49 protein-coding genes (1 of these 49 running past the window's edge) are annotated in these 57,671 nt (G+C 37.9%); 12 read left to right on the forward strand and 37 right to left on the reverse strand.

Translation table 11 applies throughout. The features are described 5' to 3' along the window. The first annotated feature begins 354 nt into the window (after positions 1-354). The 4 genes from CD001_RS00005 to CD001_RS00020 all read left to right on the forward strand — a co-directional run bounded on the left by CD001_RS00005 (position 355) and on the right by CD001_RS00020 (position 3,299). Positions 355-633, forward strand: coding sequence for a (2Fe-2S)-binding protein (locus CD001_RS00005; protein WP_096185551.1), 279 nt, complete (start codon positions 355-357; stop codon positions 631-633). Then, on the forward strand, positions 626-964 hold the full coding sequence (locus CD001_RS00010) for a (2Fe-2S)-binding protein (protein ID WP_096185552.1): 339 nt from the start codon (positions 626-628) through the stop codon (positions 962-964). Before CD001_RS00005 ends, CD001_RS00010 begins: the two co-directional genes overlap by 8 nt. Beyond that, positions 957-2,195: an NAD(P)/FAD-dependent oxidoreductase gene (locus CD001_RS00015; RefSeq protein WP_096185553.1), complete on the forward strand. Its 1,239-nt coding sequence runs from the start codon at positions 957-959 to the stop codon at positions 2,193-2,195. The genes CD001_RS00010 and CD001_RS00015 overlap by 8 nt, the downstream gene beginning before the upstream one ends. A 150-nt stretch (positions 2,196-2,345) precedes the next feature. Continuing rightward, a complete protein-coding gene (locus tag CD001_RS00020) occupies positions 2,346-3,299 on the forward strand; it encodes an ornithine cyclodeaminase family protein (protein WP_179298535.1) in 954 nt (317 codons plus the stop codon). A 100-nt stretch (positions 3,300-3,399) separates the two neighbouring features. On the opposite strand, the gene CD001_RS00025 is transcribed toward CD001_RS00020, so the two are convergent. Together CD001_RS00025 and CD001_RS00030 are read right to left on the reverse strand one after the other, a co-directional pair. Beyond that, positions 3,400-10,044: a pullulanase gene (locus CD001_RS00025; RefSeq protein WP_096185557.1), complete on the reverse strand. Its 6,645-nt coding sequence runs from the start codon at positions 10,042-10,044 to the stop codon at positions 3,400-3,402. Between the two features lie 298 nt (positions 10,045-10,342). Beyond that, positions 10,343-11,686, reverse strand: a complete 1,344-nt coding sequence (locus CD001_RS00030; protein ID WP_257009667.1) for an RNA-guided endonuclease TnpB family protein — start codon at positions 11,684-11,686, stop codon at positions 10,343-10,345. Between the two features lie 86 nt (positions 11,687-11,772). On the opposite strand from CD001_RS00030, the gene tnpA reads away from it, so the two are divergent. Then, positions 11,773-12,174: an IS200/IS605 family transposase gene (tnpA, locus tag CD001_RS00035; protein WP_096185561.1), complete on the forward strand. Its 402-nt coding sequence runs from the start codon at positions 11,773-11,775 to the stop codon at positions 12,172-12,174. Positions 12,175-12,383: 209 nt separating this feature from the next. Then, positions 12,384-12,917: an NADPH-dependent FMN reductase gene (locus CD001_RS00040; protein WP_096185563.1), complete on the forward strand. Its 534-nt coding sequence runs from the start codon at positions 12,384-12,386 to the stop codon at positions 12,915-12,917. Between the two features lie 149 nt (positions 12,918-13,066). Here the strand turns inward: CD001_RS00040 and CD001_RS00045 are convergent, their stop codons facing one another. The 33 genes from CD001_RS00045 to CD001_RS00205 all read right to left on the reverse strand — a co-directional run bounded on the left by CD001_RS00045 (position 13,067) and on the right by CD001_RS00205 (position 51,085). Further along, positions 13,067-15,166, reverse strand: a complete 2,100-nt coding sequence (locus CD001_RS00045; protein ID WP_096185564.1) for a DUF5054 domain-containing protein — start codon at positions 15,164-15,166, stop codon at positions 13,067-13,069. 562 nt (positions 15,167-15,728) lie between these two features. Next, positions 15,729-16,784, reverse strand: a complete 1,056-nt coding sequence (locus CD001_RS00050; RefSeq protein WP_096185566.1) for a LacI family DNA-binding transcriptional regulator — start codon at positions 16,782-16,784, stop codon at positions 15,729-15,731. Between the two features lie 5 nt (positions 16,785-16,789). After that, on the reverse strand, positions 16,790-18,088 hold the full coding sequence (locus CD001_RS00055; protein ID WP_096185567.1) for a CehA/McbA family metallohydrolase: 1,299 nt from the start codon (positions 18,086-18,088) through the stop codon (positions 16,790-16,792). After that, on the reverse strand, positions 18,085-18,936 hold the full coding sequence (locus CD001_RS00060; RefSeq protein WP_096185568.1) for a carbohydrate ABC transporter permease: 852 nt from the start codon (positions 18,934-18,936) through the stop codon (positions 18,085-18,087). The genes CD001_RS00055 and CD001_RS00060 overlap by 4 nt, the downstream gene beginning before the upstream one ends. A 2-nt stretch (positions 18,937-18,938) precedes the next feature. Then, positions 18,939-19,874 carry a carbohydrate ABC transporter permease gene (locus CD001_RS00065; protein ID WP_096185569.1) on the reverse strand — a complete coding sequence of 312 codons (936 nt, stop codon included), beginning with the start codon at positions 19,872-19,874 and terminating at the stop codon, positions 18,939-18,941. Between the two features lie 74 nt (positions 19,875-19,948). Continuing rightward, a complete protein-coding gene (locus tag CD001_RS00070; protein WP_096185571.1) occupies positions 19,949-21,301 on the reverse strand; it encodes an ABC transporter substrate-binding protein in 1,353 nt (450 codons plus the stop codon). A 240-nt stretch (positions 21,302-21,541) separates the two neighbouring features. Further along, positions 21,542-22,309, reverse strand: a complete 768-nt coding sequence (locus CD001_RS00075) for a sugar phosphate isomerase/epimerase family protein (RefSeq protein ID WP_096185572.1) — start codon at positions 22,307-22,309, stop codon at positions 21,542-21,544. 30 nt (positions 22,310-22,339) lie between these two features. Continuing rightward, entirely contained in the window at positions 22,340-23,296 is a 957-nt protein-coding gene (locus CD001_RS00080; protein WP_306454048.1) for an aldo/keto reductase, read from the reverse strand. A gap of 301 nt (positions 23,297-23,597) precedes the next feature. Further along, entirely contained in the window at positions 23,598-24,932 is a 1,335-nt protein-coding gene (locus tag CD001_RS00085; protein WP_096185574.1) for a hypothetical protein, read from the reverse strand. Between the two features lie 361 nt (positions 24,933-25,293). Further along, positions 25,294-26,136, reverse strand: coding sequence for a carbohydrate ABC transporter permease (locus tag CD001_RS00090; protein WP_096185575.1), 843 nt, complete (start codon positions 26,134-26,136; stop codon positions 25,294-25,296). Then, positions 26,136-27,077 carry a carbohydrate ABC transporter permease gene (locus CD001_RS00095; protein ID WP_407081087.1) on the reverse strand — a complete coding sequence of 314 codons (942 nt, stop codon included), beginning with the start codon at positions 27,075-27,077 and terminating at the stop codon, positions 26,136-26,138. The genes CD001_RS00090 and CD001_RS00095 overlap by 1 nt, the downstream gene beginning before the upstream one ends. A gap of 54 nt (positions 27,078-27,131) precedes the next feature. Continuing rightward, positions 27,132-28,388 carry an ABC transporter substrate-binding protein gene (locus tag CD001_RS00100; protein ID WP_096185579.1) on the reverse strand — a complete coding sequence of 419 codons (1,257 nt, stop codon included), beginning with the start codon at positions 28,386-28,388 and terminating at the stop codon, positions 27,132-27,134. 37 nt (positions 28,389-28,425) lie between these two features. Next, a complete protein-coding gene (locus CD001_RS00105) occupies positions 28,426-29,118 on the reverse strand; it encodes a PIG-L deacetylase family protein (RefSeq protein ID WP_096185581.1) in 693 nt (230 codons plus the stop codon). Then, positions 29,118-30,047, reverse strand: coding sequence for an AraC family transcriptional regulator (locus tag CD001_RS00110; protein WP_179298537.1), 930 nt, complete (start codon positions 30,045-30,047; stop codon positions 29,118-29,120). Before CD001_RS00110 ends, CD001_RS00105 begins: the two co-directional genes overlap by 1 nt. A gap of 131 nt (positions 30,048-30,178) precedes the next feature. After that, positions 30,179-31,108 carry a carbohydrate kinase family protein gene (locus tag CD001_RS00115; RefSeq protein WP_096185584.1) on the reverse strand — a complete coding sequence of 310 codons (930 nt, stop codon included), beginning with the start codon at positions 31,106-31,108 and terminating at the stop codon, positions 30,179-30,181. After that, positions 31,101-32,474 (reverse strand): 6-phospho-beta-glucosidase, encoded by a 1,374-nt coding sequence (locus CD001_RS00120; protein WP_096185586.1) that lies wholly within the window; start codon positions 32,472-32,474, stop codon positions 31,101-31,103. Before CD001_RS00120 ends, CD001_RS00115 begins: the two co-directional genes overlap by 8 nt. A 390-nt stretch (positions 32,475-32,864) precedes the next feature. Further along, the gene (locus CD001_RS00125; RefSeq protein WP_096185587.1) at positions 32,865-33,851 is read right to left on the reverse strand and encodes a LacI family DNA-binding transcriptional regulator; all 987 of its coding nucleotides are present in this window, start codon (positions 33,849-33,851) and stop codon (positions 32,865-32,867) included. 158 nt (positions 33,852-34,009) lie between these two features. Further along, positions 34,010-34,906, reverse strand: a complete 897-nt coding sequence (iolE, locus tag CD001_RS00130; RefSeq protein ID WP_096185589.1) for a myo-inosose-2 dehydratase — start codon at positions 34,904-34,906, stop codon at positions 34,010-34,012. Between the two features lie 24 nt (positions 34,907-34,930). Continuing rightward, complete coding sequence (gene iolD / locus CD001_RS00135) at positions 34,931-36,856, reverse strand: 3D-(3,5/4)-trihydroxycyclohexane-1,2-dione acylhydrolase (decyclizing) (RefSeq protein WP_096185590.1); 1,926 nt, start codon at positions 36,854-36,856, stop codon at positions 34,931-34,933. Positions 36,857-36,931: 75 nt separating this feature from the next. Next, on the reverse strand, positions 36,932-38,389 hold the full coding sequence (locus CD001_RS00140; protein WP_096185592.1) for a CoA-acylating methylmalonate-semialdehyde dehydrogenase: 1,458 nt from the start codon (positions 38,387-38,389) through the stop codon (positions 36,932-36,934). Between the two features lie 52 nt (positions 38,390-38,441). Beyond that, positions 38,442-39,443, reverse strand: coding sequence for a 5-dehydro-2-deoxygluconokinase (gene iolC / locus CD001_RS00145; RefSeq protein WP_096190430.1), 1,002 nt, complete (start codon positions 39,441-39,443; stop codon positions 38,442-38,444). An 80-nt stretch (positions 39,444-39,523) separates the two neighbouring features. Beyond that, entirely contained in the window at positions 39,524-40,342 is an 819-nt protein-coding gene (gene iolB / locus CD001_RS00150; RefSeq protein WP_096185594.1) for a 5-deoxy-glucuronate isomerase, read from the reverse strand. 81 nt (positions 40,343-40,423) lie between these two features. After that, positions 40,424-41,455, reverse strand: coding sequence for an inositol 2-dehydrogenase (iolG, locus tag CD001_RS00155; RefSeq protein WP_179298538.1), 1,032 nt, complete (start codon positions 41,453-41,455; stop codon positions 40,424-40,426). Positions 41,456-41,766: 311 nt separating this feature from the next. Next, positions 41,767-42,579, reverse strand: a complete 813-nt coding sequence (locus CD001_RS00160; RefSeq protein ID WP_096185598.1) for an HAD family hydrolase — start codon at positions 42,577-42,579, stop codon at positions 41,767-41,769. Positions 42,580-42,591: 12 nt separating this feature from the next. Further along, complete coding sequence (locus CD001_RS00165) at positions 42,592-43,389, reverse strand: inositol monophosphatase family protein (protein WP_096185599.1); 798 nt, start codon at positions 43,387-43,389, stop codon at positions 42,592-42,594. A 17-nt stretch (positions 43,390-43,406) separates the two neighbouring features. Beyond that, entirely contained in the window at positions 43,407-44,513 is a 1,107-nt protein-coding gene (locus CD001_RS00170) for an ABC transporter ATP-binding protein (protein ID WP_096185601.1), read from the reverse strand. Between the two features lie 2 nt (positions 44,514-44,515). Continuing rightward, on the reverse strand, positions 44,516-46,204 hold the full coding sequence (locus tag CD001_RS00175; RefSeq protein ID WP_257009668.1) for an ABC transporter permease: 1,689 nt from the start codon (positions 46,202-46,204) through the stop codon (positions 44,516-44,518). 72 nt (positions 46,205-46,276) lie between these two features. Next, on the reverse strand, positions 46,277-47,332 hold the full coding sequence (locus CD001_RS00180) for an ABC transporter substrate-binding protein (protein ID WP_096185602.1): 1,056 nt from the start codon (positions 47,330-47,332) through the stop codon (positions 46,277-46,279). A gap of 617 nt (positions 47,333-47,949) precedes the next feature. After that, positions 47,950-48,327, reverse strand: a complete 378-nt coding sequence (locus CD001_RS00185; protein ID WP_096185604.1) for a DUF6220 domain-containing protein — start codon at positions 48,325-48,327, stop codon at positions 47,950-47,952. Then, complete coding sequence (locus CD001_RS00190) at positions 48,324-48,818, reverse strand: DUF6022 family protein (RefSeq protein ID WP_096185605.1); 495 nt, start codon at positions 48,816-48,818, stop codon at positions 48,324-48,326. The genes CD001_RS00185 and CD001_RS00190 overlap by 4 nt, the downstream gene beginning before the upstream one ends. A gap of 20 nt (positions 48,819-48,838) precedes the next feature. Continuing rightward, positions 48,839-49,273 carry a DUF6526 family protein gene (locus CD001_RS00195; RefSeq protein ID WP_096185607.1) on the reverse strand — a complete coding sequence of 145 codons (435 nt, stop codon included), beginning with the start codon at positions 49,271-49,273 and terminating at the stop codon, positions 48,839-48,841. A gap of 167 nt (positions 49,274-49,440) precedes the next feature. Next, positions 49,441-50,037 carry a TetR/AcrR family transcriptional regulator gene (locus CD001_RS00200; RefSeq protein ID WP_096190432.1) on the reverse strand — a complete coding sequence of 199 codons (597 nt, stop codon included), beginning with the start codon at positions 50,035-50,037 and terminating at the stop codon, positions 49,441-49,443. A gap of 166 nt (positions 50,038-50,203) precedes the next feature. Beyond that, positions 50,204-51,085 carry a hypothetical protein gene (locus CD001_RS00205; RefSeq protein ID WP_096185609.1) on the reverse strand — a complete coding sequence of 294 codons (882 nt, stop codon included), beginning with the start codon at positions 51,083-51,085 and terminating at the stop codon, positions 50,204-50,206. Between the two features lie 278 nt (positions 51,086-51,363). Between CD001_RS00205 and CD001_RS00210 the strand changes: the two genes are divergently transcribed. Next, on the forward strand, positions 51,364-52,899 hold the full coding sequence (locus CD001_RS00210) for an esterase/lipase family protein (RefSeq protein ID WP_096185611.1): 1,536 nt from the start codon (positions 51,364-51,366) through the stop codon (positions 52,897-52,899). Between the two features lie 40 nt (positions 52,900-52,939). Here the strand turns inward: CD001_RS00210 and CD001_RS00215 are convergent, their stop codons facing one another. Further along, complete coding sequence (locus CD001_RS00215) at positions 52,940-53,230, reverse strand: hypothetical protein (protein ID WP_096185613.1); 291 nt, start codon at positions 53,228-53,230, stop codon at positions 52,940-52,942. A 6-nt stretch (positions 53,231-53,236) separates the two neighbouring features. Then, positions 53,237-53,461, reverse strand: a complete 225-nt coding sequence (locus CD001_RS00220; protein ID WP_096185614.1) for a helix-turn-helix transcriptional regulator — start codon at positions 53,459-53,461, stop codon at positions 53,237-53,239. Between the two features lie 199 nt (positions 53,462-53,660). Between CD001_RS00220 and CD001_RS00225 the strand changes: the two genes are divergently transcribed. The 5 genes from CD001_RS00225 to CD001_RS00245 form a co-directional block, all read left to right on the forward strand. Continuing rightward, on the forward strand, positions 53,661-54,086 hold the full coding sequence (locus CD001_RS00225) for an Rrf2 family transcriptional regulator (protein ID WP_096185615.1): 426 nt from the start codon (positions 53,661-53,663) through the stop codon (positions 54,084-54,086). An 82-nt stretch (positions 54,087-54,168) separates the two neighbouring features. Then, positions 54,169-55,068, forward strand: a complete 900-nt coding sequence (locus tag CD001_RS00230) for an NAD(P)/FAD-dependent oxidoreductase (RefSeq protein WP_096185617.1) — start codon at positions 54,169-54,171, stop codon at positions 55,066-55,068. A gap of 103 nt (positions 55,069-55,171) precedes the next feature. Then, entirely contained in the window at positions 55,172-55,732 is a 561-nt protein-coding gene (locus tag CD001_RS00235; protein WP_257009669.1) for a class I SAM-dependent methyltransferase, read from the forward strand. A 98-nt stretch (positions 55,733-55,830) separates the two neighbouring features. Then, positions 55,831-56,595 carry an IclR family transcriptional regulator gene (locus CD001_RS00240; protein WP_096185621.1) on the forward strand — a complete coding sequence of 255 codons (765 nt, stop codon included), beginning with the start codon at positions 55,831-55,833 and terminating at the stop codon, positions 56,593-56,595. 155 nt (positions 56,596-56,750) lie between these two features. Continuing rightward, positions 56,751-57,671, forward strand: partial view of an APC family permease gene (locus CD001_RS00245; protein ID WP_096185623.1) — the 5' portion only. 462 nt of this gene lie beyond the right edge of the window; 921 of the gene's 1,383 nt are visible here — the first part of the coding sequence; the start codon lies at positions 56,751-56,753; the stop codon falls past the right edge of the window.

The raw sequence follows: 57,671 nt of genomic DNA on the forward strand, positions 1-57,671 counted from the left end.
AAAAGAGCCAAGTAGATCAAGGCGACGAAGTTTTGAGGAGCGGAGCGTATCTTGGTCATACGTGAGTAACGGAAAAAGGAGTCAACGCAGAGGTACGAATGCTATTTTTCCCGGACCTTTTGAACATCCTCTTTATGCGGGTTCAAAAAGGAGGACAAAAAGAGCCAAGTAGATCAAGGCGACGAAGTTTTGAGGAGCGGAGCGTATCTTGGTCATACGTGAGTAACGGAAAAACGAGTCAACGCAGAGATACGAAAGCTATTTTTCCCGGACCTTTTTGAACATCCTCTAAAAGTTGGCTTAATACTTGCATGCAATTAAGAAAGTAAGAATAAAACAAGAGGTGAAAATGTCATGACAACAAATGAAAAGACCATTATATGCCGATGTGAAGAAGTTTCACTCCAAGAAATTGAACAAACGATTGAAACGTACAGATGTTCTTCACGTGAAATTAAGTTGAGAACGAGAGCTGGAATGGGCTATTGCGGCGGAAGAACATGCCGTCATTTAATCGAATCGATCATCCAGCATTATAATCATGAATCTATTAATTATCATTCTCCACTAAAACATCAGCCCCCTGTACGCCCAATTTCTTTTCATACAAAAAAGGTGAATTTCCATGACTGATCGAATCAACCACCACCCAATTTTAGGGGTTACAGACAAGAGAGAAGAAGTAACTTTTTCCTTTGATTCGAAAAAAATAACTGGGTTAAAAGGAGATACAATAGCTGCTGCTCTACTTGCAAACGGCATCAGAACGCTCCGTGTTCAAGAAGAATATGGGACTCCAAGGGGGTTCTATTGCAATATCGGGCATTGTTATGAGTGCCGTATAACTGTAAATAGCCAAAGTGGAGTGAGAGCTTGCATGACTCCTATTGAAGAGAACATGGAGGTTCATTCAGGTAAAGTTTTGCCAAATCCCTTAAAGAAAGGAGGCGTAATCTATGAATGATGTGATCATAATCGGAGCTGGCCCTGCAGGAATCTCTGCTGCTATTTCATGTGCTGAACACGGGTTAGATGTCTTAATTTTAGATGAATTTATGAAACCCGGCGGCCGTCTTCTCGGTCAACTGCATGAGGAGCCAGACGGATCTTGGTGGAATGGGATAAAAGAAGCTGAGAAATTAGTAGAAAAGGCGTTAAAAATCGGTGTAAAAATGGAGTTTAGCCAATCTGTATACGACATTAAACAAACTGAACATGGCTGGAACGTATTCACCACTAATAAAGTCTTGTTTACACCTACCCTTCTCATCGCGACAGGCGCATCAGAAACACCTATCCCTCTTCCTGGATGGACGCTTCCTGGAGTAATGTCTATCGGTGCAGCACAAGTGATGACCAATGTACACAGAGTTAAGCCAGGATGCCGCGGAGTTGTCATCGGGATTAATATATTGTCTATGGCGATCACAAGAGAATTGCGTTTAGCTGATATCGATATTCAAGGGGTTCTTCTTCCAGCACGAAATAGCGCTACCTATGATCACAGCGACCCTAAAAATATAATGGAGTCAATGCTTCAAGTATCACATTTAGCTCCATCATCGTTGATTCGCCTAGGCAGCAAACTAATGAGAAATGATACGTTTAAAAAGCTTGGAATGATGTTTTATCCAAAAAACGGTATAAACGTATGGAATACCCCAATCCAATTAAAAAAAGCGGTCATCGAAATTGGTGGTGAATATGAAGTAGAATATGTGCGTGTTGCTGACATCGATTCAACTGGCAAGATTATCAAAGGTACCGAGCAAAAGGTTGAAGTCGATTTTGTCTGTATCGCAGGAGGGTTATCGCCTCTTGTAGAACTGATAGCTGTTGCTGGGTGCCCTTTGCATTACATGCCTGAACTAGGCGGACACATTCCATTACATAGCAATAAAATGGAGACGCCACTTCCCGGTCTTTTTGTAGCTGGAAATATTACCGGTATCGAAAGTGCTAATGTGGCGATGGCACAAGGAACTGTAGCTGGCCTTTCGATCGCAAGGTACCTTTTAAGCGAAAAAATTCAATTGGAAGAACTCCTTTATCAAGCGATTGACGATGTTGCTAAAATACGAAAGGATTCTTCGATTCAGTTCTACCCGAATATTTTTGGAGCGAGAGAGCAATTAGAGCAGCTTTGGAGCGAAAACATGTCGATAAAGCCTTTCAAAAAAAACGAACTTGTCTAATTATTTCTTGAATTTCTGAACGAACGACTATAAGTGCGTGTTAAAAAGAATGTCATAAAGAGCCAAGAACGTCACATCATGAGTTCCCCTACACGGATTTGGTGACTATCCTGGATTTTTTGAGCACCTTCTATTAAGGAGTTGATGCATATGTTGTTTTTACCATTAAAAGAACAAAGAAAACTATTTAATGAAAAGGATGCAATGGCTAGCCTTGAATCTTTTTTTAAGAACGATGCTGAAGGGTTTGCTCCACCAAGAACTCACATTGAAGATTCTGATAACACATTGCTGCTCATGCCAAGTTTTATCGAAAAAAATATAGGTACAAAAATAGTAACAGTTGCCCCAAAAAATAAAGAAAAACATCTCCCTCTTATTAATGGATTAATGACTTTGTATGATCGTATTACAGGGCAGCCATATTTTTTAATTGAGGCAAGTTATCTTACTGCTGTTCGTACTGGAGCAATTGGCGGTCTTGCAATCAAACACTTCTCACACAAAGATTCAACAAAATTAGGTGTTTTTGGTACTGGGGTGCAAGGTGAAAGTCAATGTTCAGCAGCACTAGCATCACGAAATATACAAGAAGTCTATTTCCATAGTAGAAATTTAATAAATGTAAAAAATTTCAAAGAAAAAATGTCAGCTAAGTTTCCAGATGTAAGCTTTTATCCATCTAGTCCAGAAGAAATCGTTACAAGTTGTGAAATTATCATTACTGCTACCAATTCGTCCTCTCCCGTCCTCCCTTATTTAAATGATGATATGTGGAGCGGGAAAATGATAGTCGCAGTAGGATCTTTCAGGCCTAATATGACTGAACTTCCTAGACAGCTGTGGGATAAAGCAACGCTCATTGGAACTGATACAGCAGCGGCCTGGAATGAATCCGGTGATATGCTTAATGCGAAATCATCCGGATGGGGAGAAAAAAATGCACCGTTATTATCACAAATTATCCGAGGAAACGAAACAATCTCTGCTGATGATACGATAATATTTAAATCTGTTGGAGACCCATTATTCGATGTCATTGTTGCGTCATCTTTACACAAAAAAGCGAGAGATCATGGGATCGGAGAATATATGGACTTATAGCATTTCCATTTCACTTCCAGGTGCCAGGCACCTGGAAGTGAAATGGAAAACTGATAATTCAGAAACGAGGATGACTGATATCAGTCATCCTCGCAACTCCCTACCCTTTATCGATTTGTTTTCTTTGCCGGTTATACCAGAATGTTAAGACGCCAGCGATCAGCAGGAGGCTGCCGATCAATAAGAGATTGTATAGGTTTGTTGCTGTTTCAGGAAGTTTTTCACCTTCCCCTTCTCTTTTAGCTCCACCATCATCTTTCGATCGAGATTCGCCAGACTGACCTTGTCCTGATTCTGAATCCCCTCCATCACCATCACCAGTCGAACCTTCTCCTCCAGGTTCGCTACCAGTTGAAGAATCATCCTTACCATTCAGTTCCTCTTCAGTACCTCCATCTTCCTCGTCTGCCAATTCAAACACAGCATACGTACTGAAGTGACTTACATTTGCTGTAACAATGCTGTCCGCGAACGAGCTTTCAACCACGTCCCATTCCGCAGATTCCTCATCATAATAGTGAAGTTTTACATCTTCATCATGACCTACATTCGACGTGTCTACTGTAAACGATAACGTTACCACGTCTGTGAATTCACTCACTTTTTCACCGTTTTGTTCAATCGTGAATGCGTAAATGACACTTAATGCTTCATTACTTCGAGCTATATCATCCCTCCGTACCATCGTGAAAGCAGCATCACCATTGTCGGATAAATTACTTAATGGAACAACCATTGAAGCATCTCCACGATCCATGACTAGTGAAGCTTTTTTCGCACGTAAAACTTGGATCTGAGCTTCTGTAAGCGTAACGGTAACCGATTTTTTCCCCACATAATCACTTAAATCGATCACTAGCTTTCCATTGACAGCAAGAAGGTCAAGGATGCGATCGTCAATCGTCGCATAACCTTCCTCAACAGTAGGCTTCGTAATCACCTCACTCTCTTCTTGTCGATCATCATCTTCTATTTCCTCATCGGTATCGGTACGAACGACTACCGTTGTTAATGGATCAAGTGAGATCGAATCTGTAGTTATCTCAACCCCTGTTGGATCAGCAACCTCGGTCACCCCTGCTTCATTCGCATCAACGATCACTTCACCATTCGTTAAGTCATCATCTACCGTAAGTGTACGTTGTTGATCATCTGCATTGACAAAAACAAAGTAGGTCCCAGTGTCATCTGTAGATTCCGCTTTATAACCGATTAGTAAATCGGTATCACCTATTTCAGGAGCCTCTATCATCGATACGTTTGTATCAATCTCATCCATCGTTCCTAAACGGAAGGCATTCGTTGAACGGCGAAGTTCAATCAAACCAGTCGTATATTCCCGTGTTACATTGTTTATTGGATACGCGTCTTCATTCGTTGCCTTCTCCCAATCAATCATATTAATCGCATCTGTTGAATCATAAGAATCATGAATGAAATAAGGATACTCAAACGGGTTACCGTCTTCATCGGTCATATACGTCGATTTATACGGCGCTTCTTCTGTCTCTGCCCGGAACTGCTTCGTACGCCCGAACTCTTGTCCTGCATGGAGGAATGCAGTCCCTTGTGCAGTTAAAACCATCGCATTCCCAAGACGAATTCGCTTATGAATTTCCTCTTGATGGTAATCTGGATCTTTTTGGATCGATTGTGCAATCACATCGTGCAGCGTCAAGTTATCGTGTGCGGCAATGTACGGAACAACATCACCTGGATTCGTTGCAGTAAAGTTATGAGGGTTCGCCGTCACGTTATCGTAAATACGCTGAATGTCACGTGCTCCTCCAGTAATAAAACGCGGCTCTCCTTCACTACCAAAACCGGATTTTAATTCGTTACGGAAATCATCCGAGAACGAACCGACACTTTCTGTATACTGCATCCAATCTTGATCAGCAGGCATAATGTCCCCGCCATTTTCGTCACCAACGAACGTTCGCCAGCCCTCACCGATCATTACAACATTCGGATTAACCTCTTTCACCTTATCGTAAGCGAGTTGAATACTTTCTGCATCATGATCACCCATCATATCAAAACGGAAGCCATCAACTTTAAACTCCTCCGTCCAATACATAATCGAATCGACTAAAATTCGTCGCGCCATTTTGTGCGTCGTACCTAGACGCCCTCCACCAAAACTCGTTCTCGGTGTTCCATCAGCATCCATAAAGTGATAATAGTTCGGTTCTAAGTTTTCAAAAATCTCAACACGGGCTGTATGGTTGTAAACGACATCTAAAATAACGCCCATATTACGGCTATGGATTTCATCAATGAGCCGTTTAAATTCTTCAATTCGTTTTTCCGCATCATCTGGATTTTCCGAATACATGCCTGTAAGTGAAAAATAGCTGTGTGGGTCGTACCCCCAATTGTAATTATTTTGCGTCGATGAATAGTCTAGTAATCGTTGATCACGGTTGTATTCATCTGCAAAAAAGTAACTCATCACCGGTAAAAGTTGAATGTGCGTGACACCTAAGTCTTCAATGTAATCGAGTTTTTCCACGAATGAAGCAAATGTTCCAAATTGCGCTTCTAACTCGTCATCAATGCTTGGATCTGAAGTGAAATCACGAACATGCACTTCATAAATAATCGCATCTTCACGCTTTTCAAACCCTTCAATTTCGGCAAAATCAAGCTTAGGTCCGATAGCAGAAGGATCAACGATCGCAGCTTTTCCGATTGGCACTTCGTCAACATTTCCACTGTCCCAAGTTGCCATTGACGTAGCGTACGGATCTAAAGCGAGAACGGTTTCCCCGCCACGCTCGATTTCATAATGATAATAGAAGCCCGTCAAATCTGATATCCCTGTATTTCCTTCATCCAACGTCACTTCCCAAACCCCACGTTCACCTAACGTCATATCAATATCGTCGGCCACAACTTCATATTGATCATCACGGTGATACAAAATAATCGATACGTTGTCAGCACTTGGCGACCATAGTTTTAGCGTAGCTGAGCCGCCTTCATGAACAGTCGCCCCAAGATCACCTTCGTAACCATATTCTTCGTCAATTAACCGCCACCCTTTATGAATTTGAACCGTGCGGCCCATATAGACGACTTCATACGGAGCATCGTCCAAGTTAAATAATCCGTGAATAGTAACCTTTCTCCCATCTTCGTGCTTGATGACTTGATCAACCGAGACATTACTGCCATTTTTATTAAAAACTGAAAGTCCATCCTTCAGCTCGTCTTCTGTGAATCCTACTGTCGATGTGAACGTCAGCTCAATTTTTTCCTCATTCAACAGTTCACCGAACCTTAACCCTTCTTCAAAAATATAGTACGGGTTCGTGTAGACAGTCTCGTCCCCTTCACGAACGAAGATTTGATCATAGTTTTCTAAATCGCTAAAGCTCATGTCTCCGGTTTGATTCCCATCCTGGTCTCTCTCAACAAATAAAAAGTTGATCCCTTCCGCTTCTTCAGTTAGCTCAACGTCGATATAAGCTCCATATTTTCCTGTTTGATCATTTGAAAATGGCGTTGCTCCCATCGGCCAATCATTCGATGGTTCGGTAACATCGCCCCACGTCCAAATCCCCCACGGTTCATAGTGACCGTCATCCTTTTGATAATGAATTCGAATCGTGTTTTCTGGAAGTTCCACAGGCTCGTACAAGAAAACGTCTCCATTTTCCGTCAACCAAATTTCGTTCATTTCTGAAGATAATAGGTCAACAAAAATATCGCCGGTTAGATTTTCTCCATTCGTATGGTTCACAAGCATGCCAACTTGACTTGCATCTTCTATTAATTCAATGTCAACATACGCCCCATAATCGGTCATTTGCTCTGAGGTAAAAGGTGTTGCTCCGTCTGGCCAGCTGCCTGCTTCCTCAGAGGGTGTGACAACATCTTCCCAAACCCATAAGCCGTAGCCGTTAAAATCGTTATCTGCTCGTTCGTAATGGACACGCAGCGTGTTCTCTGGAATCTCCTCTTCTTCGCTGCCACGATCTGCCCCAATAATTTCACCGTCATCAGCAGATAGTAACACCGTTCCGCCATCGGACCCTCCAGGAATCGTCAACGTTATCTCAAGGGCTTCCGTTGCCTCATACGTCGTGCCGCTATAATAATCAGTCACGGTAACGTCTTCTGAATCAACGGATAAAGTAATTTCCTGAGCTTCTTCTGCAACGTTTAGCCCTACATAAACCGTTTCGTCATCATATCTTCGGTCAAACAACAGATAATTCTCATCGTCAGAACCAGCAACATAACTTCTGTCCCCTCTTGCTAAAACGTGAGAATTATCATTTCTAAACGATAATAGTTTCTGATAATGCTCAAGAATCTCGTTTTCTTCCACTTCATCCCAAGCCATGTCATACCGGTTATCATAATACGGATAATTGTCTGCGCCGCTTAAGCCAAGCTCTTCACCGTAATAAATGACTGGCTGACCTTTTGCCGTCATTTGTAAGGATGCAGCAGTTTTCAGCTTTCCTTCATCACCGTCAACCATTTCTAAAAATCCTTGCTCATCATGACTCCCTAAAAATTGTCCAAGTGTTGCAGTATTATCGAGTTGATGATTTCTCGTTTCTAAACGGCTATTAACGCTTTCAAGGCTGCCGTTTACAAAGTCTCTAGCCGCATATTTAAATTCAAAATCAAGCAATGAATCCATCATCCCGGTACGTAAATAACCGTGATCATCATTTTGACCAGCGCCCCAAGATTCACCGATCATTTTAAACTCGGGCATTTCTCGCGTTAATGCATTTTTAAACGCCATCCAAGTCGTATCTTCAACATGCTTAACTGTATCAACGCGGAAATAGTCAATTGTATTGCCTTGCTCTGTCCGTGATTTTTCGATCCAGTTTGTTTGCCACTCAATAATTTGTTCACGTACTTCTGGATTTTCTGTAATGAAATCAGGGAGACCGGCTAACTCACCTGTCACTTCATCGCTTCCGACATCCTCCCCTTGACGAAGCATGTCACTAAAAAATGCTCTCTCTTCATCAGTTGGGTACCCTGCTGGTCGTTCGCTTTCTGGAATGTCGCCATCTATTTCCTTCAACCCATATCCTGTATGATTTAACACGACATCAACCATAATTTTCATATCACGTGCAGCTGCTTCATCGATCATTTCATGGAAGTCTTCCATCGTCCCGAAATGTGGATTCAGTTCTTCAAAGTTCAGGGCCCAATAGCCGTGATAACCAAAATACGGGAGGTCACTCGGATGCTCGTCGTCTGCATTGTAGCGCACATCATGCCGAATGTTTTCGACAATCGGACTAATCCATATTGTATTAATCCCAAGTTCATCAAGGTAATCAAGCTTCTCGGTAATTCCTTTAAAATCGCCACCTTGATATGTACCACGATCATACTCGTCATAATCGTCATACCCGATCCCATAAGGGTCATTGTTTGACGAGTCTCCATCAAAAAATCTGTCAGTAAGCATGAAATAAATGAGTGCCTCATCCCAATCAAAGTCGCCTTCACCGACAAACTGACGTGTGTTTACTTCAACATTTGCTAGCCCACCATGTTCGTTTCCATACTCATCAATAACGGTTAGCGGAATCTCCTTTTCCCCTGCTGTTACATCATGAGCAACAGAAATCGTCACTTCGTTTAGCTCTGGATCTATGTCAAGTTGCTCAGGACCACCGAGTTCTGACAAGTCGGCGTATATCCGACGAATGCCTGCTTCAATTTCACTTGCAACATTTATTGTTAAAACTGCATTTTCGTTATAATCAATTGCCGGTGGTTCCACTTCACCATTGATCTTAATGTCTACTATACGATTGTCGATCGTAGATTCGTCGTAATAAGGGTCTGTTACGACTTCCGTCTCACCGTCAATCGTGACATGAAACACGTATTCATATGAACCTTCCGGAAAGTCTTCATACTCATATCGATAACGTTCATTTTCTTCCTCATATTCCATTTCAAATGTTTCGCTGGCAACCTCAAGCTCGACACTGTCAATATCGTCCATCTGATCTTGTTCGTAAAGCTCTTTGTCTCTATAAAAAAATGTCGCGCTGCCGCCTTCTATTTCAGGCTTTGGAATACCTGGAACAATATGAAAATCTTCTTCACCTTGAATAACGTGAGCCTTTGTTAAACGATCCTGCTCGTTAACGTGGATCACCCGATCGAGCTCTTGTCCATTCGGTTCACGATCTTCCCAGTCTCCTTTTCGGATAATAAAACCAATTTCTTGTGTCGTATCCGCCACCTCAATATAAGCTGATGCGCCCGTATCATGAAAGTCTATAAAATCAATGTTATCGTCTTGAACTCCTGTGTTCCATACCCAAACATCCCAGTCGTCATAGTCTCCATCTTCCCGCTCATACGTTAAACGAACCGTTCGGTTGTCGCTAGAAACTGGGCCGACATTATCGGTGTCAATTGATTGTGCATTCGCTTCCTTCGTTACAGAAGATCCAGATTGAGCATGCTCTTCTACCGCATCGTCGGAATTCGAATGATTGTCGTCTTGGATTGATTCGGATTCATTTTCCTCCTCTTCGACTGCTTCGCTTAAGTCGGATTCATTCTCATCGACTTCAACAGCTTCGTCTGATCTCGGTTCAGTACCGCTTTCTTCGACTTCTTCAATCACTTCCGGCTCAGCGTTCACTTGCTGGATTGGAAAAAATGGAAGCAAGCTCATCAACATGACTACGATCATGAACATGGAAGCATGCCTTTTCGTTCTTTTTTTCATCATCATATCTACTCCCCCTATCCGTAAAATGTAGACACTTCATTTAAAATGCTGGCGAACCTCCTTCTAGTTTTTTATGAAACCGTTTGCACAAAAATGGCAAAATAAAAGGTTAAAATTCTAGTCATTTGTACATTAGTTGTGCAAACGCTTTCCTCACCGACATAATACATCGAATTTTCTGAACAATCAAGGGGGGATTTTTGATGATCGGTGAACCTCTCCAACTAAATCGAAGATTTTGATGGAGCATCCCTTATCTTAAATACAGCTCGACATCTCGCAGTGTAATTCCCTTCAGGAACTACTGCGCCAGATTAAGGCTAATTAATGAAGACAAGGTCGTATTTGTCCTTTTTGACAACTCAGGAACGTTTGCCTGAAGAGCCAACCACTTCTTTTCAGAAATGGATTTTTGGATGCCTCGAATAAAATATCGAGCTCCAATGTTGTACGAAGCTGATAAATCCGCATGATAGACTTTGCCTGTTGTAAACATGGCAAGGTCTTTTTTGTCGTTTCTTTCGACGAATCCAGAACCATCATATGCAAGGGCGCTCGTATTACGAGCGTTTACTCTAGAGATGCGCATACCTAAATAGTGTGCCATTTCTTCTACTTTGTTTTGAATGCCTTTCTTTCTCCAATAACGCAGCTTGAAACGAAGTTTCTTTGCTCCCCAAAACCCCTTTGGAACTTTCATTTTGTCAAGGTACTCAAAAACAATCACATCACAATGATGTTCATGTGCAAACTTCACAATTTCGTGTGAAGTATTGTTTACAATATGCTTTTGTAATCCATTTATTCTACGCCAAAAATTCGGTGCAGGTATCCGACCTGAAATACGTTGAGCTTTGCGTAATTTGTTCGTCATCGTGTACAATTGGTCTTTTTCTTTGGGTTGATTCATAAACTTTCTAGCCAAGACAGTTCCATTTGCATCGATGATCGAACAAACCGCAGAGTTATTCACTCCAAGGTCGACAGCACATGCTTTTTGGTCTTTCATTTTAGTTTTTGATAATGTCACTTTTGATTGATAACTAAAATGAAGGAAATACTTTTTTCCAACCTTAACTAGCTTGGGGTTATTTTCTTTCCAATCCCAAACACCGCGTTTATATAAATCTTGTTTTTTGAATTCGATATCCATCCAAACCCAATCGTTTTTATGAAAAACCTTGATTTGAGCTGTTGTATCTGATGTTCTCTCGAACATGTTGCCACGGTAAAACACAGGAAACTCCTTATGCTCGAGTTGCAAACGTGGTGGTTTTTTCTTAAATTTCTTTCCTTCGGAAAGGACGATTGCTTTTTCTTCTTCCCAATTACGGTAATGAGAACGATAACTTTTGACCTTGCCAAAAGCTGTTGCAATTGCACCTCTACGCAAATACGAAGGAAATTTATAAAAAAGAGAGTCAAACTCTCGGTATTTCGGAAGAGGGTTTGATTTCGTTGTATGAATGAGCTTTTCTACCAACGGAACGATCGATTTCGTCGTCATATCATCAAGATGATCAAACTCTTTTTCGATGATATCAATAATGAAAGATAAAGCATGATTATAAACTTCTAACGTAGCATCGAAGATGCGAGAATGATTCGTAATCTTGTGAGATAACGTTTTAGCTATTTTCATCATCAAACCCTCCTTCCAAAACTTTCATTGATAGGATATATTTATCATATCAAAATAAAATTTAGTTGTAAATGGAAATGAGGATTCAAATGACTGATTATAAAAAGAATAGACACACATATTTTAAGTTGACTTATCATTTAGTTATCGTCACAAAATACAGACATAAATGCATCAATGATGATGTGATGAAAAGGTTGAAGGAAATATCAGAAGATTTATTTTCGAAATGGAATTGCGAGATGATCGAGATGAACGGTGAAGAAGACCACATACATATCCTTTTCGACGCACCTCCTCAAATAAATCTAGCAAACACCATCAATAGCTTTAAAACCGTCACTTCTCGATATATTCGCAAAGAATTCCAAAATTACCTGAGTCAATACTATTGGAAACCGTATTTTTGGAGCAGAAGTTATATGGTATTAACGACTGGTGGAGCGACAATCGATGTAATAAAAAAATACATTGAAGAACAGGGAGAATAAGACCTTAGCGACTAACCCCCACTAAATCAATAGATTTTGAAGGGGAATGCGTCGCTAATTTTTTTGTTCAATAGAGTCTATAGCCCTATTTATTCTGTATATAAGAAAATACAGGGGCATTTGCACTTACAGTTTCAGTAAGCATGGAAGTTGAAGAAGATTCATTTTAATGAGATAGTTAAACCAATAAAAATGAAGAAGGTGTAAAAATGGAGTCTAAAAAAGTCATTGTCTCGTTATCTGGCAGTATACGAGAGCATTCATCCACTCAAAAGTCGTTGAAGAGTTTGAGAAAATATATGCCGAACGAGGTTGAATATATCCTATATGACGGCCTCCAAAAACTTCCTTATTTTAATCCGGAACTAGACGGGGAGCCTCCTCCTGCAGAGGTACAATCTTTTCGGTCATTGTTAGATCAAGCTGACGGTGTAATTATTTGTACACCAGAATATATAAAAGGTGTACCTGGTGTGCTCAAAAATGCATTAGAATGGTTAGTATCATCAGCAAATTTATACAGAAAGCCTGTAGCAGTCATTACTTCTTCAGGAGGAGGGAAACATGCTCATCAAGCATTGCAACTAAATTTAAGTATGCTCAATGCTCATATGGATGAGGAACGAACATTGTTAATTTCTGGAGCAAATACTAAATTAAATGAGGAAGGGGAATTTGCCAACCTTGAAGTGGTAAAATCACTTCAGCATTTAATACGTAACTTAACAGACCAGTTTCAGTAATTAACGCACAAACCAAAGACTATTCGACATTTTTCGGGAAGTGCCTGGCACCTTGCTGCGTTCGACAAACTTCCGGAAGTGCCTGACACTTAAATTGAAAACCGTAGTGAATACTTTCCACTACGGTTTTCAATAATACCCTTACACTATTATTCAAAGCGTAAACAAAATCGAAATCTCGCATCATCTTCATACCACATCGGAAAATTTGTTCCCCAAATATTATTGTGCAAATTCACATGCATTCCTCTGTCTAATGGAGTGAATAAATTATCGAACCGTAGTAACTTACGCTCTCCAGGGCATACAAGTGCTGCATCGAATATATCAATTTCTAATGTTCCGTCTGTTCCTTGGTATAATACACCTTTATCAACACCATGTATGTTACGGTTCCCATTTTTGACAACATATAATGGTGATACATAGGAACCTAGTTTATGGAACTTCCATTGATTTGAGTTATCAACAATCGGTGTGAAGGAAAACCAACTTGCTTCTGGTAAGCGGGTTGCATCCTTATTTTCCCAATATAATGTTACTTGCAACTCGTTCCCAATTTTACTAAATGTGTATTCAATAATGACTTTTTCTGGAGAACCATTAAATTTCACAGGTTCTTCTGGCATCATCATCCTCACTTGAACGACATCTTCTTCTTCACCTCTTTGCAATTGTAGCGATTCAGCAACCGGCTCATATAGCTGATGCTTAGGTTTCGGATCTGCATATTCTAAACCAGGCTTTCCAAAGTCTGAATCTGACCAAGGATGTGTTTGTTTTAAGTTACTCATATACGATTGAAACCAATGATTATAGTTTTCCGGTCCAAATGTTTCATAAGTAAATAACCCAAGCACATGATGTTCATCAGCCCATTTCTTCCCATTTTCGTCAAATAAGGAAATAATCGAACCGTTAGAATCAAAAGCAACATTGAAATTGCCTAATCGATATTGTTTTTTGAAATGAAGGTCATCACCAGCTTGTAACTCATTCGGCACTGTTTTTTGTTCTGCTAATGCTTCTTCCAGTTCAGAATGCAACTCTCCATCTAATGCAGCCAATGCTTTCTTTAAGTAATCCCTTTGTTCCTTCCACGAACTTTCAAATTTCTCATAACTAAAATTATTTTCTTTTTTTATAAATAGCTCCTTTGAATTTTCGTCTATTTCATTCATGGCGAAAGCACCAATATAACCATACTTTTCGGGTATCATATCACGTCCAAATATATTTTTCCGACGTGCTGTAACGAAATCAGATTTCGAATAATTTGTATAGTCTGGTAAATACTTTTTTAAATCCATTCCCCACGTATGCTCAGCTATTAACAGCAAGTGATCACTTAATTCCTCATACTGTTCTTTATCAGGGGTTAGTTTTCCATCACTAAGCCACTGAGAACGTATTCGAATACACTCCCGATAACAAGCAAGTTTATATGGGTCAGTTGCTGCACCGTGAATCCATGTATCACCAATTTCTTCTGTAATTACTGGTAGCTTATCTTTAATCTTAAGCAATTTTTTCGCGAAAGCGTCCATTGTAGAAGCTTTAATATTCGCATTGGGATACTTTTTCTTTAACTCTTCGAATTGTTCATAAATCTCATCGGGAGAAGGTGGCCCACAGTTATCACCAGTATGTGCAAAGACTAATGCATCTTCTAAACCTTCAACTTGAACAACTTCACCGTAATTATTAGCGTAATTAACGATGACCTCCGATCCATCTTCTGCTCTCCAGCGAAATAGCTTCGGGAGCTTTGGAACTTTGGAGGCAGGGTTCACTCCAAGGTGTAAATATCGGATACCATATTTCGCCAAGTGTGGTACCATTGATATTGTATGTCCTGGAACATCAGTCATCTTAGCTGCGATAGTTGTTTTGTTATATACTTTATCTAGCTTTTTTGAAATTGATAATCCATATTCTAATAGGTCTGGATTGAGCAATTCAGTATGAGTTGTAAACGGGAGGCCATGCCAAGCTATATGACCGTTGTTAATTGCATTAACCATTTTTTCACGATCCTTTAATGTGGCAACCTTTAAATAATGCTTTATAAGCCACGACCCCGTCGTCCATAAAAAACTTCCTTTTTCTCCAGTTGATTCTAACTTTTCTGCTAGTTCAATAGCCTTTGGAATATATAAATGAATATATTGATCGATAACGTTTTCAGCAAAATCTGTAAAACCTATATCTAAATGTGTTTTAAAAATGACATGAACATTACGAATCATTGTATATATTACTCCTTTATTTCGTTATATTTAGTGCACAACTTTCCCCATTTTCAAAGAACTGCAAGCATTTCCCCATGTTTAAAACACTACTCCGTCAGAGTTATCTCCATAAAATGAATCTTTCTAGCCCTTAGAAGGGTGGAAAATTCCATCGGATCCGGTATTACAATGTTCCCCCCCTTACATTCAAGAACCAAACTTCTCCTGAACTTAGGCACATCTCCAGAATTCTAACTGTTCAATTATGCACAGTAATTAATTTTAACGTTGGGCTATGTATAGGCTTTTTAACCTTTCTTATTTATACTCTCTACTTCGCTTAGTGATTGCTTTTCAAATATAATTGAATAACCTCTCAACATTTAAAATTATGCAATATAATATGTATATCAGCCCTGTTATATAGAAAACAAGGCATCTTTTTTATTACGATTTATGTTGTTTCCACCAGCATTAAAAATAAAATTACTAATAAATCCTATCATTTAAATTAGGCCCTTACTTAAATAACATTTTACATACTTATATTGCAGCTTAGATAAATGATTACAATTAAGAATTAAATCCTGTTTATATTGCTCCCAGAATGTTTGGCTATTTCGCAAGAACTGCGAACTTCAAAACGCGCTTTGACAATCTTCGAATTAGTTTTTTTATAGTCTCCTACTCCAATTTGTGCAAATAACATGCGTACCGATTCATACCCTAATTGTGTTGCATGCATATCAACAGTTGATAAAGGGGGATCCAACTCATGTGAAAGTACCAAATCATCACTTAAAGCTACAATAGATACATCTTCAGGTACTGATAAATCCATCTCTTTTAACGCCCTTATTGCACCTAATGCTACTTTGTCTGTATCAGCAATAATCGCAGTATAACGCTCCTTATCTTGTTGGAAACATTCTAAAACTTTTTCATAACCGTAAACACTTGGATCTTGCTTTAAACTTTCTTTAAAAATGACCTTTGATAAGTCCGCTGACTTCTTTACTTTATGGAAAGCCTGTAAATAGCCTTTTTCTCTTATCTTTGAAACCGTCATAATAGTTGGAGCGTTTAAGTATAGAATTTTTTCATGGCCTTTATTCAAAAGATACGTTGTAATTTCCTCAGTAATCTCAATATTATTATTATCCACATATGGAGCCTTCCCTAAATATTCTTTAGAAGGTTGTCCAATGACTACAAATGGAATATCAAAGTGTGTAAGATATTCCATACGGTTATCATTTGTACGTGGATCTAATAAGATGACTCCATCCATCCCATCTCTTGAAATAAACGGAAGTTCTAGCTCATCTTGAGACAAAGTATCTATTAATATACGATAATTTTGTAGGGAAGCCTCCGTAATTACACCATTAATTAGATTGGTATGAAAAGTACTTAATGATAGATTTTTCGAATACGGAATATTTAGAGAAATCGTCATAGTTTTCTTTGTTACTAAGCTGCGTGCGATATGGTTCGGTGTGTACTTTAATTCCTTTGCTGCTTCAAGTACTCTTTTTTTTACTTTTTCACTGATAGGGCGCTTCTGACTAAAAACATTAGAAACTGTCCCCTTCGATACATTAGCTCTTTTTGCAACATCATCAATTTTAGCCATTTAGATCAGTCCCTTGCTCCCTTTATAAAGATTGGATTGCTTATTGCTTGAGGTGTGTAATATTGAAGCTGTGTATCTTCACTCCATAATTCGACACGATAAAAACTATTATTTATATCTATTTGGAATGTTAGTTGGTGATCACCTTCACCTAATGTGCTTTCGTTAGTTAATCCGTTTGATGAATAAACTTTTATCGTTCCTCCCTGAAAGTTTCTTATCGTAACGTGCAAATTGTGATCATCTAACTCTTTGGATAACGCAACAATATCACCCATCTGATAATCATTTATGGATAAATCAATTAATGGGCCATCTGGAGAAGATGAGATTGTAGCTTTTCCTAATTTAAGCGCACTTAATATCCCTTTTGGATTATGTGTTGAAGCTTTTATAAATGTTGTTGGTCCTCCATAATTAATCCATTCATCCGGTCCATGTTTATCGCTACCGCCGATTGCAATGATCCTCTTTCCTTGGACAAGCTGACTTTGCCACCAATTTAACGCTCTCAAGTTTCTCTCATGCCAAGGACCATTCCATATTTCTACAAAATGAAACTCAAACTCTTCAAACCCCCAATCCCAACAGCAATGATTACAAAAAGGGTGGTTAACAGAAATAAGAGCACCACTTTCTTCTCCTTCAGCAATAACACGCTTCACATCGTCAACAGTTTGACACCTAAAATCTCTAAATGGTTGATTGACACCATAAAAATTACTATGCCCTCTATTTGTCGTAAGTTCTACTGCAGGGATTATGACTAAGTCTTCTTGAGGTTCATACGCATAATTTTGACTAAACGTATTGTGATCCGTTAAAGCAATGTATTCTAATCCCGCTTCCTTAGCATTCGTAATCACTTCTGATAAAGAATAGGGAGAATCACTATGATTAGAGTGCATATGCAAGTCACCTTTTATCCAACGAGCTACTTTTGGCCGCATTTCAACGTTTACCTCTACATTACACACCCCTGTTATTTCATACGCATTTAAAACAACTCCCCATTTTCCAGGAGTTATTTCTTCGATTAGATACCCCGGAGTAGCTCGATCTTCTCTTACAAAAATCTTTCTTCTAGCACCTCCACTCCATCCCCTCATTCCACTTGGGTCTTCTAATCCTAAGTCTATTGTATTTACTGCTTCATTTTCCACCTTTAAATAAACAGTGATTTCTTCAATCGTTTCAGGTACATCAAATGGTAGTGTGATATATTGTCCTTGTTTATCTTCAGGAATACTTTTAAAAAGTGTTACAGTAACTTTATCGGTAATTTTTACGTTTTCATTCATCATTCTTTCATCCCACTTCCTATACCACCTAAACCTTTTTCAAATAGTGGTTGTAATGTGAAATAAAGGATCATCATTGGAATGGCTGCAGTTGTTGCACCAGCCATAATTAGTGACCACTCAATATTGTGCTCTGTCTGAAACCTGGCTAAAGCAATTTGTATCGTGTACATAGACTCTGATCTAGCCACTGTTAAATGCCATAAGTATTCATTCCAGTTTCCTAAAAATGTGAAAATCGCTACTAAGCCTAATGCTGGTTTACTTAATGGAAGGATGATTTTCCAGTATACTTGGAATTTCGAACAGCCATCAATTGCAGCTTGATCATCTAAATCTTTCGGGATTGATAAGAAGTATTGTCTTAGTAAGAAGATCGCAAAACCTGTAATAGCTGTCGGAATAATAAGACCTGCATAGCTATCTAACCAGCCAGCTGGCCCTGTAAATGGAATATTTCTAATCATTGCAAATAATGGAACGACCATTAATCCAGCCGGAACCATCATTGTTGCTAATACACCGAGGAATAAACCATTTCTTCCAGGGAAATCTAACCTTGCAAAAGCAAAAGCTGCTAAAGAAGCAAAGAACACATTAATTGCTGTAGCAGTAGTTGCAACGATTACACTATTCATAAATGCTGTAGGCAAAATGGTCCCTTCCCAAATACGAGAAAAATTATCCCAACGAAATTCAGTGGGTAAAATTTGTGGTGGCCATGCCATGACATCACCTTGACTTTTTAATGCAGTTGCGAACATCCATAAATACGGACCTATAAATCCGAGCAATACAAGGGTTGCTAAAATATAAATAATCATTTTATTTATTCGTTTTTTCTTCACCATGTTTACTCACTCCTTGAAGAAAGCTTTAAGTTCAACCATGTTACGAAAAGCAAGAATGGGAATATAAATAGTGAAAGTGTAGCCCCATAACCTACATAGTTAAACTCAAAAGACTGTTGCCATACATATTTAATCGCTACTAACGTACTGTTTCTTGGTCCTCCGTCTGTTAATACATCAACAATAGCAACAACTTGGAAAGACCCGATAATCGACATCACCATACAATAAACAGAAATCGGCATGATCGTCGGAATCGTAATTCTCCAAAATTTATGCCAACCGTTTGCACCATCAATTTCTGCTGCCTCGTAATACGATTTCGGAACCCCTTCAAGACCAGCGAGGAATATTGGAATATTATAAGATGCTCCACGCCACGCCCCGACAAAAATCAAGATCATCATTGCCCAAAACGGATCTAACAGCCAGTTAGGTGGTGAACTAAATCCAATCGTCGTTAATATGTAATTCATAATCCCTAAATTGTGATCAAAGATCCATAAGAAGATCATTGCTGATACAACATCTGAAGTTACAGCAGGCAAAAAGTAAAATACTTTATAAAAGCGTCTTCCTCTAAAAGCTCTGTTTAGTAATACAGCGATTAGTAATGCTGCAAATAACCCAAGGAGCATGGAACCTAAAGTATAAATCATCGTATTCCCAATACTTTTCCAAAACATGCCATCTGACATTAAACGTGAGTAGTTATCTAATCCTATAAATTGTGGGGAATCGGGTAATCTATAGCGATGAAAACTTAGAAAGACAAGATAAATAATTGGAACAAAGGAGAATGTAAATAGTAATGATAATGCTGGAAATACAAACATATAAGAACCAAGATAGTCTTTCCACCGGTTTTTCTTTTTCACTTTTGTTGGTAACGGCAATTGCTTTACAGTTTCTGCAGAACTATTTTGCTTTGGTATCATTAATGTCACTCCTAAAGATAGAGGAGGGTATACGAAGAAGTTTGTATACCCTTCCTAAATAATCTCTTTATCCATTACTGAGCTTCTCGTTCAAATGCTTCTTCTGCTAATCTTTGAGCTTCATTAAATGCCTCTTCAACGTCATCACCATCAAATACATTTCTAAACGCTTGGCCATGAGCATCATTTGCTTCTGGATAAGCTTCTAAGTAAAACTGTTCAGCATGTGGTAACGTCTCAACAAATGGAGTTAATAATGGATCATCGTAAAGTTCATCTTCATATAAGTGTTCTTTAACTGGATGTCTCCCCATTTCAGCAGCCATTCTGATACCGTACTTGTCAGAAATGATCCATTTCATTAGTTCAAACGAGACTTCTCTGTTTTCAGAACCTCTAGGTACGAACATACTTCCTCCACCTGCTACAGATCCTTGGTCATTACCAGGGATTGGTGCAGTTCCAACTTTGTCATACATATCTGGAAATTCATTTTCAATACGAGAAATATCAAATGGTCCTGATACAATCGCTGCAGCACGCTCATTCCCAAACATTGCTACAGGATGATCTGATTGTCTAGCTTGAGCTGGCGGAATCGGTGCAATTCCATGCACAGTAGCCACCTCAGTGTAAGCTTCTACAACTTCTAGAACCGTTTCATTGTTTAAATCTGGCTGTAATTGACCGTCAACCTCTTTTAGAACATCTCCACCTTGGGCAACAATCCAACCTTGCAGCCCCCAGCCACTTGCGGAAGGAACAAACCCATACACTCCATCGTCAGCTACAGCTTTCGTTACTTCAGTGAATTCTTCTAAAGTTGTCGGAGGTTCTAGACCTTTTTCCTCAAACATTTCTGTGTTATAAAGATAGAACGTCGTATTAATATCAATCGGAACTCCGTATTTTGTTCCTTCCCAAGTCACGTTATCTACTGCACCTGGTAAAAATTCTTCTTCAATACCCCACTCTTCCCACAGATCATCAACTGGCTCTGCTAATCCTTGACTTCCCATAGCAAATGCATGCTGGTGAGCTAAATCAGGTGGAGCTCCACCATTGACAGCTAAACGAACTTGGTTTTGCATATCTTGCCATGTATGACCTGCAGACTCAACTGTAATGTTTGGATATACTTCCATAAACTCATTGATTGCACCAACAACAGGATCTTCCTCTACATAATCTGCCGCTAACCAAACTTCAATAGTTGTATCTGGAAGGTTAGCAATGTCTTCATTGTACTCTGGTAAACCTTCTGAAACTAAGTCACGATCTACAGCAGAGTCTTGATCTTGTTCTTCATTTTGGTCAACATCATCATTACCACTATCCGTTTGACCACTTTCTTCTGCTTCAGAACATGCTGTGAACAATAACAAACTGAAAGCTAAAACAATAGACAGAAAGAAAAACCTTTTCATACATAAGTCCCCTCCTATTTTTTATTGCTTTCGAACTCTACTTCCAATGTTTAAACCGGTTTAATCATTCATAAAAAAATATATTTTGGTTCTTTAAATATGTCATAATTAAACCGGTTTAATGAAAGCGGTTACTTTTAGAATTTACTATATATTCTGAATATAGTCAATGTAGTTATTTGATAATTATAAAAATTATATTGGGCGCTCATATTTGAGATTCTATTTCATTTCTAAACTTTATCCCTTCAGATATTTCTCTATTTTTTCTAAGTTTTGCAGACTTACACTTAAACTATCAATTGGACTCCCTTCACAATCATCTTGTTCCACGACATACCATTCAACACCGTTCTTTTGTCCCCACCAAAGAATTGATTCAAAGTCGATTGAACCTGTACCAATCTCTGTAAAATAGTCTCTGCCATCCGTTGTCATATCCTTTAAATGAATATATAGAGTTCTCCCTGTATACTTTTTAATAAAAGCTAATGGATCGCGTCCTGCTTTTTTAATCCAGTACGTATCAATCTCAGGATAGATAAAACGATTTCCAGAAGGCTCTAGTATATACTCCAACGCATTCTTCCCGTCGACCATCGTTTTGAATTCAAAGTCATGGTTATGATAACCTACTCTAAACCCTAAAGGTTCAAGCTTTTGTATAGCTTCTAGCAGTTCTGATTTTGCTTGTTTATAACCTTCTTCATTTTGCATTGACTCTTCCATATAGTGACAAAAAATATCTTTTGATTTGAACAAAATCGCCTCTTTGATAACATTATCCAAATCATGCTTCATCCGGTCTAGCCCAATATGCATTCCCGCTGTTTCAAGCCCGGTCTCGTTTAAAACTTCAGAAATCTCTTGAGGACTGTACCCGAACAAACCATCAATCTGAACAGCTTTCCACCCCCTATTCTTCAATTCCCTTAACACTCCTGGAAAATCTTCTTTTAACTCGTTTCGAAGTGTAAATAACTGTGCAGCGAATTTCACCTTAGCCATCATTCCTCCCTTACAAATATTTGATCTTCTTTACCTTGAATCTCTTAATAAATCAAGCCAGTCCATATCATGTTTCGATAAAGTAATATTGGCACCTTCTACAGAAGATAACAACTCTTCTTTTGTTTCTGGCCCGATGATTGCCGCAGTAGGAAATGGCTGATTCACAACATACGCTAAAGCGATTTGAATAGGTGTAACCTTCTTTTCCTCCGCTAAAACAGAAGCTCTATGAAAACGCTCCCAATTCTCCGGACTATAATATACTCGAACCATCTCTCGATTGGAACGATCTTCTGGGCTAAATCTCGCTGAGAAAAAACCACCAGCTTGTGATGACCAAGAAAAAACAGGCAGTTGGTTTTCCGCATGCCAATCGATTCCTTTTTTATCTAATGAGATACATCCCGGCCAACGTGGTTCATTACATTTTGCTAGACTTAAATTTGGACTATTAAAAGTGAATCCAACAAGTCCATTAGCTACAGCATAATCATTCGCTTCTTGTATCCGTTCATTTGACCAATTCGATACTCCAATTGTATGGATACATCCTGTTTCAATATGTTCGTTAAGCGCTTCGATAATAGGTCCGACTTCCACGTTAGGATCATCACGGTGCAAGGCATAAAAATCAATGTAATCCGTTTTTAATCTATCTAAGCTTTCATACAAATCTTTCTTTACCAAATCTCGATTCACTCTATTACCAGGTTCACCATCATCTGGATGTGCTCCCTTGGTTATAAGTTGAATCTGATCTCTTTTTTTACTCTTTTCCAACCATTCTCCAACTACCTCTTCACTTCCTTCATATTGGTGAGCAGTATCAAGAGTATTTCCCCCAGCTTCTAAATAAGCATCGAGCATTCCACATGCATGCTCTAATCTGTCTGGGTAAAGATGAGCAGTCCCCATAATTAGGTTCGTACATTGTTTTTCTATTCTCTTTTTTCCAGTTGGTTGATGAATTTGTACTAGTTGCAACAGAAAACCTCCTTCTAGAGAGACAATCTATAATGTTACTTGCACTTCTTTCCCCCCCTGCTATATTAATAGAATAAATATTCATTTTTAGAAAATGCTCTTGCACGACCATTAAACCGGTTTAATGATCTTCAAAAAAAGAGAGTTGCAAAGACCTATATTATGAATATGCTAAAAACATTATACCTTTAAGAAACAGTGTATTTCAATAATATTTTTTGAATATTTCAATTTTTCAAGTGGCAGAACCTCTAGATTGTTAACAACAAGGATTATTTATTCGATTTATTTTTTTATGGCTTCACATAGGCCTTTTCCATAAGGTACCATGCATCGTTTGTTTAGAAACTTCTACAATTCTTTCCGATGTAATAAATGGCCTCTTTGGCAACATGTTTTCACCTAAGAAGAAAGCTTTCGCAACCCCTCTTACTGTCACTGAATGTGCCTCGCCGTTATCAATAAAAGTTGCTCGTATTTCTTCAATATCCTCAATTACTGTGTGTTGAGGAAGTTTAACCGTAGTGGAAAAAGGACCGTCTTCACCGGCATATGCCAATTCATGATTATAAAATACAGAACTATACCAATGCTGGTCATTCATAAGTTTGACTTGAATATCTACTTTGCCTAGATTTCCACTTTCACCAGCCGTAAATTTACTTGTTTGGATATAAATGTAGTAGAGAGGATCTCCTAACTTTTCTTTTTTGGGTTCGTGTAGTACTTCAATCAGTTTTTGACGTTTTATTTCTTTTGTTGCAATGACATATGTCCAAGGGTTGCCATTCATAACAGATTCTCTATTTTCATCGCGCTTAAGACATTGGATTGGTTTTAATAAATAACGGTAATCAGATGTGACTTCATCAGAAAAATTCCCGTTTTTTGTTGCAGTTTGCAAAACAGGATGGTCTCCGAGACCTCTATTACCTTTAAATTCTTTTACAACATGATCCGCCCCTTGAAACACTTCTCCATTCTCTTCGTCAGAAATCCTCTCTCCAAAACCGTTAACTCTTACTTTGTACGTCCACTCAATATCTGTAGTTCGACCCCATTTTGACAGTAAAGCATTAGCTTCTGTTCCATCATCTTCATGGCTGAAAATTGTATGGTATTCAAGAGTCATAGAACCGTCCTCTTGTTTATCACAATAGTAGAATGATGTAAGAGGTGTATCGGTATATACACTTTCATATGGTGAATCAATGTCACGACCATAAATTAAAGGAGCATTCTGATAAAAAACAATATCCGGGTCTGACTCTTTTACTTGCCTAATTTCTACTTTATGAACTTCTGCAGAGGAAATCTGAGGTGAAGACCGAACGTTTTGAAATACAAAAGTCAGCTCATGGTTACCTCGAGGTAAGCTGCCTAGTAATCTCTCATAAGTAAAGACTTCTTCCCCGTAAAAGAGGATTAAATCTTGGTTATACTCTCCATTCACAAACAATCTAACTAATGCAGACTCTCTATCTTTAGCTCCCCAATCCCCTCCAGGTACTCTGCTAACAAAATCAATGACCGTTTCTCCCTTCTCCTCTATAGTAAAGGTTACAGTTAAACTCTGTACTTCATTCAATTGGAGTGGAGAATCCGAATATGAAAAAGAAGTAATATAGTTTTCCATGATAGTACCCCTCCTAAGTAACTTTCCGTTTCGGGTGACAACGTCTTCACTTAATCGCTATCATTCAACCTTGCTTTCCTGATAAAAAATCAATACAGCAGCCCCCAACCATGTATCGACTTGCAACCTAGAAAGTATAATTTCTGTCTTTCCTCCTCCAGGACTTATTGAATGTTCGTCTACATAATTACGAACAACGTTTATGGAAACCCAACATTTGAACCCATCTCCTTATATGATGACCTTTTCAGGTTGAAGAATCTTTATTAACGACATACATCACATGCCAATACACAAATATATCATCAACTATATTCTTTATGATAGAATGCGGACACTTCTTTTTTCGAAGGGACTCACCTTATCCTTTAGATCCTGTTAATGCAATACCTTGAATGAAGTATTTCTGTAAGAACATAAACACAACGATCATCGGAGCAGTCGCCATGAGGGCGCCAGCCATTAGTAGTGGATATTGAGTATTATATTGTCCCTGGAAGGAAGCAATTCCGATGGATAAGACTCTCATGTCATCCGAGTTTGTTACAATTAATGGCCACATAAAATCATTCCAAGTTGAGATAATAGCAAAGATCGCTAAAGCAATCATTGCTGGTTTTGAAAGAGGCAAAATGATTCTCCAATAGATGCCAAAGAAAGAGCATCCATCAATTTTTGCTGCTTCATCCAGCTCCCGCGGAATAGACATGAAGAACTGACGAAGAAGAAATACCCCAAATGCACTAAAAATCCCAGGAGTAATTAATGCATAAAATGTATCTATCCAGCCAAACTCTCTCATAACAACAAAACTAGGAATCATCACAATTTGCGATGGTACCATTAAAACTGAAAGAATCAACACAAATAAGACATTCTTTCCTTTAAAATTCATTCTAGCAAAAGCAAATGCTGTCAAAGAACAAAAAAAGAGCTGACCAATTGTTCTTCCCATTGTCATTAAAATTGTATTCCAGTAGTAAGTTAAAAAGTTTACCTTCTCAAATACCTCTGAAAAGTTACTAAACTGAAAACTTTTTGGAATAATTGTTGGTGGAACTTGCATCGACTCTGAATATGTTTTCAACGAAGTAGATATCATCCAGAAAAAAGGGATGATCATAATAAAAGCGCCAACAATCAATATGACATGAATAAGCAGATTTTTATAATTTATCTTTGCTTTCAAACGATTTCCTCCCATTAATAATGCACCCACTTTTTCTGGAAATATAATTGAATGATTGTTAGAAATAAAATAATAATGAACAACATAAACGCCTGTGCTGATGCATATCCCATATTAAAATATCTAAATCCATGTTCCCACATGCTATATACAATCGTCCGTGTTGGGTATAACAATCCAACATTTTCACCCATCATCATATATACAAGGTCAAATACTTGCAGTGAGTTAATCATCGAAATTACAAGGACAAAAAATAAGCTAGGAGATAATAAAGGTAATGTTATGTAAAAGAACTTTTTAATGTCATTAGCTCCATCAATGACCGCAGCTTCATAATATGATTGTGGTATTCCTTGTAAGCCTGCTAACAAAATGACTGTACTATTCCCTACAGTCATCCAGACACTTGCAATAACAATAGAGACTAAAGCCAACCTTTCATCAAAAAGCCATGCTGGCTGTGGTAAATTTAATAAACTTAACGAGAAGTTTAATAATCCGTATTCTGAGTTATATAACCATCTCCAAACCATCCCTACAGCCACTGGCATTGTAATGACTGGAATAAAGTATAGCGTTCGGTAAATGACCATTCCTTTTATTTTTTGATTTAATAACGTTGCAATTAAAGTTGCAATAACGATCGAAGTAGGAACAGATAAAATCGTAAAAACAAATGTATTTAACATTGCCCGAAGAAACGTTTGATCTTGGAAAAGGTTAATAAAATTAGTTATCCCACTAAAATCAGGAGCAGATAACCCATCCCATGTTGTAAAGGATAGATAAAAAGACGCTACAGCAGGTATAAGAAAAAATATACCTAACCCTAACAAAAATGGTGATATAAACAAATAAGCCAGAAGTGATTCCTTTGAGAATGTCTTCTTTTTTAGGATGACTGTTTTTTTATTAGATTCCGTTACTGTCTGATAGTTTCCCAATCTTCCCACTCCTTTTTATAAAGAATAGGCAGAGCACTCTGCCTATTCTTTATAATCCTTCCATTATTCATTCGCTAATACTTCATTCATATGAACTGCCATTTTTTGTACAGCTTCTTCAAGAGTTTGCCTCCCTAAGAACGCGTCCTGTAACTCCTTAATCTCAACATCCTGCCACTCAGCTGAATTTTTGGAGTTAGGTGATGGTACTCCAAATTCTATGCTGTCGATAAAGACTTGAAGATCTACTGATGGGATAGATTCTAACCACTCACCTTCTGTTCCTTCATAGGCAGGTATACTGAAACCTGACTCTGCAATGTTCTTATTTGCTGTTTTGTTCGTTAACGTTTTAACTAATTCCCAAGCTAATTCAGCTTCTTCAGTATTTTCGTTAATTACCCAGCTAAGCCCATGAACAATCGATGCGCGTTCCTCACCTGCAGGCAATGGAGCTACTCCTAAGTCTTCACCGAGCATTTCATATGCTGCAGGCACATTAACAGAGATAAGTGGAATCATGGCAGCTCTTTCAGATCCAAAAATTTGCTCTGGTTCTGTTTCCATTTGCTGTTGGGCTGTCGGTGAGATTCCTTGATCAATTAAATTCTCCATCCATTTAAATGCTTCCAGAGCTTCAGGGAGGTCAAATCCAGATTTTGTCTTATCTTCATTGATGACATATCCCCCTGCTTGATGAATCAAGTTATAATAACCTTCTTGACGTTTCACTTGTGCAACATATCCATAGACGCCATCTTCCTCTGAAGTTAGTTGAGCACCTACTTCTTCAACCGTATCCCATGTCCAAGTTTCATCAGGATAATCTACCCCCTTCTCATCAAACATTCTTTTGTTATAAAACAAGGCAATTGAGTCTAAAAAATGAGGCATTCCATGTAAATTCCCCTCATAACTGTAGAGCTCTAGTAAGGATTCAGGATAAACACTTGTATCGAAGTTCTCCTCTTCGATAAATGGCTCTAAGTTTTTAATAAATCCGCTTGATGTGTATTGATAAAAGTTTGCTCCATTAATCCAGAATACGTCTGGTCCACTACCACCAGCCAAACTCGTTCTTGTTCTTGTCCAGTAATCTGACCATGGAGTATACGTAACATTTACTTCAACATTAGGATTCGCCTCTTCAAACTCTTCAATAGATAAATCGATTACATCACTTACTTCTTCATCCCAAAGTGCTAAATTTAAGGTTTTTGTAGTACTATTGCCCTCTGTCTCTGCATCTCCACCACAGGCTGCTATTAATAGAATGAACAGAATGAACACACCAAATGCCTTCCTTGTATACGGTTTCATATATTCCCCCCCTATTAAATAAAACGCATTTCATTTATTACATGTATAAATCTGATTGGTTGAGCTTTCGGAATTTCTCCTTATAAATTTCTTCTTCTTTCTCTACCATTTGCTTTAATCTTTCAAGGTACTTTTCACCAAATGAAGTAAAAGAAAGACTTTGACTCTTATGAGCATCAGCTGCTTCTTTTTTTATGTGAAAGGTTTCTTTCACATCCACTGTATAGTTAGGCTCGTCAGTGTGAAATAAGTATGTTTCTGACACATCATGCGGTTCTAACCCTTCCATTTTATGCTCGGGGTAATACCATACACCATCAGCTAAATATGCTGCTTCAACTGCGATGAACCCAATTGTACGGTGGTCTGAATGAGGGTCCCATCTTTTCCATGGGTCGAAGCTTATAACGATATCCGGCTTTACTTTGCGAACTACTTTAAATACTTTTTCTTTTACAGATGACATATTTTGTTCTAGTGTCCCATCTTCAAACCCTAACCAAATTACACGATTAATTCCAAGCACTTCAGCTGCATCTTTCATTTCCTTTTTCCTCATGTTCGTAATCTCAGAAGGTTTAACATTCACATCATGTGTTCCTTTATCCCCATTTGTTGCGACGACTTGAATGACTTGATTGTTTCCTTGACTTAACTTCGCAATGGTCCCGCCACATGCCGTTTCATCATCTGGATGGGCTACAATAACTAGGACAGTTTTATTTTTCATCAAATAAACTCCTCCTTTTTATTCTTACTTAACGAGATATTTTTCTTGTGATGATATTTTGAAATCTTTCTGAATTGTCCGGGGCTAATCCCAATAAGTTTCTTGAATGTCCAGTGAAAATGAGTAACATTGTTATAGCCAATGTCTGATGCAATTTCCGTTACACTTAGTGAAGTATTTCGAAGCATTTCTCGGGCAGTTCGGACTCTTTTAGAAGTAATAAATTCAATGAGGGAAAAACCTAGTGCTTTTTTAAATTCACGACTTAAGTATGATGGATTTACGTTGAGGCTTTTAGCTACCTCTTCTAAATTAATATCTTCTTTATAATGACTATCAATATATTCAAGCATATTCTTGACAACTTTTTTCATCGGAAGCATTTGGTGACTTTTAATTAAGTTAATCTGTTGCTCATTTTTATACGCTCTGTTTAGTTCAATTAAAAGCCACTGCAATATAAGTGAGGCCATATAATTTGATCGGTTGTCTCCATTATCAGTTTCCTCAAACATTTGATCGAAGAGAAACATTATTTTCTTATGAAGAGTCGCATTCACCTTCAATTGATGGGAGAAGTCTGCTGGTCTGTCAAAGAACAAATTTAATAGTTCTTCGCATTCATCATTATTTGTTTTTGTAAAAAGGTTTGGGTCAAACATGATAATGATTGCTTTAAAAGACTGTCCGTCAATTAATTGACTTTTGTGCAGTTCATAATTTCCTAATATAAATAAATCGCCTGTTTTAAACGTGTAGCTCTTATCTTCAATGAAATATGACCCTACACCATCTAAAACATAAAAAATTTCTAAGTACTCATGCCATTCAAATGGCATTTTCCAGTCCCCTTCATTTTCATCAATAAATATTCTAAAACGAAAGGGCTCTACAAATGTTTGAAGAGATTTAGGCAATTGTTCATTCATACCATCCCTCCTTAACATATCGAATGAAAAGTATTTTTAATTTTTATAATATACAGTAAATTCTAGCGATAGTTCCAAAGTAAGTCTAATGAAATTTTGATAATAAATTTAGATATTTTGACTATTATTTTCTATTTTTTCACATCTATCTCTATGATCATGTTATTTACAATCTCAGCTTTTGTAGGAGCACCTGTATAACCGCCAACCGATGTAACACATGCTCCACCACAGTAATTTCCGATCTTCAGGCATTCAAGTGTTGATTTATTGTTTAACCAGCCGTATAAGTAGCCAGCAATAAAACAGTCTCCCGCTCCCGTTGCATCTACAACCTTCTGATATCCCGTTTTACTCTCATATACTTTCCCTTTATAATGAGCAATTGCTCCAGCTTCACCTAGTTTTATAACAATGTTAGGAACGAGTTCAGCTAAGGCATACAATGCTTCATATTTATCTTTTTTGCCTGTAATTAAACTGGCCTCAGATAAGTTAGGAAGAAAAATATCTGATAAGGCTATTTGCTCTTTTATTTGATCTGAAGTCAGCCATTCTGGGTCCCACCCTGTATCGAGACTAATTAGTTTTCCTCTTTGTTTAGCTTCTAGTAACATTTCAGTATGACCTGGCTCAGAACTTGCATAAAAGTGAAAGAGTTTTGCTGTACTTTCATGAATGACTTTTTCAAGGTGCTGATGATAATCACTAACCTCTACCTTTTCACCATATGAAACAAATGCTCGATCGTTTTGATAATTCATCGCAACAGATATTTGCGGCAATGTTTTATCGACTTTATAAATAAGGTTCGTACATATCTCTTCTGCTTTTAATTTAGAGTATATAATGTCTCCCCAAATATCATTTCCGATTGGAGTGACAATCCCAACATTTACACCTAACCGGGATAGTGCTGCTGGAGAGTTAATTGCTCCTCCTGCAGTTACATCCATCCCCTTTGTCCACACCTCTTCTCCTAATTTTGGAAACGATGGTAGACCATGGAAAATAATGTCACAACAAACGGTCCCTACAACCACTACATCATGATTAGACATTTGCCTTCTCTCCTAAATCATCAAATTGAGGTAAATATTCTTTATGCTGGATCAAATAATCATTCACCACATTACGTGCAATAGTATAAGAATTTACTAAAGGATGAATGGTCAATGCAATAATTGCTTTTTCTACATTACCTTCAATTGCAGCTTCAATTGTTAACCGTTCATATTGTTTAATCGTAACAAGTAATCCCTTTACAGAAGAAGGAACTTCCCCAACAGCTAAAGGTTTTGGCCCATTATTGTCTAATAGACATGTGACCTCTATGATATCTTCAGCTTTCAACTCTGGAATTACACCGTTATTCATAACATTTAATATTAATTCTTTCTTTTTATTATTTACAATTGATGATAATATCGACATCGCCAGCCCTTCATAGCCTTCAGACTCCATGTCACCTAATGTTTTATTTTCCTTACCACCCGTTTCTGCAGTCATATACGTACTATTTCTTTCATTCATAACTTGTTTATAAATACAAAGTGACTTTTTTATATCTCCTTTATTTTCTATCAGTTGCTCAAGTAATGCCCGGTTTAACTCGGCAATTTGTTCCCCTCGAGTGTTTGTGCTATCGCTCATATTTAACACAGCTTGATTTTGATAATAGTAATAAAATAAGTACTCGTTTGGCAGAAGGTTCAATGAACTTATTAATTGATTAGAAAAACACTTCATATGTGGATACACTTCAATAAAATCCTCATAGTTGTTTATGATAAACTCCATTTGATTTGTCCCATTTACAAGTACTTTGTTAACCCAGCCTAAGTGGTTTAGCCCAAAATAATTAATATACACATCTTCTTCTTTTTGATTTAAATATTGGGCAATGCCTATTTTCATAGACGAAGGTGCATCACATATTCCAATCACCTTCAACTTCGTATACATTTGTAAGGCCTCCGTAATTAACCCTGACGGATTTGTGAAGTTAATGACCCATGCTCCTGGTGCTTCATCTTCTATGACTTCAGCAATCTCTAGCATGGCCGGAATCGTTCGCAAAGCCATTGAGAATCCTCCAGCTCCTGTCGTTTCTTGACCAATCACACCATGCTTTAACGCGACTCTTTCATCTATAACCCGCCCTTCTTCTCCTCCAGAACGGATTGCGGTATAAATAAAATCTGCACCCTGTACAGCTTCTCTTAAATCTGTTGTAAGTTTCACTTGAAATGGATTTTTTTCATTTGAAACTATATGTTTTACTAGTTCACCTATAATCGACAGTTTCTCTGCATTAGAATCATAAAGAACTAACTGATCGATGTATGTTTCATCCTGCCAACGAATTAAGCCTTCAACCATAAGTGGAACTCGAACACCTGCTCCTCCAATAAGTGTCAACTTCATACAACCACTCCTCTCAAACAAAAATCTAAAGATACATTGATCTTATATCATTCACTGCAAATAAACTAAGGATGTTTTTCACAAATGTTTAGAATTTTTGACTTCAGTATTTTATTAATTCATTATTTAATCGTGTAGGTACTTCCTTAATCGGTAATTCTAGTTTAAAGCAGAGTGACGAGTTAGTTTTAGACACGCATATCCATGATTTTGACTTTAAAAGGTGGTGTTTTCGAGAAGTAGAGGGTAAGCAAGGAGTTTATTAGAAGAAATAACAGAGAAATAAACTATGCGATAGTTATCATAACTATCTCAAAGGAATCATAAATGAAGAAGGTGACTCATTGTGTCTGACCATTTTTTTGAGTCACCTTCTCCGCTTTAATTACTTCACGTCGAACCTCTAATAATTAACTCCGGAGAATATAACAGTTGTTCACTTTTATTTTTAGGATGCTTAATTTCCTCCAGAAGCAGATCGACGATTTTTTTCCCCATTTCCTCAATTGGCTGAGCAACCGTCGTTAACGGAGGGACTGTCGTTCGCGATAAAATTGTATTATCGAAACTGATAATTGCTAAGTCAGATGGAATATTCAAACCTTTCTCCTGTGCAATTTGGAAAGCTCCGATCGCGAGTAAGTCATTGACCGCGAAGATGGCACTAGGCTTATCTTTTTTGGTTATTAGCTCTTCTGCACATTTACGTCCGTTACTTACTGATGCATCTGTCAAAATGATATTTTCCTCATCTACACTCAAGTCATAATCTTGAAAAGCATCTTTGTAACCATAAATTCGTAAATTACTGCTTCGGACATTTTCTCCAATTAATCCAATGTTCTTATGCCCTAAAGAAAGCAAATGAGATGTTGCGAGATAACCGCCTTTATAATCGTCTATCGATACCCCATGAACTGAAAACGAAGGGTTATAATAAGCAATCATGGCAAGTGGAATTTTGCCTTCAACTAACCGATTTAGTAGATCCTTATTACGAAAACCAGAAGATAATATAAAGCCATCAACTTGCTTCCTTAAAAGTAGCTCAATGTATTTGCTTTCTTTATCTTTGCTGTAATCCGTGCTGCACATAATGACACTTAACCCTAGTTTATGAGCTCTGTCCTCAATATGCCTTGCAATCTCTGCAAAAAAAGGGTTAGAAATATCAGGAAGGAGAAGTCCGATTGTATCAGTCTTTTTCCCTGTTAACGCTGAAGCAACTAAGCTTGGATAATAATTTAGTTCCTCCATTGCCTTTAAAACACGTTTTCTTGTATCTTCACCGATTCTTCCTGTATTGTTAATAACTTTAGAAACTGTTGCAATCGATACGTTAGCTTTTTCTGCTACTTGGTAAATTGTCACTTTCATATTTGTCCACTTCCTGAAATGATATTATTTCAAGTATACATGATCTAATAACGATAAAACAAAGCCTAGCAACCACTCGCTATAAGGAAACTTTAGCTCTATCTAATTACATCACACTATGACCAAAACCACTACGTCCTTCATGTAAATTACTGCTGCTATATTCCCGTATGATCTTTAATATATTTTCTTGCAAGTAATGCATATTCAAAAGGATTTGCCTTTTTCGGGTCCTGTTCAGCTTCAACTACCATCCAGCCTTTATAATCAAGCTTTGCTAATGTATCAAAAATCGGCTTATAATCAATTTGCCCATCTCCTGGTACAGTAAAGGTCCCCTCTTTTACTGCAGTCAAGAAACTCCAATTTTCCCTTTCCACTCTTTCTGCTACATCAGCTCTTACATCTTTTAAATGAATATGCTTAATCCGAGAAAAGTGTTTTTTTAAAACAATTAAAGGGTCTTCACCAGAAAAAACAAGGTGACCTGTATCATATAATAAGGACACTAGTTTAGAATCTGTCATCTCCATTAAGCGGTCAATTTCCTCAGACGTTTGTACGCCAGTTCCCATATGGTGATGGTAAACAAGGGACATCCCTTTTTCATTCGCTAATTCACCTAACATATTTAATCCGTCAGCTACTTTCTGCCATTCTTCTTCAGTAAAAAGAGGTTTTTCAAGAAATAACGGTCTATTCATCTTTCCTTGAATACTATTACCTTGTTCTGAGATGACGATGACCTTCGCATCCATTTCATCCAGAAAGTCCCGGTGCTTCATAAATCCATCAACAGTTTCTTGAAGCGGAGCTGAAGTTAAATGCGCACTAAACCATGCACTAGCAATTTCTAAGCCTCGTAAAGAAAGTGCCTTTTTTAGCTCCTCAGTATCACGAGGATATTTGTTGCCAACCTCTGTTCCAGTAAATCCAGCTAATGCCATTTCACTAATACATTGCTCAAATGTATTCTCTCCTCCCAATTCTGGCATATCATCATTCGTCCAGCCGATTGGCGCGATTCCTATTTTGACTTCTCTTGGATTAAACATAGCTTCTCACCTCTTCACTGTACATTAATATTTTCGTGCCTTCTTTAATTCTTCCAATCTATCATGATGAGCTTGAACAATTGATTCTTTTTGTGAGGTTTCAGCTACCCCGACATTCCACCAAGAATCATAGCCATTTGTCATTGTTTTCGGAAGAACCTTGATATCTATTAAGGTAGAAACATCTTGCTTTTTAGCATCTTCCAATGCAAACAATAAGTCATCAATAGTCTTAACTGAGTATGTTTTCACCCCATATCCAGCTGCACTCTGAGCGAAGTCAATGGAAATAATCTCACCTTCCAAAGCATTCGATTCTTTATTCCGCTTCCTGAATTCCGTTGCGAAACTTCCCATTCCGTTTGACATCTGTAAATTATTAATACACCCGAACCCAGCATTATCTAATAGTAATATATTAATTTTTTTGTCTTCTTGGAGGCTTGTAACTAGCTCTGAATGAAGCATCATGTAACTACCATCACCTACTAGTGCATAAACCTCTTGATCAGGCTGTGCCATCTTTACACCAAGGGCTCCAGATATTTCATAACCCATACAAGAATAACCGTACTCCATATGGTAGGTGTTCGGCTTACGGTTTACCCACATTCGTTGCAAGTCACCAGGTAAACTTCCTGATGCACCTACAATGATTGCATCCTCATCAATGTGTTTGTTAATATGTCCGAGCACTTCTGTTTGTGTCAATGTAGAGTTTAAAGCTTCAGTATATTCAGAAAGTATTTCATCTAAATGTCCGCTAACTTCTGGATTGAAGTCCTTCTTGTCGAAAGAAACTTCATACAGACGGTTCAGTTCTGTTTCCCAATCCACTTTTGCTTTTTTAATTTCTCCTTCATATGACGATTGATAGCCATGCTCTTCTAAAAGCTGGTCTATTGCAATTAATGATTCACGTGCATCAGCAACAACCTTTACAGCATCTAGTTTCCCTGCATGGAATTCAGAAACATTAAGCATTAAATAATCAACATGTTCATTTTGGAAAAGTTGTTTTGAAGCAGTTGTAAAGTCTGTTAAGCGAGTACCGATACCAATAACTAAATCCGTATCTTTTGCTAACCTGTTAGCCGCGAGATTTCCGGTAACACCCACACCTCCTACGTTCATTGGATCTGAACTTTCAACAGCACTCTTGCCTGCCTGCGTTTCACCAAATGGAATGTTATATTTATTTGCGAAGTTCTTTAACGCTTCCCCAGCTTCAGAGTACCGCACACCACCGCCGCAAATAATAAATGGCTTCTTTTTACTTGTAATTAATGAGAGGGCATCACCTAATTCAAGGGCTGTCGGTATTCTTCTGTCGATCCGGTGTACTCTTTTTTGGAAGAAGTACTCTGGAAAATCGTATGCTTCTCCTTGCACATCTTGCGGCAGGGAAATTGTGACAGCTCCAGTATCCCCTTGGTTCGTCAGTACTCTCATGGCATTGATCAGCGCTGACATAACCTGTTCTGGACGATTGACTCGGTCCCAGTACTTACTCACCGGCCGAAGAGCATCATTAGTAGATAAAGTTGAATCATGTGTTTGTTCAATTTGCTGTAAGACTGGATCTGGCTGTCTACTTGCAAAGGTATCCCCTGGAAGAAGCAATACAGGAATGTTATTCGCTGTAGCTGTTGCGGCTGCTGTTACCATGTTCGCTGAGCCAGGTCCAACTGATGACGTACAAGCAATCAATTGCTTGCGATGTTTTTGTTTTGCATAAGCGATTGCTGCATGAGCCATCCCTTGCTCATTTCGCCCTTGATATACTTCTAAGTCTCCACAGTCCTCTTCTAATGCTTGACCTAAGCCGACGACATTTCCGTGACCAAAAATCGTAAAAATCCCTTTAAATGCTTTATGTTGTTGTCCCTCAACTTCAAGATATTGTTCATTCAAAAACTTTACTATAGCTTGAGCTGTCGTCAAACGCATCCTCTATCACCTCGTCTTCGAATAGTTATATACTTAGAGGAAGCCGGATAGATTGACCTACCCGACTTGCAGTTTTTATGTCCAACGCGATGTTAACATCTTCTTGCGAGTATAGAATTCTACACCGTCATTTCCATTCGCATGTAAATCACCGTAGAAAGAATCTTTCCAGCCTGAGAATGGGAAAAATGCCATAGGAGCTGGAACTCCAATATTTACGCCGAGCATTCCTGCATCAATTTTTTCACGGAACTGACGAACTTGACCACCGTTAGTTGTAAAAATACAAGCGCCGTTTGCAAATCGAGATTGATTTGAAAGTTCGATCGCTTCAGATAAGCTTTTTACTCTTGATACAGATAGAACAGGTGCAAAAATTTCATCCTGCCAGATTTTCATTTCATTCGTTACTCCATCAAAAATTGTAGGTCCGACGAAGTATCCTTTGTCTTGTGCTCCGACATCATTTCGTCCATCACGGACAAGTCGCGCTCCTTCCTTTTCCCCTGTCTCAATGTACTGTAGTGTACGTTTTTTATGATCTTCACGAATGACAGGACCTAAAAACACATCATCTTCTAATCCATTACCAATCGTAATTTCATTTGATTTTTTCACTAATAAATCAATGAATTCATCAGCTACTCCTTCTTCAACAGCAACGACTGCACATGCCATGCATCGCTCTCCAGCTGAGCCAAACGCAGCGGTTAAAATTTGTGTCGCTGCATTTTCCAAATCAGCGTCATTTAAAACGATCGAGTGGTTTTTCGCCCCGGCAAGTGCTTGAACACGTTTTAAGTTTTCCGTTCCTTTTTTGTACACATATTCAGCTACTGGTTGGGAACCGACAAAGGATACAGCTTTAATTTTTTTATTCTCTAAAATACCATTTACAACATCACGAGCTCCATGGACAATATTAAGCACGCCATCTGGAAGACCTGCTTCTGCAAATAGTTCTGCTAGTCGGTTTGCAAGTAATGGTGTTCGTTCAGAAGGCTTTAATACAAAAGTATTTCCAACTGCAATCGCTAACGGGAACATCCAGCACGGTACCATCATTGGAAAGTTAAAAGGCGTAATGCCCCCAACAACACCAATAGGATAACGATACATGCCAGACTCAAGACCATTTGATATGTCTGGAAGCTGTTTTCCCATCATCAAGCTTGGTGCTCCAGCAGCAAATTCAACACATTCAATTCCCCGTTGAACTTCTCCCTGTGCTTCTTTTAGGCTTTTTCCGTTTTCTGTTGTAATAATTTTAGCAAGCTCATCCCAATGTTCTACGAGAAGTTGCTGATATTTAAATAGAATTCTTGCCCGTTTGGGGACAGGAACCTCATTCCATGATTCAAATGCTTTTTCAGCAACCTCTGCTGCATGGTCTAACTCTTCAAACGTAGAAAGGGGAACATAGGCAATCACTTCTCCTGTAGCTGGATTGTACACTTCTTCTGTTTTGCACGTTGATTCAACCCACTGTCCACCGATATAGTTTTTTAATTGTTGAACTGACGCAACCCCCATAATAATGCCTCCTAAAATAATTATTGATTAAGTGATCCTGAGAAACGTTCGCTTAAAGATGCACTTTTTCTGCTGTTTTCATAAACTCATTGATTTCATCTACTGTCGGCATCGCATCTGAGCAGCTATGTTTGGAAATAACAATAGATGCAGATGCACTTCCAAATTCCATTGCTCTAGGAATGTCCCAGCCTTGCAATAATCCGTATATAAAAGCAGATGCATACGAGTCTCCAGCACCAAACGTTTTTAGCACTTTTGATTTAAAAATGCCGCCACGGTGCGAGAGTCCATCTGCTGTGTAGGCGATGGATCCTTCTGATCCATGTTTAATAACAACGATTTTTGCATTATAATCAAACCATCTTTGGGCTGTTTTCTGATCATCAGACTCATAATCTTTTATAAACTGCTCCATCAAATCGAATTCCTCTCGTGTTCCAATAATGACATCGCACTTTTCAGCAGCCAAACTATAATAAACCGCTGTTTCATTTGAAGAATTCCATGTATACGGACGATAATCTACATCAAAAATCACTGTGACATGATGTTTTCGTGCATACTCAAGTGCAAGAAAAACAGCCTCTCTTGACGGACTCGCAGCAAGTGCTGTGCCTGATACGAGTAATACTTTTGCCTGCTTAATGTAATCTTCTGATACATCATCGGTTGATAATGTAAGATCGGCTACATTGTCCCGGTACATGAGAATGCTGCAATCTTCTGGACTAAGAATCTCTGTAAATGCTAAGCCCGTTACGGCTCCTGTTTGGTCAACAGACACATTGGATGTGTCGATCTCATTCTCGTTCAAATAATTCGTAATAAATCGCCCCATTTGATCGTTTGAAACTTTACCAATAAATCCAGCGTTAAGTCCGAGGCGACTCGATCCGATCGTAATATTCGCAGGAGAACCACCTACATATTTCGTAAATGTTTTCGTCTCCTCCATTGGACGATGTATTTCGTTTGCATTTAAGTCAACACATAATCGGCCAATTCCAATAATATCGATAGGCCTGTTTTGCACGAAACTCAATCCATTCATCATTATTAGCACTCCTTTACTTCAGCTTGTGGACTTTAAACAAACTTGTTTAATTCCTTTTTCACCCTTAGTTTACTGCTTTATTTCGTTTCCATCACATTTTCAAAAAGCCATTCATGATCAGGGTCATTGTTGAATTTCCACTTTCTTATCGGACCTGCCATTACGTTTAAGTAGTATGATTCATACCCAGGAACAGCTGATACGGGGTGATATCCTTCAGGAACTAAAACGACATTTTTGTTTTCTACAGCGAGTGTTTCATTTAACGTTCTGTCATCGTTGTACACTCGCTGAAAAACAAAGCCCTGTTCTGGATTAATCTGGTGATAATACGTTTCTTCTAAATAAGTTTCATGCGGAAAATTATCTTTATCGTGTTTATGCGGCGGATAGCTAGACGTATTTCCATCCGGTGTATATACTTCCACAACTAGTAAAGAATCAGCTGGTTCATCTTCTGGAAGAATATTATGAATTTTTCGAGCCATTTTGCCGTATCCGCGGTCAGCTGTTCCAACATCTTGTGGCTTAATTAAGCGCGCTTCGAACGTTCCTTTACCAGGGGATGCACAAATAGCCAACTCTAAATCAGTTAACGCGGTTACTTCATATTGGTCATCATTTGGGACATAGACAGAAAATGGAGGAATTTTTTCAAAAACGCTCATTCTCTCCCCAATCTGATTAAACTGTTCCTTTGAAGTATGCACATTGGCTTTACCAGTTAAAAATACGAGACAAACCTCATTGCCTTCGGTTTGTTTATTAAGCTTCTCTCCCTGTTTTAACGAATACACTTCAAATCCAACATAATCCCAGCCAGCTAATTCCGGGGTAACAGATAAAATTTTTCCATCTTTTTCTGGGGATGAAGGCTTTACAATTAATTCGGACATGTTTGAATTCCTCCTGTTTTTATTAAATACCTTTATTAATAACTAACTGAACATTAACAACCAGTGCTCAACTGACATTAATCAAATAGCTTTAAAAAGTTTATCCTCAATTTCAATGATTTTCACAGAGCGATTTTCTCGCAAAGAAAGGTTTGCTGCATGTGCTAAAAGCTCAGCTTGGAATCCGTCCTCACCACTGCATCGAACTGGCTGGCCAGTCAAAACCGCTTCAACAAAGGAATGAAGTTCTTCTATAAATGCACCATGATAACGATCGAGAAAGAAATACTTTGGCTTATCAATGACAATTGATTGATTTGTACTAATTTCTACATTTGTTAACCGTTCATTGTTTGCACTGGCAGCACCTTGACTCCCAAATACTTCTATTCGCTGGTCATATCCGTATTCTGCTTTTCTGCTATTATCAATAACCCCGAGAGAACCATCCTCAAAAGTTAACGTGATAATTGCAGTATCAATATCATCACATTCGCCAATTTCCGGATTTACTAAATTAGCACCTTTTACGAATACCTCTGTTACTTTCGACCCTGATAAATACCTCATCATATCGAAGTCATGGATAGTCATGTCGATAAACAATCCACCTGAACGTTCAATGTAAGATTTTGGTGGTGGCTCTGGGTCTCTAGAAGTAACTTTTAAGATATGTGGTTCCCCAATAACCCCTGCATCAACCGTTTCATAGACTTTCCGAAAATGTTTATCAAATCGTCGGTTAAATCCGATTTGAAATTTCACGTCTGCTTCAGCTACAGCTTGCAGTGCTTTCTTTGTTTCTTCAATATTGAAGCTGATTGGTTTTTCGCAGAAAATATGTTTCCCTGCAGCAGCTGCCTCAATAATGATTTGGACGTGTGAATCGGTAGAAGTACAAATTAAAACTGCATCAATTTCTTTATTCTCAAGAACTTTTGTGTAATCAGTCGTTACATAATTCACTGCTTTTTCTAGATTGGATCCTTTAATGTGCTCAAGGTTCACATCTGAAACAGCAATGAGGCTCGCTGTATTCATTTGCAAAATGTTATTTGCGTGCAATTGACCAATTCGCCCTGCTCCTATAATTGCAAGATTTAACTTTTTCAATAACAACAACCCCTCCATGTCTTTAATGCCACTATTTTTCCTTCTTTTCTATTTAGGGGTAAGCGCTTTATCAAAGTTTACTCTTACCCTCTTTTTTTCCGTGTTATTAATCTTTCTTTTTCATTAAATCGCTATTTTTTGATGTAGATTTTTTTTTTTACTGAAAATTAAAGTCATTTTTTGAAGCCGCGGTATGATTTTTGAAAGGTGAAAATACTATTTCATTAATAGTTGATGAAAGAATAGCTTTCCTCCCCTTTTAATGCCTACTTTCTGATGAAACAATATTTTTCCATCGACTCAAACATCCATTATTTCATTTTCATGAATAGGTCTCGTTCACTATATAAGTCAGAAATCACCTTTGCAATTGCGTGGTTTTCATGGTGAAAAGTAACTTCTGATGCCACCTCTTTTAAGTCAGGATGAGCATTTTCTACAGCAATTCCTTTATCCGCTGTTTTTACCATCGTATAATCATTGAGATTATCTCCAATACAAATCGTTTCAATCGATGGACGGTTCAATAGTTTCTTTAGTTCCATAACAGCTTTACCTTTCGAAACGCCATTCGGTAAAATTTCTAGATAATTGCTCTCAGAATAAACGAGTGAAAATGCAAACGGACTTTCTTTGACAAATTTTTCATATTGTTCGAGCTTTGACCTTTCTGCAATGATTAAGGTTTTGTTTATGGGTGCGTTATAAACATCATTTCGTACCTTCACATGGACAGAATCCTTCTTTTCATAACCTTCTGTTACCGAATTTTTTTCATGTGTGTAAATGTCGCCATTTTGATAAAATAGCAAACTCACTTGATCATCTGAGAGTTCTATTAATTTTTTATAAAAACTTATACTCAACTCATAGTCTCTCTCAAAGAGAACCCTTTTTGTTAAAGGACAGTAAATCTTTGCACCATTATATAAAATTAAAGGAATATCTACCTTCACTTGCTCAACAAAGGCTTTAACCGCACGCTCCATTCGACCAGTAGCAAAGGTAAACAAACCTCCTTCTTCCTTAAAACGTTGAATAGCCTTTTCATTCTCCGGACTTATAAGTTGGTTGAGGTCTAAAAGAGTTCCATCTAAGTCTGTAATGATTAATTTATTATTCAATACCCCACCTCCTTAATCATTAACATTAATACTTTCTACTAGGTTTTTATGAATATGACCATTACTTGCAACTAGCCCTCTTGTTGTGAGGTTATACGTTTCTCCAGTTATAGCTGTTGCCGTTCCTCCAGCTTCATTTACAAGTAAGTAACCTGCTGCTACATCCCAAACATTTAAGCCTTGCTCCCAAAATCCTTCCATTCTGCCTGCTGCTACATATGCTAAATGTAACGCCGCTGAACCAAAGGTGCGAATATTACCGCAAACAGGACCTAATGTATTAATGGTATTAATAACTTTTGCTCGGTCACCTTTAACGTCAGATGGATAGCCTGTGGCAAGAACGCACCCTTCCAAATCATCATTTTCAGAAACAGTTAATCTATTATTATTTAAGAATGCACCTTTCCCTTTTTCTGCCCAAAACATTTCATCTAGATTAGGATCGTATATAACGCCAAGTATGACTTGTTTTTTATAGCTTAAAGCAAGCGATATTGTATAACCAGGTAAACCATGAACAAAGTTTGTCGTTCCATCAATTGGGTCTATAATCCAGATATAATCATCACTTTCAGCAACGGCATTTACGTCCTCCCCTCCAGCAACTCCTTCTTCCCCAATAATTTTGTGCTCAGGGTAATACTCATGGATTCTATTTCGAATAAAACTCTCTGATTTTTGATCAACTTCTGTTACTAAATCAGCTTTGGAAGACTTTTCTTCAACTTTAAAATCACCGTCTACATAATCTTTAATGAGTCCCCCAGCTTCTCTTGCCATCCGTAAAGCTAAATTAATATACCCCATGTGCTTCACTTCCTTAATTAATATTCGGGATCAAATGAAAGTACCTTGGCACAACGATCTTTAATGTTTAATCTAACAGTATCACCTGGATTATAAATGCCATTAATAATATGGTTGTAATCCTCAACAATAATTGATTGATTTCCAATTGTTACTTCGTATTCAACAAATGAACCAAAGTAGGTTGTTCGTAATACATTCCCTTCATATTTTCCATCATTTGAAATAATCCAAAATTCAGGTCTGACTACACAATGAACTTTGTTCCCCACTTCCTCATTATTATCATTTTCCACTTCGATTGAATACCCATCAAAAGCGAATGTAACATTTAGCGGATCGACCTTTTCAAGGGTCCCTTCTAAGAAGTTTGCTTTCCCCATAAAGTTAGCAACAAATTGATTATTAGGCTTTGTATAAATTTCAATTGGAGATCCTACCTGTTCGATTTTGCCGTCATTCATAATGACCACTTTATCGGAAATAGCCATCGCTTCCGTTTGATCGTGTGTAACATACAAACTTGTTATATTAAGGCGTTGTTGCAATTTTCTTAGCTCTTCACGCATGTAAACTCTTAATTTCGCATCTAAATTTGATAACGGCTCATCAAATAATAAAACTTTAGGCTCTGTAACTACAGCACGAGCTAAAGCAACCCTTTGCTGCTGACCACCAGATAATTGTGATGGCGAGCGATCTCTAAACTGTTGTAAATGCATGAGATCTAAAACTTTCTCTACTCTTTCTTTCACTTCTTTTTTAGCAACACCTTTAATCTTCAATCCATAAGCTACATTTTCATAGATCGTTAAATGAGGGAATAATGCGTAACTTTGAAATACCATCCCAACATCTCTTTTATTGGCTGGAATATCTGTGACGTCTTCATTCCCGATAAATATTTTCCCATCATTAGGGTGCTCAAATCCCGCAAGCATTCTTAATGTCGTCGTTTTTCCACAACCTGAAGGGCCAAGTAATGTTACTAACTCTCCTGAGTTGATATTTAAATCAATATGATCTACTGCATAATGCTCTTTTGAACCAGAATGTGCTGGGAACACTTTTAATAATTGACTTAACTTCACTGGTGATGTAGTCGTATTTAATGTCGTCGTCATATTTATTTCCTCCCTGTTGGGCCTAGTCTATTTACCAATAACTGCAAAACTCCGATCGCAATTAATATAATCGTAATTAAGATCATGACGTAAGCGGCAGCAGCCCCCATTCGACTTGATTCAATTTGTGAAAGAATCGAAACAGTCATCAAATTCCAGTTTACTGACACGAGGAAAATTACTGCACTAATTTGTGTCATAGATTTTACGAAGGAATAAACTAATCCTGAAAATAATGCAGACCGCATTAGAGGTAAGGATATTTTCCTGAATGTTGTAAAGCTATTCGCTCCAAGGTTTGTTGATGCCTCTTCAATCGATTTATCCACTTGTCTAAGACTATTTGTGCCAGCCTCGATCCCAACCGTAATATTTCTTACAACGTATGCCAAAATCAAAATTGTTGCTGTTCCTGTTAAAAGAAGTGGTTGTTGGTTGAAAGCAAGGATGTAACCGATACCGATTACTGTCCCTGGTACAGCAAAAGATAACATGGTAGAAACCTCAAGTGCTTTCTTCCCTATAAATTCTTTCCTAATAATAAGGTAAGCTATCAACATCCCTAATAAAGCTGTGATTGGAGTAGAAATAATTGCTAGTGTCAGGGAACTTTTAATGGAATCAAAGCCTAGTGTAAATACATATATAAAGTTATCGAGCGTAAAGGTATGATCAACTCCCCACACTTTTACAAAAGAACCAAATGCGACTGCACCATAAAATAATAGGATTGCTAGAGTAATAGTAATACACAATCCGTACAATGGGTACACAATATACTTCTCATGAATTTTAATAGAAGGTTGACTAGGTTTACCAGTTACCGTTACATACGATTTTTTACTAATCCAATATTTTTGGACCAAAAAGGCAGTTAAAGATGGAAGAAGTAATGCCATAGCCAAAAAAGCACCTGTCCCTATGTTATACATTCCAGTAATTTGTAAATATGCTTGGACAGCTAATGTATTATAATCCCCAGCTATAACCATTGGGTTCCCAAAGTCCTCTATAGACTTGATAAAAACGAGTAGCAGTGCACTAAAAACACCTGGTAACGCTAAAGGAAAAGTAATGGTTTTAAATACTTTCCAACGTGAAGCACCCATATTTAATGCTGCATCTTCCAATGCTGGGTCGATAGATTCTAAAACACCTTTTAAGCTTAAATATGCAATTGGAAAGAAAGCCAATGTTTGAATAAAAACAAGACTTCCTAGTCCATAAACATTAGAATCTACGATTCCAAACATACCATTAGAAATTGCACCATTTCTTCCAAATAGTAAGATCATTGAAAGTGCAATAACGAACGGGGGTGAAATGATTGGAAGAAGTGCAATAAGGTGAAAAAACTTCTTTCCTTTCATCTCTGTTCTTGTTATCGCAAAGGCAAAAATAAATCCGATCAGTGTACCAAAAAATGCCGATAATAAACCTAATCGCACGCTATTCCATAGTGTTTGTAAAAAGAAATTATTAGTTAACATTTCAATGAAATGAGAAATACTAAAACCTTCTTCTCCGGCTATTGCAACCCTAAATACTTGGTACAAAGGATATACCGCAAAAATAAAGAAGAAGATAAATACTAGACCAAGAACTAGTAACAATAATGGCTGTTTCATTAACCTTTTCAACTGCATTTTTTGAATTTCTAATCCTTTTCTTGTATTTGTAGATAGTTGCAAATTAACACCTTCTCTCTTCTTAAAATGGAAGAAGGCAAAAGCCCTCTCCCGGCAAATATAGAAATTGGACCTTTACTGTGCTGCTTCTTCGCCTCTTATTTCATTATCAAAACGATTAATTAACTCGTCACGATGTTCCCCTGCCCAAACGGCATCATAATCAATAATATCAAGGTCTGTTAAAGGTGTTGCACCATCAGGAACATTTGCTTCAGGGTTTACAGGTAATCTGTAATGTCCGGAAGTTTCAAATAAATCTTGAGCTTCTTTACTAATTGCCCAGTCAATAAACTTTTGAGCATTCTCTACTTCATCTTCGGGTCCATTATTAATTAGTGCTACAGCACCAACTTCATATCCTGTTCCATCTTCTGGGAAGGATAGAGTGATAGGATACCCTTCTTGCATTGGAGAAAGGATATCATGAGCAAATGCAATACCGACTCCAACTTCTCCTAAACCAGCGTTATTTGCTGGTGCAGAACCTGATTGTGTATATTGCCTAATATTTTCATCTAGCTGATGTAAGTACTCAAATGCTTCTTCTTCACCCTTCATTTGTACGAGTGTTGCAAGAACAGAATACGCAGTTCCAGATGATGCAGGGTGAGCAATACTTACATTGTCAGCGAATTCAGGCTTTAACAAATCATCCCAGCTAGTCGGAGGGGTCAAACCATTCCGTTCTAACCAGTCTGAGTTTGATGCAAATCCAAGAGCCCCCACATAAACCGGAGACCAATTCCAATCATCATCAATAAAATCTTCAGGCATCAACTCTGCACCTTCAGGCTTATAACTTTCTAATAGACCTGATTGAGCAGCTGCTATAAATGTATCTGAAGGACCACCATACCAAATGGATGCTTGTGGATTGTTTTCTTCTGCTTGAACACGTGCTAAAATTTGCCCTGCTGATAATCGAACAAAGTTAACATTAATTCCTGTTTCATCTTCAAAATCCTGAAGGTAGTAAAGCGCTTCTTGTTCCGGAAATGCAGAATAAACTGTTAAATTATTAGACTGTTCAAATTCTCCGTCCCCACTTGCATCAGAGTCTGAATTACAACCCACTAAACCGAGACTGACCATCACTGCAGAAATTAGAAAAAAATAATTCTTTACCATGGTTACCTCCTAATATTTAGCCACATCAGGTAAAGCGCTTACCCTAAATTTATACGCAATCACGTTATTTCACCTAAACCCTTATATGTCCCCAATACTTATACATACTATACTTTGCAAACATAACAGTTATCAGCAAATGAATTTTACAAAATATGATATCGCTTACATCACTTTGATCATTGAACATGATTTAAATCTTTCGTATTAAACAAACACCTCCTATCTCCACACATAAGAGAAAAGTTTTATTCTGAAAAACTACATTAAAATTGTAAATGTATGGTTAAGCGCTTTCTTGATTTATAAGAAAAGATACCACACAATTTTCTAAAAATAAAGACTTTTTTAAAAATAACAAACCCAAAAGAATTATTTATAATTGTAATCATGTATGGATATTTTCGACATTTTTCGGGAAGTGCCTGGCACCTTGGAGCGTTCGACAAACTTCGGGAAGTGCCTGGCACTTAGGGGGAATATTCTATAACCAGCAGGTACACTGCTAGGTAGCATATTGTGCATAAAAATAATAAACATAGTAAACTCATAATTATTCATTCCTATGACTCTTTTATTAACGGGAGTATCATATCATTTTTAATGAAACTGTTCGATCAACCCTTTTTAAATGAAGATAATACTTTTATACAATTCCAAAATAAGAAGAGTGCTATAACAGGATGTAAAGCGCCTAATATACCGATTCGGGCTGAAATAGCCGCTGTAAAGAACAACCCGATGACCATTCCTAGCAACCCGACACTTCGCCAAATCATTTTCTTAGGTAATTGAGCAAAGAATGCCAGTAAAGCCATTACGATTGGAAGAAAAAAGAGTCCCCTTGCAAAGCTGATATGGTAGCCCCAGTTTACAGGGTTATCGAATGTAGCGAGACCTGCAATCAAAACTTGTACAGTAATCCCAATCGTGAAAATCCAAGCGATTACACTGAAACTAATCCTGGAAAATTGAATCGTTTTTGGAGCATTCATTCGTTTAATTCCTCCTTACCAGAACCTACAAAATCTTCAAACATGATCAATTTAGAAACATCCGAGTGATCCGTTTGTTTCAAGGAGCATAGTTGGGGAGGTTTTGGAACACGTAAACGAGTATGATCATGAAAAAAACTTGTCACTACTGTCCCTATTGGGTTGTCGTTCTCATGAATGACCGTCCAAAACCGCCGCTCCCTTTCTTCCCACGGACCCCAATGCTCTTCGGACTGCGAAAAATCTCCAGGTAATATCGGCTTAGGAATGAAGCCCGTTTCTCGACATTCGACTGCTAGCGGACGAAATAATTTGGACATGAATAATCCGTAAGCTTTATCTCCTCCATTGGCATAGACTCTTTCAAGGTCCTGCAAATCCCGTTCCCAAACCTTCACCCAATGTTGGTCGATATATTTTTGCAGGTAATCTGTAAATACCTCGATGGTTCTCCCATTACGAGAAATCTCATCAGCTAAAGATATCTTCATCCGTATACCCTCCTCGCTTTTTAAACACGATCATGGTCAGCTTGCCAATTTTTGATAGCACGTTTAATATCATCTGGCAACATCCTTTCTTGAACGGCTTTCTCACAAAGTATTGAAAATTCATCGTCTGATGCGAACCGTAATGCAATGATTTGCCTTATAGATAAGCGTGAATCGAGCAGTTTTCCAGTAAGGACGTAATGACGTAAATTTTCCTCAGCTCGTATTGCTCGATCTTGGACTTTACAGACGAACGATCTCAGGAAAAAAACAGTAAAAGTTACAATCAACGCAAGTGTAACAATTAACAACGGGGCAAAAACCCCCTCTCCCCTTAATATCGAAAATACAGTATAAGTAATAGCAGCAATGATTGTCACAAAACAAAGTGGAACGAGAAAAAAATGAAATCCTGGTACCGATCTAGCGTGATTTTTGTACGATTGAGTACTCAAACCAATCCCCTCCATAAAATAAATTTTATGTGAGTGAGTACACACTCACTAAAGCACAAAAAATTTTTCCTAGCATTAGAACGAAAATGGGGCGGTTGATCTTTCAATATTGAATCCCTCCCTTCATTTTATTTTTCCCCACTTCACATTCACTCTGGCAGACTTTATTATTTGTTCGTTTCTAACCCTTGAAATAATGTATTTAACATATCTTGAACAATTTTGTTTTTTACTTGCCCTAAATCTTCTCTGCCTAAAAATCTCATTTGAAAGGCATGTTGAAAGCAACTTCCTAAAATCATATCCGCTGCAGCTCTTGAATCAATCCCTTTGTCGATCCTGCCAAGTTGCTGTTCTTCATAAAGATAGGATTCTACCGCTTTATTCGCCCTGTGTGGTCCTTCATTTCGTTCTATAAACCCTTCCCTATGACGCGTTAATAATGTCGGCTCTGAAAAAATCGATGCCATAAGTGGCATGGAGTTGTAGTAGTCTTCAAGTGCAGTGATAGCTAGTTCTTCTAAATTTCCCATAACTGTTCCAGTTCCTTTTCGCTCTGGCAGCGCAGTTAACACACTCATTAAATTGCTTAGCTGTCCTCTTAAAATATGGAGAAATATCTCCTCTTTGCTTGTAAAATTATTATAAAGAGACCCTTCAGAACATTTTGCTTCGCGAGCAATTTCTTTTGTTGTCGTTCGTGCAAGCCCTTTTGTTTGAATAACTTGTTCAGCTGCTTGTATAATTCGTTCGCGCAATTCCACTATGATTCCCTGCCTCTCAATCTGAATGATTAATTGGATTGTATATAACCACATTATGAGTGAGTACACACTCACCTGTCAAGTAGTCAGAAGAATTAATTTTCCTGACTAATAAAGAAGTAAGCCTGTCGACAAAATTCACCAATTCTCGGGAAGTGACTGGCACTTAGCGGATGTATAAATTAAATGAGATGTTGATGCGTTCCCATACGGCATTTATGAGAATAGCTTGTGGCTCCAATCCTTCCGGAACGATAAACTCATTATTTCGAATGACGTCGGTTTCAACCCTGTCATTTAACATATATGATACTTCGAGAGTATAGTCACCACTTGGTACACGTTCAAAGTCGATTAAAATCTTATCCCCTTCCTCGCCCTCCCAAACGTCATACGTGTCGTCTCCTAACATCCCTTTTGGAAGAATATAAGGATCCCTTGCATTATTCTCATTTATCCCTCCAGATGAATAGCTAGTTGCAAGATCCACTATATCCACTTCATCTTGGTTAAGTAGGACAATTGGAGATAGGAAACCTTCACTGTCTAACCGTTTTTTTTCATGCTCAATTTGGTAGTCATTTGTCCAAGTTGAAAACATCGTTATGCAAAGTATGATAAATGGCATAAGCATTAATTGCACCTTATACTTTTTTAAGGAAGCATTTCTCCATTCATCAAAAAGAAAAAAGAACGCTGCAATCATGATCGTTAGACTCGTAAGGAATTCATCTATCTCCCTAAACAATAATGTTGCAAAAAGATACGCACTTAAAATATGTATTGAAAAGTTTACAAACACTCTCACAAAGCCATGCAGCTTCTTAGTAATCACACCAGCTATGAATGTGACTGGAAAACCAATCACTAAAATAAGCGGTACACCGTAAAGGATGAACCAAAAAAAATACGTAAAATATTCATGGATAGGCAACCCATCCCTTATCTGACTGCTTCTGAACAGTGACGTGAAAGTCGGCCATAAAAACAAAATCACAATATAAGCGATTAAACTTTTCCCGGTTACGATTAATTTATGTGTAAGCATAGAAAACCCTTCTTATCTAGTAAACTCATTTCGTTATGACGATGCGATTAATGGAAAACTAATTGATCATAAAATAATCTTCTATCATTGATCCCCCAATATGATAGCATCTTCGACATTATTCGGGAAGTACCTGACACCTTGCTTAAGTTCGACAAAATTCGGGAGGTGCCTGGCACTTGGCAAAAGCACTTATAATTTTCCAATTGTGACATACTTATATTGTTGATGGGGTGCTCAGGTGCTCTAAAAACCTATATAAAGGGGCGAGGTATAGCTTGAAGAAAAGGATATCGGCATTGACGTGCACTTTTGTTCTGTTGTTAGCCTTCATATTCCAGCCAATTGGACTTGGCAATACTGATTTCGAAGAAGTAATCGGTGATCCACTCCAGCCTGGCACATTCAGTATCGGCACACTTCCTGCTGAACCAGATCCTGAGAAGCCAGTCATTGTATTTGTCCAAGGCTTAACAAACAACTCAACGACTTGGTATGAAGACAATGACATGTATAGCTTAGCTCTTGAAGATGGCTACGAAACAGCTTTTGTTGAGCTGTACGATTCAGGCGGAGAACCTAAAAGTTATTGGGACAATGGGGAAATGCTCGCTCAGCAGCTTGAAGACATTTCCAACTATTTTCTCGGAAAAACCCTTGCGGTCGTCGGTTATAGTAAAGGCGGTATCGATGCTCAAGTCGCACTTATTCATGAAGGAAAACATCACCTCGTCTCTGATGTCGTGACGATCGGTTCCCCCCATCACGGAAGCGAATTAGCAGACTTAGCAAATAGTTTTTGGGCTGGATGGCTAGCTAACTTAATAGGCGCAAATAGTGAAGGAACGCAAAGTTTGCAAACCGGAGTCATGAACAATTTTAGAGCAGAAACGGACTTCCTCTCAGAAACAGAACTTAATAACTATTATACGATCGCTGGAGAAAATACAGGTTCGTGGTTCAGCTCATATTGGTGGGGCTCTCAATTCATATCCGGTCCGAGTGATGGCGTCGTTTCAGTTGAAAGTGCCCACCTTCCATACGGAGACATGCTTGCGATTGGTGATTGGAACCACGGAAACGTTCATTATGGCTCCAATGCCCTTCCAATTTTTAAAGATCATTTAACAACAGAGGCACAAACGTCCGCGAATTCATTCGACCATCCTTTTTTTGAAGCTGACGACGAAGAACTTGATCTGTTTATTCGTGGCGGTGAACATATTGGAACTACGGAAGAAACATTTTTTGTGGAAAATAATGTGGAAGCACTTACGATCAATTGGATGAGTTCAACAAAGTTAGACGCTATTGAACTCGTTGAACCCGGAAAAAATAATGAAACGACTTATGACATCGTTCAATTAGAAGATCAAGAATTCTTTAACGGTGCTTGGCACCATATGATTGAAATAGACAGCCCGCAAACCGGTGAATGGGTCATCCGCTCACATACCGAGGAGGATTCTGCTTACCTATTACTAGTGAATTATGATTCCTCTCTGAATCACGATTTAACGATAGAGAATCATACAAAAGGCTGGAGAGTGGATACAGGTTTCAAACAAAGGTCCAATACCATTGACATATCTTATCGAGTCGACTTCGCACCAGGAAAAATTGGTGAGAATAAGCGGATAACCCCACAGCAAAGCAGCCATGAAACTGACGACGAATTCGTTACTATTACAGACCAAGGAGAAGGAACGTATAATGTCACGATTGATATAGAAGGCACCACTCCATCCGGTGATAAATTCCAACGAACATCCGTCCAGACTATTTATCTTGACGAAAACGGAAACGCATATTAAGTCACACACGATGGCGAATGGCCCTCCCATTCGCCATCTCTTATTGTTTCATTCGGTTACGCTGGATCGAAAATCCATATACAATAAAAGCTGATAATACGATGAGCCAAAGGACATCTCTATATGTATCAAATGATATAGGTTGAATAAAACGATGGATTACCTCTAAGCTCCCCCACCCATAAGCAAAAACCGCGAATGAATGTTTATGCGACTGAAGCAAAATCTTTTGACCACGTTCATCTTTTGATTCTTCACTTTTTGTAAATTTCATCGTTTTATATAAATAATAGGAAAATGGCATTAAAAGGAAAATCCCAATTATCATCATAACTTGCTACTCCCCCTTTACATAAGTAAAAATATCAGATATATCTTTTTCAAACACTCTCGAAATCTCAAAAGCTAATACGAGCGATGGACTGTACCGATTATTTTCTAAAGAAATTATCGTCTGCCTGCTAACACCAACCTTTGAAGCTAACTCCTTCTGCGACCACCTTCTCTCTGCACGCAATAAAAAAATATTGTTTTCTAACCGTCCTTTGTACTTTTCAGACATTCTCACTCTCTCCCTGGAAAGTAATATTTTTTTTACATTATGTCATATTTTTTTAACATGTACAATCAAAAAATATAATTTTTTCTAAAAGCCGTCATACGCGATTAAAGCGTGATTACTTGTATTTCATTTTATTATCATTTACAATCAATTATAGACTCAAGTAGTCTTTAATTGAAGAATAAAGGAATGGGCAATTATGAAGTATTCAAAAGCGACAAATTATGCTTTACACACAATGGTCTATTTAACGTTATCACCTAAAGGAAAAGCGATTGGAGTCGAACAATTAGCAAAAATCCAAGACCTTTCCCCAACGTACCTTTCCAAGATTTTAACGAAGCTTGTAAAGGCTGGACTCATCGAATCAAATCCAGGTGTAAATGGCGGGTATAGTATCGTCAAACACTCTCGTGATATTTCTTTTTTAGATGTGATTCATGCTATTGAAGGAAAAACGACGTTATTCAATTGTTCATTGGAGCATGATGACGTTCAAAATGGAGACTGTTTAATTGAAAACGTGATGATTGAAGCAGAAGCAAGAATGAAAGATGAGCTAAACAATACATTTATTTTTGATATTGCCAAACAAATCGAAGCGAAAAAACAAAAAAATAATTAGCCATCATTATTCCTATATTTTTTTATATCAATTAAAGATAATAAGAGTCTATAATATATTTGATTTAACAGGAGGACAACAAATGTTATTAGATTGTGCAATTATTGGCGGAGGACCTTCAGGCTTAAATGCATCCCTTGTACTTGCAAGAGCACAAAAGAATGTCGTTCTATTTGATGACGATAAACCTAGAAATGCTGTCACTCAACAATCACACGGTTTTATTACGAGAGATGGGATCAAACCTTCAGAATTTAAAAAGATGGCTAAAAAAGATTTGATGAAGTATCCAAATTTGACGATCCAAAACGAACGAGTGATTCATATAAAGAAAGAAAATCAAACGTTTATGATCGATACAAATGATGGACATTCTTATCGTTCAAGGAAAATTATTTTATCTACGGGGCTTAAAGATGTCTTGCCGAATATAGAAGGGATTCATGATTTTTATGGCACGAGCTTGTTTAATTGTCCTTTTTGTGATGGCTGGGAATTAAAAGACCGTCCACTAGTTCTCATTTCAGAGGATGAGCGAGCTGTTCATATGGCAAAATTGATTGTTAATTGGAGTAAAGATCTTGTCGTCTGTACGAATGGGAAAAACATTTTTTCTAATGAACAGAAAGAATTAATCACAAAGAAAAAGATTAACGTCATTGAAAAAGAAATCATAGCATTAAAAGGGGAAAATGGTCATTTAGAAACTATTCAGTTTAAAGGTGGCGAGGAAATTCGTCGAGACGGAGGGTTTGTTACGACTGGGATTGCACAAGCATCTTCATTAGCTGAAAATTTAGGATGTAACGTGAATAAGATGGGTGGTATTGAAACCGATCCATTTTGCCGAACAAATATTGACGGGGTCTATGTAAGTGGGGATGCTTCCATCATTGCGCCTGCTCAATTAGTGATTGCCGCTAGTGAAGGAAGTAAAGTTGCCATTAGCGTCGTCCATGACTTAGTGAATGAAGATTTTTAATTTGGACGTCATTTTGCCTGATATTTTTTCACTTAATATAGACTTTAAAGATCTTTAATAACTTCTATTTAACTACACGTTTAATTAAAGGAGAATGAATCATATGAAAACGAACCATTTTGCCAAAAAAGTTGAATACCTTGAAAGCCCTGAGAAAAGAGGAGGTATTTTGCCAGAAAAGTTACTAAATATGCTCCCTATTAAAAAAACGGGGCACTTTTTAGATGTAGGTGCGGGTACTGGGTATTATACAATTCCAGCTGCTAAATTCGTAGAGGGTGATGTGTTTGCATTAGATATAGATCCTAAAATGCTGAAGATTGTCAACTCCAAAGCGGAACAAGAAATTTTGACAAATATCAAAACGTTGAAAGGGAGTCTTGATAATATTCCATTACCTGATCATTCGATTGACTTTATATTCGCTTCCCTCGTTTTGCATGAGGTGAAACAACTATCTCATTCGTTACAGCAAATGAAACAAGTGCTTAAACCTGACGGGTATCTCGCATGTATCGAACTTGAAAAGAAAAACACCTCTAGCGACAAACACCCGAGAATTTCTTCTGCCATGATGGAACAAGAAATAACGAATGCTGGCCTAAAAGTAACAGAGAAAATAAATCTACCGAATGATTTATATACGATCATCGCAACAAAATAACCTCTCCTATTCGACATATTTCGGGAAGTGACTGGCACTTGGCCAAATATGATATGATTACAGATATGAGGATTATATTATGATTGAGGGAGAGCAGAATGACAGAGAAAACGAGCAGAAGTAATAGTTTGGACAAGGCATTATTTATTTTAAGTTGTTTTACGACTAATTCGTACAGCTTAACACTTGAGATGATTTCCGATAAAACGAGCATTCCGAGATCAACTGTCTTTCGTATGCTTACTTCACTAGCAGACTATGGATATATTAGAAAGACTAATATTTCGGGTAAAACGTGGTATTCATTAGGGTATGCATTTTTAGAAAAAGGACAACTAGTGAAAAGGCACTTTCACATTCGAGATATTGCAAAAGATGAAATGATTACACTTCGAAATGAAATGAATATGAACGTACAACTAGCCGTAAAAGATGGAACAGACGCAATCTACATCGAGCAATATGAATCTTGGCGTCCTTTTCGATTATATCCATCTATAGGAAGAAAGGCTCCGTTGTATGCTGCAGCATGTCCGAGAGTACTCCTCGCATTTACAGAGGAGTACGAACAAGAAGAACTAATAAAGATGTTCAATTTTCAACCATTCACGAAAAATACAGTTCAAGATCGTAACGTTTTAATAAAAGAATTAACGAAAATAAAAAAACAAGGTTATGCGATCAGCTGGGGAGAATTGTATGAGGGGACCCTAGCGATAGCTGTCCCTATCTTCTCCCCTTCTCAAAATCAGGTTATAGCCTCAATAAGTATCGTAGGTTTAGAGCATGATTTTGATGAAAAAAATGATTTTTACATTAACAAATTAAAAACAGCAGCTAACACCATTACATCGAAAATATAGAGGCCAGATGGAATTAATCAAAATTGATTAATTTCATTTTTTTTATCATAAAAAGAAGGAATGTTCAAAATATTGTCGAAATTTTATATAATGGGATAGATATTTCATTATATGAAATATAAATTCCGACACTTTAAAATAGAGGAGGTTATAACATGGCTGAGTCAAGTCGATTAAAACGAGGGTTAGGGTTTGTCGATCTCTGGAGTATTGGAGTTGGAGCCTTAATTGGCGGAGGAATCTTCACAGTTATCGGACCGGCTGTTGCTGAAGCTGGAGCTGGGTTGTTTATCGCATTTATTATTGCTGGAGTCGTTGCGATCTTATCGTCTATGAGTTACGCAGAATTAGCATCTATCTGGCCATATCAAGGAGCCTCCTATGCTTATTCGAAATATGCTTTTGCACCTATATCTAAAAATTTAGGCAAGTTAATTGCTTTATGGTGTTCTGGACTCTATTTTTTATCGTTTGCTTTTGCTGCGGGGGCAGTAAATTTAGGCTTTGCAGGATACTTTAATTTTATCTTTCCTGACTTGCCACCAGCGATTGTCGCTCCTATAATTTCACTATTAATTACTGGTCTATTACTTGTCGGGATTAAGACAACTGGAAAAATAAATACGTTTTTCTCGATCATCCAAGTCGTCGCACTATTTGCAATCGCAATCATTGCTTTATTCTCAAACCCAACAGGTCCATTCGAATATAGTGAACTTCTTCCGAACGGGTGGACAGGTGTATTCGCTGCAACTGCCCTTATTGCTTTTGGTCAAATGCAAGTAGAAGCAGTTCTAACTTTAGGAGAAGAAGCGAAAAAACCAAAAAGAAACCTCCCTTTAGCACAAGTATCAGCATTAGTGACCGTCGTTATTTTATATGTCATTACCGGATACGGAGTTGTTTCTACAGCTAGCCCTGCTGAATTAGCAGCTTCAAGCGCACCATTGTCATTAGCTGTCGAAACTGTACTCCCAGGAGTAGGAGCTGTATTAATCGCAATAGCTGCGTTAACAGCTACAGGAACATCTACCATTGGTTGTTTATTAGGGTCTTCACGAATGCTTTTTGCTGCT

Origin of the sequence: Evansella halocellulosilytica (genome assembly GCF_002335745.1) — a bacterium.
Lineage (GTDB): Bacteria > Bacillota > Bacilli > Bacillales > Salisediminibacteriaceae > Bacillus_CA > Bacillus_CA halocellulosilytica.

Coding starts and splice junctions, on each gene's coding strand:
- CD001_RS00100 (WP_096185579.1), bottom strand. CDS start 28,388: ATGAAACCGTATACAAGGAAGGCATTTGGTGTGTTCATTCTGTTCATT.
- CD001_RS00065 (WP_096185569.1), bottom strand. CDS start 19,874: ATGATACCAAAGCAAAATAGTTCTGCAGAAACTGTAAAGCAATTGCCG.
- CD001_RS00070 (WP_096185571.1), bottom strand. CDS start 21,301: ATGAAAAGGTTTTTCTTTCTGTCTATTGTTTTAGCTTTCAGTTTGTTA.
- CD001_RS00050 (WP_096185566.1), bottom strand. CDS start 16,784: ATGGCTAAAATTGATGATGTTGCAAAAAGAGCTAATGTATCGAAGGGG.
- CD001_RS00025 (WP_096185557.1), bottom strand. CDS start 10,044: ATGATGATGAAAAAAAGAACGAAAAGGCATGCTTCCATGTTCATGATC.
- CD001_RS00010 (WP_096185552.1), top strand. CDS start 626: ATGACTGATCGAATCAACCACCACCCAATTTTAGGGGTTACAGACAAG.
- CD001_RS00045 (WP_096185564.1), bottom strand. CDS start 15,166: ATGATTCGTAATGTTCATGTCATTTTTAAAACACATTTAGATATAGGT.
- CD001_RS00180 (WP_096185602.1), bottom strand. CDS start 47,332: ATGGTAAAGAATTATTTTTTTCTAATTTCTGCAGTGATGGTCAGTCTC.
- CD001_RS00040 (WP_096185563.1), top strand. CDS start 12,384: ATGGAGTCTAAAAAAGTCATTGTCTCGTTATCTGGCAGTATACGAGAG.
- CD001_RS00125 (WP_096185587.1), bottom strand. CDS start 33,851: ATGAAAGTGACAATTTACCAAGTAGCAGAAAAAGCTAACGTATCGATT.
- CD001_RS00165 (WP_096185599.1), bottom strand. CDS start 43,389: ATGGGGTATATTAATTTAGCTTTACGGATGGCAAGAGAAGCTGGGGGA.
- iolE (WP_096185589.1), bottom strand. CDS start 34,906: ATGTTTAATCCAAGAGAAGTCAAAATAGGAATCGCGCCAATCGGCTGG.
- CD001_RS00170 (WP_096185601.1), bottom strand. CDS start 44,513: ATGACGACGACATTAAATACGACTACATCACCAGTGAAGTTAAGTCAA.
- CD001_RS00085 (WP_096185574.1), bottom strand. CDS start 24,932: ATGGAAAACTATATTACTTCTTTTTCATATTCGGATTCTCCACTCCAA.
- CD001_RS00005 (WP_096185551.1), top strand. CDS start 355: ATGACAACAAATGAAAAGACCATTATATGCCGATGTGAAGAAGTTTCA.
- CD001_RS00225 (WP_096185615.1), top strand. CDS start 53,661: ATGAAGTATTCAAAAGCGACAAATTATGCTTTACACACAATGGTCTAT.
- CD001_RS00205 (WP_096185609.1), bottom strand. CDS start 51,085: ATGCTTACACATAAATTAATCGTAACCGGGAAAAGTTTAATCGCTTAT.
- CD001_RS00140 (WP_096185592.1), bottom strand. CDS start 38,389: ATGGGGGTTGCGTCAGTTCAACAATTAAAAAACTATATCGGTGGACAG.
- iolC (WP_096190430.1), bottom strand. CDS start 39,443: ATGAATGGATTGAGTTTCGTGCAAAACAGGCCTATCGATATTATTGGA.
- CD001_RS00240 (WP_096185621.1), top strand. CDS start 55,831: ATGACAGAGAAAACGAGCAGAAGTAATAGTTTGGACAAGGCATTATTT.
- CD001_RS00055 (WP_096185567.1), bottom strand. CDS start 18,088: ATGATGAATGAAAACGTAAAAATTACCGATAAAGTTACTGTAACACTT.
- CD001_RS00235 (WP_257009669.1), top strand. CDS start 55,172: ATGAAAACGAACCATTTTGCCAAAAAAGTTGAATACCTTGAAAGCCCT.
- CD001_RS00090 (WP_096185575.1), bottom strand. CDS start 26,136: ATGGGAGGAAATCGTTTGAAAGCAAAGATAAATTATAAAAATCTGCTT.
- CD001_RS00120 (WP_096185586.1), bottom strand. CDS start 32,474: ATGAAGTTGACACTTATTGGAGGAGCAGGTGTTCGAGTTCCACTTATG.
- CD001_RS00185 (WP_096185604.1), bottom strand. CDS start 48,327: ATGAATGCTCCAAAAACGATTCAATTTTCCAGGATTAGTTTCAGTGTA.
- CD001_RS00115 (WP_096185584.1), bottom strand. CDS start 31,108: ATGTCTAATCATGATGTAGTGGTTGTAGGGACCGTTTGTTGTGACATT.
- CD001_RS00020 (WP_179298535.1), top strand. CDS start 2,346: ATGTTGTTTTTACCATTAAAAGAACAAAGAAAACTATTTAATGAAAAG.
- CD001_RS00075 (WP_096185572.1), bottom strand. CDS start 22,309: ATGGCTAAGGTGAAATTCGCTGCACAGTTATTTACACTTCGAAACGAG.
- CD001_RS00105 (WP_096185581.1), bottom strand. CDS start 29,118: ATGAAAAATAAAACTGTCCTAGTTATTGTAGCCCATCCAGATGATGAA.
- CD001_RS00030 (WP_257009667.1), bottom strand. CDS start 11,686: ATGATGAAAATAGCTAAAACGTTATCTCACAAGATTACGAATCATTCT.
- CD001_RS00060 (WP_096185568.1), bottom strand. CDS start 18,936: ATGGTGAAGAAAAAACGAATAAATAAAATGATTATTTATATTTTAGCA.
- CD001_RS00230 (WP_096185617.1), top strand. CDS start 54,169: ATGTTATTAGATTGTGCAATTATTGGCGGAGGACCTTCAGGCTTAAAT.
- CD001_RS00190 (WP_096185605.1), bottom strand. CDS start 48,818: ATGAAGATATCTTTAGCTGATGAGATTTCTCGTAATGGGAGAACCATC.
- CD001_RS00215 (WP_096185613.1), bottom strand. CDS start 53,230: ATGATGATAATTGGGATTTTCCTTTTAATGCCATTTTCCTATTATTTA.
- CD001_RS00015 (WP_096185553.1), top strand. CDS start 957: ATGAATGATGTGATCATAATCGGAGCTGGCCCTGCAGGAATCTCTGCT.
- CD001_RS00110 (WP_179298537.1), bottom strand. CDS start 30,047: ATGAATGAACAATTGCCTAAATCTCTTCAAACATTTGTAGAGCCCTTT.
- CD001_RS00220 (WP_096185614.1), bottom strand. CDS start 53,461: ATGTCTGAAAAGTACAAAGGACGGTTAGAAAACAATATTTTTTTATTG.
- tnpA (WP_096185561.1), top strand. CDS start 11,773: ATGACTGATTATAAAAAGAATAGACACACATATTTTAAGTTGACTTAT.
- iolB (WP_096185594.1), bottom strand. CDS start 40,342: ATGTCCGAATTAATTGTAAAGCCTTCATCCCCAGAAAAAGATGGAAAA.
- iolD (WP_096185590.1), bottom strand. CDS start 36,856: ATGCGTTTGACGACAGCTCAAGCTATAGTAAAGTTTTTGAATGAACAA.